57 protein-coding genes, 2 tRNA genes and 1 rRNA gene are annotated in these 54267 nt (G+C 70.1%); 20 read left to right on the top strand and 40 right to left on the bottom strand.

The features are described 5' to 3' along the window. Positions 1-2 precede the first annotated feature (2 nt). From rrf to MKK75_RS10625, 4 genes are all read left to right on the top strand, one after another. A 5S ribosomal RNA gene (rrf, locus tag MKK75_RS10610) occupies positions 3-118 on the top strand. A 111-nt stretch (positions 119-229) separates the two neighbouring features. Continuing rightward, positions 230-306: transfer RNA gene (locus MKK75_RS10615), tRNA-Met, on the top strand. 231 nt (positions 307-537) lie between these two features. Next, entirely contained in the window at positions 538-1989 is a 1452-nt protein-coding gene (locus MKK75_RS10620) for a Do family serine endopeptidase (RefSeq protein WP_244042548.1), read from the top strand. Between the two features lie 60 nt (positions 1990-2049). Continuing rightward, the gene (locus MKK75_RS10625; RefSeq protein WP_244042549.1) at positions 2050-3387 is read left to right on the top strand and encodes a replication-associated recombination protein A; all 1338 of its coding nucleotides are present in this window, start codon (positions 2050-2052) and stop codon (positions 3385-3387) included. 84 nt (positions 3388-3471) lie between these two features. Here MKK75_RS10625 and MKK75_RS10630 read toward each other — a convergent pair whose 3' ends face one another. After that, complete coding sequence (locus tag MKK75_RS10630; protein ID WP_244042550.1) at positions 3472-3936, bottom strand: Lrp/AsnC family transcriptional regulator; 465 nt, start codon at positions 3934-3936, stop codon at positions 3472-3474. A 251-nt stretch (positions 3937-4187) separates the two neighbouring features. On the opposite strand from MKK75_RS10630, the gene MKK75_RS10635 reads away from it, so the two are divergent. After that, positions 4188-5198, top strand: coding sequence for a 1-aminocyclopropane-1-carboxylate deaminase (locus tag MKK75_RS10635; protein WP_244042551.1), 1011 nt, complete (start codon positions 4188-4190; stop codon positions 5196-5198). A gap of 293 nt (positions 5199-5491) precedes the next feature. After that, positions 5492-7273 carry a gamma-glutamyltransferase gene (gene ggt / locus MKK75_RS10640; RefSeq protein WP_244042552.1) on the top strand — a complete coding sequence of 594 codons (1782 nt, stop codon included), beginning with the start codon at positions 5492-5494 and terminating at the stop codon, positions 7271-7273. Positions 7274-7400: 127 nt separating this feature from the next. Here the strand turns inward: ggt and purD are convergent, their stop codons facing one another. The 3 genes from purD to MKK75_RS10655 form a co-directional block, all read right to left on the bottom strand. Continuing rightward, positions 7401-8675, bottom strand: a complete 1275-nt coding sequence (gene purD, locus MKK75_RS10645; RefSeq protein WP_244042553.1) for a phosphoribosylamine--glycine ligase — start codon at positions 8673-8675, stop codon at positions 7401-7403. Between the two features lie 96 nt (positions 8676-8771). Next, positions 8772-9122 carry a hypothetical protein gene (locus tag MKK75_RS10650; protein WP_244042554.1) on the bottom strand — a complete coding sequence of 117 codons (351 nt, stop codon included), beginning with the start codon at positions 9120-9122 and terminating at the stop codon, positions 8772-8774. A gap of 73 nt (positions 9123-9195) precedes the next feature. After that, positions 9196-10416 (bottom strand): oxalate decarboxylase family bicupin, encoded by a 1221-nt coding sequence (locus tag MKK75_RS10655; protein ID WP_279593784.1) that lies wholly within the window; start codon positions 10414-10416, stop codon positions 9196-9198. A gap of 194 nt (positions 10417-10610) precedes the next feature. Between MKK75_RS10655 and MKK75_RS10660 the strand changes: the two genes are divergently transcribed. Then, complete coding sequence (locus MKK75_RS10660) at positions 10611-11882, top strand: efflux RND transporter periplasmic adaptor subunit (protein ID WP_244042555.1); 1272 nt, start codon at positions 10611-10613, stop codon at positions 11880-11882. 120 nt (positions 11883-12002) lie between these two features. Here the strand turns inward: MKK75_RS10660 and MKK75_RS10665 are convergent, their stop codons facing one another. The 8 genes from MKK75_RS10665 to MKK75_RS10700 all read right to left on the bottom strand — a co-directional run bounded on the left by MKK75_RS10665 (position 12003) and on the right by MKK75_RS10700 (position 21746). After that, positions 12003-12941, bottom strand: coding sequence for a dihydrodipicolinate synthase family protein (locus MKK75_RS10665; protein ID WP_244042556.1), 939 nt, complete (start codon positions 12939-12941; stop codon positions 12003-12005). A 285-nt stretch (positions 12942-13226) separates the two neighbouring features. Beyond that, a complete protein-coding gene (gene yjfF, locus MKK75_RS10670) occupies positions 13227-14240 on the bottom strand; it encodes a galactofuranose ABC transporter, permease protein YjfF (RefSeq protein ID WP_244042557.1) in 1014 nt (337 codons plus the stop codon). Further along, positions 14237-15211: an ABC transporter permease gene (locus tag MKK75_RS10675; protein WP_244042558.1), complete on the bottom strand. Its 975-nt coding sequence runs from the start codon at positions 15209-15211 to the stop codon at positions 14237-14239. The genes yjfF and MKK75_RS10675 overlap by 4 nt, the downstream gene beginning before the upstream one ends. Next, the gene (locus MKK75_RS10680) at positions 15211-16746 is read right to left on the bottom strand and encodes a sugar ABC transporter ATP-binding protein (protein WP_244042559.1); all 1536 of its coding nucleotides are present in this window, start codon (positions 16744-16746) and stop codon (positions 15211-15213) included. Before MKK75_RS10680 ends, MKK75_RS10675 begins: the two co-directional genes overlap by 1 nt. Positions 16747-16780: 34 nt before the next feature. Beyond that, entirely contained in the window at positions 16781-17746 is a 966-nt protein-coding gene (gene ytfQ, locus MKK75_RS10685) for a galactofuranose ABC transporter, galactofuranose-binding protein YtfQ (RefSeq protein WP_279593785.1), read from the bottom strand. Between the two features lie 184 nt (positions 17747-17930). Beyond that, positions 17931-20192: a xanthine dehydrogenase family protein molybdopterin-binding subunit gene (locus MKK75_RS10690; protein WP_244042560.1), complete on the bottom strand. Its 2262-nt coding sequence runs from the start codon at positions 20190-20192 to the stop codon at positions 17931-17933. A 10-nt stretch (positions 20193-20202) separates the two neighbouring features. Continuing rightward, positions 20203-21246: an FAD binding domain-containing protein gene (locus MKK75_RS10695; RefSeq protein ID WP_244042561.1), complete on the bottom strand. Its 1044-nt coding sequence runs from the start codon at positions 21244-21246 to the stop codon at positions 20203-20205. Next, a complete protein-coding gene (locus tag MKK75_RS10700; protein ID WP_244042562.1) occupies positions 21243-21746 on the bottom strand; it encodes a (2Fe-2S)-binding protein in 504 nt (167 codons plus the stop codon). Before MKK75_RS10700 ends, MKK75_RS10695 begins: the two co-directional genes overlap by 4 nt. A 243-nt stretch (positions 21747-21989) precedes the next feature. On the opposite strand from MKK75_RS10700, the gene MKK75_RS10705 reads away from it, so the two are divergent. Next, positions 21990-22065: transfer RNA gene (locus MKK75_RS10705), tRNA-Ile, on the top strand. A 188-nt stretch (positions 22066-22253) separates the two neighbouring features. On the opposite strand, the gene MKK75_RS10710 is transcribed toward MKK75_RS10705, so the two are convergent. Continuing rightward, a complete protein-coding gene (locus tag MKK75_RS10710) occupies positions 22254-22772 on the bottom strand; it encodes a cupin domain-containing protein (RefSeq protein WP_244042563.1) in 519 nt (172 codons plus the stop codon). A gap of 550 nt (positions 22773-23322) precedes the next feature. Here MKK75_RS10710 and MKK75_RS10715 point away from each other — a divergent pair. Beyond that, a complete protein-coding gene (locus tag MKK75_RS10715; protein ID WP_244042564.1) occupies positions 23323-23535 on the top strand; it encodes a molybdopterin-binding protein in 213 nt (70 codons plus the stop codon). Positions 23536-23614: 79 nt separating this feature from the next. Here MKK75_RS10715 and MKK75_RS10720 read toward each other — a convergent pair whose 3' ends face one another. From MKK75_RS10720 to MKK75_RS10745, 6 genes are all read right to left on the bottom strand, one after another. Further along, positions 23615-25612: a methyl-accepting chemotaxis protein gene (locus tag MKK75_RS10720; RefSeq protein ID WP_244042565.1), complete on the bottom strand. Its 1998-nt coding sequence runs from the start codon at positions 25610-25612 to the stop codon at positions 23615-23617. A 294-nt stretch (positions 25613-25906) separates the two neighbouring features. Then, positions 25907-29092, bottom strand: coding sequence for an efflux RND transporter permease subunit (locus MKK75_RS10725; protein ID WP_244042566.1), 3186 nt, complete (start codon positions 29090-29092; stop codon positions 25907-25909). Positions 29093-29102: 10 nt separating this feature from the next. Beyond that, positions 29103-30386, bottom strand: coding sequence for an efflux RND transporter periplasmic adaptor subunit (locus MKK75_RS10730; protein ID WP_244042567.1), 1284 nt, complete (start codon positions 30384-30386; stop codon positions 29103-29105). 136 nt (positions 30387-30522) lie between these two features. Continuing rightward, positions 30523-30894 carry a hypothetical protein gene (locus tag MKK75_RS10735; RefSeq protein ID WP_244042568.1) on the bottom strand — a complete coding sequence of 124 codons (372 nt, stop codon included), beginning with the start codon at positions 30892-30894 and terminating at the stop codon, positions 30523-30525. A 118-nt stretch (positions 30895-31012) separates the two neighbouring features. After that, positions 31013-32047 (bottom strand): helix-turn-helix domain-containing protein, encoded by a 1035-nt coding sequence (locus tag MKK75_RS10740; protein ID WP_244042569.1) that lies wholly within the window; start codon positions 32045-32047, stop codon positions 31013-31015. 284 nt (positions 32048-32331) lie between these two features. After that, positions 32332-32511: a hypothetical protein gene (locus MKK75_RS10745; RefSeq protein ID WP_244042570.1), complete on the bottom strand. Its 180-nt coding sequence runs from the start codon at positions 32509-32511 to the stop codon at positions 32332-32334. On the opposite strand from MKK75_RS10745, the gene MKK75_RS10750 reads away from it, so the two are divergent. The 5 genes from MKK75_RS10750 (at position 32510) to MKK75_RS10770 (ending at position 34714) form a co-directional block, all read left to right on the top strand. Then, on the top strand, positions 32510-32941 hold the full coding sequence (locus tag MKK75_RS10750; protein ID WP_244042600.1) for a hypothetical protein: 432 nt from the start codon (positions 32510-32512) through the stop codon (positions 32939-32941). The genes MKK75_RS10745 and MKK75_RS10750 overlap by 2 nt on opposite strands. 2 nt (positions 32942-32943) lie before the next feature. Next, positions 32944-33186: a hypothetical protein gene (locus tag MKK75_RS10755; RefSeq protein WP_244042571.1), complete on the top strand. Its 243-nt coding sequence runs from the start codon at positions 32944-32946 to the stop codon at positions 33184-33186. A 79-nt stretch (positions 33187-33265) separates the two neighbouring features. Continuing rightward, positions 33266-33610, top strand: coding sequence for an energy transducer TonB (locus tag MKK75_RS10760; protein ID WP_244042572.1), 345 nt, complete (start codon positions 33266-33268; stop codon positions 33608-33610). A gap of 90 nt (positions 33611-33700) precedes the next feature. After that, positions 33701-33901 (top strand): hypothetical protein, encoded by a 201-nt coding sequence (locus MKK75_RS10765; protein ID WP_243923978.1) that lies wholly within the window; start codon positions 33701-33703, stop codon positions 33899-33901. Positions 33902-34453: 552 nt separating this feature from the next. After that, on the top strand, positions 34454-34714 hold the full coding sequence (locus MKK75_RS10770; RefSeq protein WP_244042573.1) for a hypothetical protein: 261 nt from the start codon (positions 34454-34456) through the stop codon (positions 34712-34714). Positions 34715-34758: 44 nt separating this feature from the next. Here the strand turns inward: MKK75_RS10770 and MKK75_RS10775 are convergent, their stop codons facing one another. The 7 genes from MKK75_RS10775 to MKK75_RS36070 all read right to left on the bottom strand — a co-directional run bounded on the left by MKK75_RS10775 (position 34759) and on the right by MKK75_RS36070 (position 37906). Further along, positions 34759-34929, bottom strand: coding sequence for a hypothetical protein (locus MKK75_RS10775; protein WP_244042574.1), 171 nt, complete (start codon positions 34927-34929; stop codon positions 34759-34761). Positions 34930-35082: 153 nt separating this feature from the next. Beyond that, entirely contained in the window at positions 35083-35574 is a 492-nt protein-coding gene (locus MKK75_RS10780) for a DUF2721 domain-containing protein (RefSeq protein WP_244042575.1), read from the bottom strand. A gap of 301 nt (positions 35575-35875) precedes the next feature. Beyond that, the gene (locus tag MKK75_RS10785) at positions 35876-36028 is read right to left on the bottom strand and encodes a hypothetical protein (RefSeq protein WP_244042576.1); all 153 of its coding nucleotides are present in this window, start codon (positions 36026-36028) and stop codon (positions 35876-35878) included. 31 nt (positions 36029-36059) lie between these two features. Then, entirely contained in the window at positions 36060-36407 is a 348-nt protein-coding gene (locus tag MKK75_RS10790; protein ID WP_244042577.1) for a hypothetical protein, read from the bottom strand. 82 nt (positions 36408-36489) lie between these two features. Continuing rightward, positions 36490-37302: a transporter substrate-binding domain-containing protein gene (locus MKK75_RS10795; protein WP_244042578.1), complete on the bottom strand. Its 813-nt coding sequence runs from the start codon at positions 37300-37302 to the stop codon at positions 36490-36492. Between the two features lie 101 nt (positions 37303-37403). Then, the gene (locus MKK75_RS36065; protein ID WP_313901850.1) at positions 37404-37619 is read right to left on the bottom strand and encodes a hypothetical protein; all 216 of its coding nucleotides are present in this window, start codon (positions 37617-37619) and stop codon (positions 37404-37406) included. Between the two features lie 62 nt (positions 37620-37681). After that, the gene (locus tag MKK75_RS36070) at positions 37682-37906 is read right to left on the bottom strand and encodes a hypothetical protein (protein ID WP_313901851.1); all 225 of its coding nucleotides are present in this window, start codon (positions 37904-37906) and stop codon (positions 37682-37684) included. A 718-nt stretch (positions 37907-38624) separates the two neighbouring features. Here MKK75_RS36070 and MKK75_RS10805 point away from each other — a divergent pair. Next, the gene (locus MKK75_RS10805; protein ID WP_244042579.1) at positions 38625-39455 is read left to right on the top strand and encodes an outer membrane protein; all 831 of its coding nucleotides are present in this window, start codon (positions 38625-38627) and stop codon (positions 39453-39455) included. A 399-nt stretch (positions 39456-39854) separates the two neighbouring features. On the opposite strand, the gene MKK75_RS10810 is transcribed toward MKK75_RS10805, so the two are convergent. The 7 genes from MKK75_RS10810 to MKK75_RS10840 form a co-directional block, all read right to left on the bottom strand. Beyond that, positions 39855-40415 carry a hypothetical protein gene (locus MKK75_RS10810; protein WP_244042580.1) on the bottom strand — a complete coding sequence of 187 codons (561 nt, stop codon included), beginning with the start codon at positions 40413-40415 and terminating at the stop codon, positions 39855-39857. A 343-nt stretch (positions 40416-40758) separates the two neighbouring features. Then, positions 40759-41046: a hypothetical protein gene (locus MKK75_RS10815; RefSeq protein ID WP_244042581.1), complete on the bottom strand. Its 288-nt coding sequence runs from the start codon at positions 41044-41046 to the stop codon at positions 40759-40761. A 142-nt stretch (positions 41047-41188) separates the two neighbouring features. Next, positions 41189-41578, bottom strand: a complete 390-nt coding sequence (locus MKK75_RS10820) for a hypothetical protein (RefSeq protein WP_244042582.1) — start codon at positions 41576-41578, stop codon at positions 41189-41191. Between the two features lie 295 nt (positions 41579-41873). Next, positions 41874-43514, bottom strand: a complete 1641-nt coding sequence (locus MKK75_RS10825; RefSeq protein WP_244042583.1) for a methyl-accepting chemotaxis protein — start codon at positions 43512-43514, stop codon at positions 41874-41876. Positions 43515-44072: 558 nt separating this feature from the next. Further along, entirely contained in the window at positions 44073-44993 is a 921-nt protein-coding gene (locus tag MKK75_RS10830) for a ferredoxin--NAD(+) reductase (RefSeq protein ID WP_244042598.1), read from the bottom strand. A 76-nt stretch (positions 44994-45069) separates the two neighbouring features. Next, the gene (locus tag MKK75_RS10835) at positions 45070-45441 is read right to left on the bottom strand and encodes a hypothetical protein (protein ID WP_244042584.1); all 372 of its coding nucleotides are present in this window, start codon (positions 45439-45441) and stop codon (positions 45070-45072) included. A 160-nt stretch (positions 45442-45601) separates the two neighbouring features. Beyond that, complete coding sequence (locus MKK75_RS10840) at positions 45602-46573, bottom strand: integrase (RefSeq protein WP_244042585.1); 972 nt, start codon at positions 46571-46573, stop codon at positions 45602-45604. 56 nt (positions 46574-46629) lie between these two features. Here MKK75_RS10840 and MKK75_RS10845 point away from each other — a divergent pair, with 56 nt between their 5' ends. Genes MKK75_RS10845 through MKK75_RS10855 form a run of 4 tightly spaced genes read left to right on the top strand, consistent with a single transcriptional unit; the run spans position 46630 to position 48225 of the window. Further along, positions 46630-46827 (top strand): hypothetical protein, encoded by a 198-nt coding sequence (locus MKK75_RS10845; RefSeq protein ID WP_244042586.1) that lies wholly within the window; start codon positions 46630-46632, stop codon positions 46825-46827. Positions 46828-46836: 9 nt separating this feature from the next. Further along, positions 46837-47607, top strand: coding sequence for a hypothetical protein (locus tag MKK75_RS10850; protein WP_244042587.1), 771 nt, complete (start codon positions 46837-46839; stop codon positions 47605-47607). Next, a complete protein-coding gene (locus MKK75_RS35675) occupies positions 47604-47735 on the top strand; it encodes a hypothetical protein (protein ID WP_279593789.1) in 132 nt (43 codons plus the stop codon). Before MKK75_RS10850 ends, MKK75_RS35675 begins: the two co-directional genes overlap by 4 nt. A 55-nt stretch (positions 47736-47790) precedes the next feature. Then, positions 47791-48225, top strand: a complete 435-nt coding sequence (locus MKK75_RS10855) for a MucR family transcriptional regulator (RefSeq protein ID WP_244042588.1) — start codon at positions 47791-47793, stop codon at positions 48223-48225. A gap of 120 nt (positions 48226-48345) precedes the next feature. Here MKK75_RS10855 and MKK75_RS10860 read toward each other — a convergent pair whose 3' ends face one another. Then, the gene (locus MKK75_RS10860) at positions 48346-49293 is read right to left on the bottom strand and encodes a BLUF domain-containing protein (RefSeq protein WP_244042589.1); all 948 of its coding nucleotides are present in this window, start codon (positions 49291-49293) and stop codon (positions 48346-48348) included. 25 nt (positions 49294-49318) lie between these two features. Then, positions 49319-51052 carry a putative bifunctional diguanylate cyclase/phosphodiesterase gene (locus MKK75_RS10865; RefSeq protein WP_409567549.1) on the bottom strand — a complete coding sequence of 578 codons (1734 nt, stop codon included), beginning with the start codon at positions 51050-51052 and terminating at the stop codon, positions 49319-49321. A gap of 194 nt (positions 51053-51246) precedes the next feature. Between MKK75_RS10865 and MKK75_RS10870 the strand changes: the two genes are divergently transcribed. After that, entirely contained in the window at positions 51247-51420 is a 174-nt protein-coding gene (locus MKK75_RS10870) for a hypothetical protein (protein WP_244042590.1), read from the top strand. A gap of 40 nt (positions 51421-51460) precedes the next feature. On the opposite strand, the gene MKK75_RS10875 is transcribed toward MKK75_RS10870, so the two are convergent. The 5 genes from MKK75_RS10875 to MKK75_RS10895 form a co-directional block, all read right to left on the bottom strand. Continuing rightward, entirely contained in the window at positions 51461-52234 is a 774-nt protein-coding gene (locus MKK75_RS10875) for a substrate-binding domain-containing protein (protein ID WP_244042591.1), read from the bottom strand. 49 nt (positions 52235-52283) lie between these two features. Further along, positions 52284-52457 (bottom strand): hypothetical protein, encoded by a 174-nt coding sequence (locus tag MKK75_RS10880; RefSeq protein WP_244042592.1) that lies wholly within the window; start codon positions 52455-52457, stop codon positions 52284-52286. A gap of 287 nt (positions 52458-52744) precedes the next feature. Further along, positions 52745-53044: a PilZ domain-containing protein gene (locus tag MKK75_RS10885; RefSeq protein ID WP_244042593.1), complete on the bottom strand. Its 300-nt coding sequence runs from the start codon at positions 53042-53044 to the stop codon at positions 52745-52747. 128 nt (positions 53045-53172) lie between these two features. After that, positions 53173-53550: a hypothetical protein gene (locus tag MKK75_RS10890; protein WP_244042594.1), complete on the bottom strand. Its 378-nt coding sequence runs from the start codon at positions 53548-53550 to the stop codon at positions 53173-53175. A 177-nt stretch (positions 53551-53727) separates the two neighbouring features. Beyond that, complete coding sequence (locus MKK75_RS10895) at positions 53728-54231, bottom strand: hypothetical protein (RefSeq protein WP_244042595.1); 504 nt, start codon at positions 54229-54231, stop codon at positions 53728-53730. Positions 54232-54267: the final 36 nt, after the last annotated feature.

The raw sequence follows: 54267 nt of genomic DNA on the forward strand, positions 1-54267 counted from the left end.
GGTCTGGTGGCCTGAGCGGCGTGCCCAGAACCCGATCCCATCTCGAACTCGGCCGTTAAACACGCCAGCGCCCATGGTACTGTGTCTCAAGGCACGGGAGAGTCGGTCGCCGCCAGACCCGCCCATCGCAACCAACACGCCAAGGCGCCCACGAGCCCGCGCCATTCCCCCACCACGACCACCTATCCGGCCCAACCGCACACGCCCGCGGTCAGGCCGTACACGCTGGCGCGGGGTGGAGCAGCCCGGTAGCTCGTCAGGCTCATAACCTGAAGGTCACAGGTTCAAATCCTGTCCCCGCAACCAAAACCTGAAACCATGCCAAAGCCCCTCGTTCCGACGAACGAGGGGCTTTTCGTTTGGCCAAAGCCATTCCGATTCCCAGGATAAGCTTGGCCTTACTTGGGTTCATCCGTCGTGCGACTTGCGGCGAAGGTGTCGTCGACCTGCCGCAATCGACCTCGATAGCGTAGGGCAGCAGCATGCGCGTCCGTCCCGTATCCAGGACAGGGCCGCCCTGATGTCGGAGCCCCCTCTATGCTGACCCGCCTCGCCCTGCCCGCCCTCGTCGCAGTCCTGCTGGCCGCCGGTCCGGCCGCGGCCCAGATGGCGCGCACGGAGGCGAAAGAGGGAACTCTCAGTAAGGTCGTGCCCCTCAGCAAGGCCGACGTGCAGCTCTCCTTCGCCCCCGTGGTGAAGCGGGCGGCGCCCTCGGTGGTCAACGTCTACGCCTCGAACGTGGACAAGCGCTCCAGCGCCCGCACCAGCGCCATGGAGGAGTTCATGCGCCGCTTCTTCGGCGAGCCGGAGGGCGGCCGCGGGCCCCGGGGCGACCGGGCGCAGCGCTCCCTCGGCTCGGGCGTCCTGGTGGATTCGGACGGGCTCGTCATCACCAACAACCACGTCATCGACAACATGAACGAGGTTCGGATCGCGCTGGCCGACCGGCGCGAGTTCGAAGCCGCGATCGTGATGCGCGACACCCGCACCGACCTCGCGGTGCTCAAGATCAAGGAGCCGCCCAAGGGTCTCGTGCCGATGCCGTTCGGCGACGCCGACGCCCTGGAGGTCGGCGACTTCGTGATGGCGATCGGCAACCCGTTCGGCGTCGGCCAGACGGTAACGCAGGGCATCGTCTCGGCGCTGGCACGCACGCAGGTCGGCTCGGCGGACTACCAGTACTTCATCCAGACCGACGCGGCGATCAACCCGGGCAATTCCGGCGGCGCGCTGGTCGATCTGAAAGGGCAGTTGGTCGGCATCAACACCGCGATCTACTCGCAGTCCGGCGGCAGCCACGGCATCGGCTTCGCGATCCCCGCCGGCATGGTCAAGGCGGTGGTCGAGGCGGCCCGCGAGGGGGCGAGCGTGGTGCGCCGGCCCTGGCTCGGGGCGCGGATCCAGAGCGTCACCCCCGACATCGCCGACAGCATGGGCCTCGACCACCCGACCGGCGTGCTGGTGGCGAGCCTGCAGGCCAAGAGCCCGGCCGAGGAGGCCGGCCTGAAGCGCGGCGACCTGATCCTGACAGTCGATGGCCAGGAGGTCGCCGATCCGGAGGCCTTCGGCTACCGCTTCGCGCTCAAGGGCATCCAGGGGCAGACCCGGTTCGGCATCCTGCGCGGCACGAATCGGCAGACCGTCACCGTCAAGCTGTCGCCCGCGCCGGAGACGCGCCCGCGCGACACGCTCAAGGTGAAGACCCGCTCGCCCTTCCTGGGCGCGACCCTCGTCAACACATCGCCGGCGGTCGCCGAGGAGATGCAGGTCGATTTCCAGACGGACGGGGTAGCCGTGCAGGCGGTGGACGAGAATTCCTTCGCCGCTCAGGTCGTCGGGTTGCAGAAGGGCGACGTGATCGTGGCGGTCAACGGCGTGCCGATCGCGACCACCAAGGATCTCGACCGGGTCACCCGCAACAGCCTCAACTCCTGGGACGTGGCGATCAACCGCAACGGCGAGGTTCTGTCCTCGGTGTTCAAGGGCTGATCCCGCGCGATCGCGGACGACCGGCTTGCGTCGGGCCTCGGCCCCGGTGTTGATGCGCGGATGTCCGACCTGTTCGCCTCCGCGGAGCCGCCCTCGACGCCGGATGCCGGCCGCGGTGCCGAGGCCGCCCGCCCGCTGGCGGACCGCCTGCGCCCGCAGACCCTCGCCGAGGTCGTCGGCCAGGAGCACCTGACCGGGGAGGGCGGCAGCCTCACCCGCCTGCTGCGCGGAAAAAGTCTCGGCTCGCTGATCTTCTGGGGGCCGCCCGGTACCGGCAAGACCACGGTGGCGCGGCTGCTCGCCCAGGGCACCGACCTGCATTTCGAGCAGATCTCGGCGATCTTCTCCGGCGTCCCCGACCTGCGCAAGGTGTTCGAGGCCGCCCGCAGGCGCCGGGCGACCGGGCAGGCGACGCTGCTGTTCGTCGACGAGATCCACCGGTTCAACCGGGCACAGCTCGACGCCTTCCTGCCGGTGATGGAGGACGGCACCGTCACGCTGGTGGGTGCCACGACAGAGAATCCCTCCTTCGAGCTGAACGCCGCGCTCCTGTCCCGGGCCCGGGTGCTGCTGTTCCGGGCGCTCGATCCGGGGGCCATCGGGCGGCTGCTGGTCCGGGCCGAGGCGCTGACGGGCCGGGCCCTGCCGCTCACCGAGGAGGCACGCGGCGTGCTGGTGCGGATGGCCGACGGCGACGGCCGGGCGGCCCTGACCCTGGCGGAGGAGGTCTGGCGCTCGGCGGGCCTCGGCGAGAGCCTCGACGCGGACGCGTTGCAAACCATCGTGCAGCGGCGCGCGCCGATCTACGACAAGGCGCAGGAGGGCCACTACAACCTGATCTCGGCGCTGCACAAGACCGTGCGCGGCTCGGATCCGGACGCCGCGCTCTACTATCTCTGCCGGATGCTCGATGCCGGCGAGGACCGGCTGTTCATAGCCCGCCGGCTGGTGCGTATGGCGGTGGAGGATATCGGGCTCGCCGATCCGCAGGCGCTGGTGATCGCCAACGCCGCCAAGGAGGCGTTCGACTTCCTCGGCAGCCCGGAGGGCGAGCTGGCGCTGGCCCAGGCGGCCATCTACCTCGCCTGCGCACCCAAATCGAACGCGGCCTACGAGGCCTACAAGGCCGCCACGCGGCTGGCCAAGGAGGCCGGCTCCCTGCCGCCGCCGCGCACCATCCTCAACGCGCCGACCAAGCTGATGAAGCGGATCGGCTACGGCGAGGGCTACCGCTACGACCACGACGAGCCCGACGCCTTCTCGGGCCAGGATTACTGGCCCGACGCGCTGGGGCGCCAGCACCTCTACCAGCCGACCGAACGGGGCTACGAGGGCCGCATCGCCGAGCGACTCGACCGGTGGGAAGCCCTGCGGAGGGAGCGGCGCGGGGAGGGGTAGGGCGCGCCCCGGCACGGGTTTCCAAAGGGCTGAAGCCCTTTGGCGGGTGATCAGGGCGGAGCCCTGATGCAATAGCTCCGGGCGTCACAGATCCAGCGGCGCGTTGTCGATCACCTCCTTCATCACGAAGAAGGTCCGGGTCTGGCGCACCCCTGGCAGGCCGATCAGCGTGGCGCTGTGGAGGCGGTTGAAGCCGGCCATGTCGGCGACGCGGATCTTCAGCATGTAGTCGAAATCGCCGGCCACGAGGTGGCAGTCGAGCAGCACGGGGATCGCCCGCACGGCGGCCTCGAACTCCGAGAAACTCTCGGGCGTCGAGCGGTCGAGCACGACGCCGACGAAGACCAGGGTGCCGCGCCCGACCCGGGTCGGGTCGATCAGCGCGCGCACCGCCCGCACGAACCCGTCCGCGAACAGGCGTTGGATCCGGCGATGGCAGGTTGCCGCGCTGGTGCCGACCCGCTCGGCGATCTCGGCATTGGCCATGCGGCCATCCGCCTGCAGCAAACGCAGGATCTTCTGATCGATCCGGTCGAGCCCCTCAGACATGGCGTTTTCTTTCAGATCGAAGCTGAAAAGCGGATATCTCTTCGGTCCGTCGGCCTGAGGATGCAAGCAGTCAAAATTTTTCAAGTTAAGATCGAGAGCACCTTTCAACGCGAGTCTGGTAGCTTTCACCTGCGCCTCGAAGACGGAGCCAGCCTGCGATGCGGCCGTCCTCGGGGCCTCGCTTCGACGCATCCGGGGACGGGCGGAGACCGCTCCGACCCGGGGGGCGTCCCGAGACCCGGAGAGACCCTATGCTGGACAGATTCGAGCGCTATCCCCTCACCTTCGGCCCGACGCCGATCGAGCCGCTGAAGCGCCTCACCGCCCATCTCGGCGGCGAAGTCGAGCTCTACGCCAAGCGCGAGGATTGCAACTCAGGCCTCGCCTACGGCGGCAACAAGCTGCGGAAGCTCGAATACATCGTGCCGGACGCCATCGCGAGCGGGGCCGACACGCTGGTGTCGATCGGCGGCGTGCAGTCGAACCACACCCGCATGGTCGCGGCGGTCGCCGCCAAGATCGGGATGAAGTGCCGGCTGATCCAGGAGGCCTGGGTGCCCCACGAGGACGCGGTCTACGACCGGGTCGGCAACATCCTCCTGTCGCGGATCATGGGCGCGCAGACGCAGCTCGTGGATGACGGGTTCGACATCGGGATCCGCGATTCGTGGAAGCGGGCGCTCGCCGAGGTCGAGGCCGAGGGCGGCAAGCCCTACGCGATCCCGGCCGGCGCCTCGGTGCACAAGTACGGCGGGCTCGGCTATGTCGGCTTCGCCGAGGAGGTGCGCAAGCAGGAAGCCGAGATGGGCCTGCGCTTCGACTACGTGGTGGTCTGCACGGTCACCGGCTCGACCCATGCCGGCATGCTGGTGGGCTTCTCCGCCGACGGGCGCGCCCGCAACGTCATCGGCATCGACGCCTCCTGCACCCCGGCCCAGACCAAGGCCCAGGTCCTCGACATCGCCCAGAACACCGCCGCCCTGGTCGGCGCGGGCGACATCGTGGCCGACGACGTGGTGCTCAACGAGGACTACGCCTACCCGGTCTACGGCGTGCCCTCCAAGGAGACCGTGGAGGCGATCCGGCTCTCGGCCCGGCTCGAGGGGATGATCACCGACCCGGTCTACGAGGGGAAGTCGATGCAGGGCATGATCGACCTCGTGAAGACGGGCTTCTTCCCGAAGGGCTCCAAGGTGCTCTACGCCCATCTCGGCGGCGCCCCGGCGCTGAACGGCTACAGCTACACGTTCCGCAACGGCTGAGACCGTTTCCGGTCAGTGCCTTCGGCACCGCGATCTCCGGCAAGCGGAGCGCAGCGATCCAGACAGCGCCACGCTCCCTGATGTGGCGCGACCCCGGATCACGTCGCTGCGCTCGTGATGACGGAGAGGGGCACCTCGACCGAAGCGTTGAAACGGAGGCCCTGTGAGGCGGATCGACCAGTTCCCTCGCCTCCCTTCGCCCCCTTCATCCCGAGGGGGCGGATGGGATTAGCGACTCTGGCGTGCGGTCCCCTATATGCCGGCGCGGAACCCGCGACCGGACGAGGGCAGGGATGATCGCACCCGCACGCGCGCTGCTCCTGGCCGTCCTGCTCGCCCTCGGAGGCCCGCTCGGAGGCCCTATGGCCCGGGCCGCCTCGGGACCGGCCGTGGAGGGCGAGAACGGGATGGTGGTCTCGTCCCAGCGCCTCGCCTCGCAGGTGGGCGCCGATATCCTCAAGGCCGGCGGCAACGCCGTCGATGCCGCGGTGGCGGTGGCCTATGCCGAGGCCGTGGTGAATCCGTGCTGCGGCAATCTCGGCGGCGGCGGCTTCCTGGTGCTGCACGCGGCCGACGGTCGGAGCCGCTTCATCAATTTTCGCGAGACCGCCCCGGCGGCGGCCAGCCGGGACATGTACCTCGACGCCGCCGGGGCCGTGGTGAAGGGCGCGAGCCTGCGCGGCTGGAAGGCGGCCGGCGTGCCGGGGACCGTGCTCGGGCTGAACACCGCGCTCGCCCAGTACGGCACCCTGCCGCTGGCCCAGGTGATGGCGCCCGCGATCGCGCTCGCCCGGGACGGGTTCGTGCTGACCCGCGGCGACACCGACATCCTCGAATCCGGCACGAAACTGTTCGCGGGCCAAGCGAACGTCGCCCGGATCTTCCTGCGCCCGGACGGCAGCCCCTGGCGGCCCGGCGACCGGCTGGTCCAGGCCAACCTCGCCCGCACCCTCCAGGCCATCGCCGAGCGCGGCGCGGACGCGTTCTACAAGGGCGCGATCCCGGAGGCCGTGGAGGCGGCCTCCCGGGCCGGGGGCGGCCTGCTGACAGCGGCCGACTTCGCCGCCTACACGGTGACGGAGTCCGAGCCGCTGACCTGCCGCTACCGGGGCGCGACGGTCCTGTCGGCACCGCCGCCCTCGTCCGGCGGCATCACGCTCTGCGAGATCCTCGGCATCCTCGACGGCTACGACCTGCGGGCGGCCGGGTTCAATTCCGCCCGCACCGTCCACCTGATGGTCGAGGCGATGCGGCGCGCCTATGCCGACCGCAACCTGCTGCTCGGCGATCCGGCCTTCGTGGCGAACCCGGTCGCCGAACTCCTGTCGCCGGCCTACCTCGATAAGCTCAGGGCCTCGATCCGGCCGGACCGGGCGACCCCCTCGGCCGAGATCCGGCCGGATCCGGGCCTGGAGGCGCATGAGCGGGCCGAGACCACCCACATCTCGGTGATGGACAAGGCCGGCAACGCGGTCGCGCTGACCTACACGATCAACGGCTATTTCGGCGCCGGGGTGATCGCCGGCGATACGGGGTTCTTCCTCAACGACGAGATGGACGATTTCACGGTCAAGACCGGGGTGCCGAACCTGTTCGGCCTCGTGCAGGGCACGAAGAATGCGATCCAGCCGGGCAAGCGCCCGCTCTCCTCCATGGCGCCCACGATCGTGCTGCGGGACGGCAAGGTCGCGCTGGTGGCGGGCTCGCCGGGGGGCTCGCGGATCATCACGATCAATGCGCAGACGCTGATCAACCTGCTCGATTTCGGCATGGAACCGCAGGAAGCGGTGGACGCCCCGCGCATCCACCACCAGTGGCTGCCCGACACGGTCCATGCCGAGCCCTTCGCGCTCTCGGCGGACACGCAGGGCGTTCTGCGGGCCATGGGCCACACGCTCGTCGTGCAGAAGCCCTGGGGGGCGGAGGAGCTGATCGCGGTGCGCGCCGCCGCGCCCGACGCCCCGGAGGCCGCCTCCTCGGGCAACGACGCCTCGCGCACGGCGCCGATGCGCCCGGGCCTGCTCTACGGCGCCAACGACAACCGGCGGCCCGCCGGGGCGGCGATCGGGGAGTAAAGGGTTTCCAAAGGGCGAGCCCTTTGGCGGGGTTCGGGGGCAGAGCCCCGACACGCGGGCTTTGCCCGACACCAGGGCTCTGCCCTGGACCCGAAAAAGGCCGCAGACCTTTTGAAACCGGGATTTTTCAACCCGCTCCGGCCTCCCGCGCCACCGCCCGGAACCCGATGTCGCGCCGGCAAAAACCCTCCGGCCAGTCGATCCGCGCCACCGCCGCGTAGGCGCGGGCTTGGGCATCCGTGACGCTGTCGCCGAGCGCCGTGACCGCCAGAACCCGGCCGCCATCGGCCAGCAGTTGACCGTCCTCGGCCCGGGTGCCGGCCTGGAAGACGTGGACGCCGTCGCCCTCGGCGGCCTCGACGCCCCGGATCACGGAGCCGCGCACCACGGCCCCCGGATAGCCCGCCGCCGCCATCACCACGGTGAGGGCGGCGCGGTGGGCGTCGAATTCGAGGCTCACCCCGGAGAGGTCGCCGTCGCAGGCCGAGAGCAGGGCCGGCACGAGGTCGGAGGCGAGCCGCGGCATCAGCACCTGGGCCTCGGGGTCGCCGAAGCGGGTGTTGTACTCGATGAGCTTCGGGCCGGCCGCGGTCAGCATCAGGCCGGCATAGAGGATGCCGGTGAACGGGCAGCCGCGCGCCCGCATGCCGGCGAGCGTCGGCGCGATGATCTCGGCCATGACCCGGGCCTCGATCTCCGGGGTGACGACCCGGGCTGGGGAATAGGCGCCCATGCCGCCGGTGTTGGGGCCGCGGTCGCCGTCGAACACGCGCTTGTGGTCCTGGGCGGTGCCGAGGGGGATCGCGCGGGTGCCGTCGCAGAGGGCAAAGAAGCTCGCCTCCTCGCCGAACAGGCATTCCTCGACCACCACCTCGGCGCCGGGCTCGGCGAACAGGGCGGCGAGCGCGTCCTCGGCCTGGTCCAGGGTCTCGGCCACCGTGACGCCCTTGCCGGCGGCGAGCCCGTCGGCCTTCACGACGATCGGTGCGCCCTGCTGCCGGACATAGGCCAGCGCGGGCTCCAGCGCGGTGAAGCGCGCGAAGGCGGCGGTCGGGATGCCGCAGGCGGCACAGAGATCCTTGGTGAAGCCCTTCGAGCCCTCCAGGCGGGCGGCGTCGCGGGTCGGGCCGAAGGCGCGGATTCCGGCCGCCTTCAGGTCGTCCACGATCCCGGCGACCAGGGGCGCCTCGGGACCGACCACCACGAGGCCGATCGATTCCGCGGCACAGAAGGCCGCCACCGCGGCGTGGTCCGTGACCGTCAGGTCCGGCCGGTTGGTGCCGTGGCGGGCGGTGCCGGGATTGCCGGGCGCCGTGAACAGCCGAGTGCAGAGCGGGCTCCGGGCCAGTCGCCAGGCGAGGGCATGCTCGCGGCCGCCCGAACCGATCAGCAGGATATTCATGCGTACGCCACCATGAACCCAGGTTCTGGGCGAAGCCTGCCGGCGGGGAAAGGTCTTTTTTTAGCTTTCCCCGCCCTGCGCAACGATCCCGGCCGCTCAGCAGCCGGTGCACACGCTCGTGTTGAGGCCGCCGCCGCGCCGGACCAGGCCGTGGGCGCCGCGTTGGCGCCCGACGGGGTGTCCGACGATGTAACCCGATGGGCGCCCGCCATAGACGCCCCGGTAGGGCACGACCGGCCCGAAGGACTCGAACTGCACGTTGCGCTGGATCGACTGGTTCAGCGTGTTGTAGTCCGTGACCCGCTGCTGGTTCAGCGTGCGGATCTGGCTCTGCAGGGCGAACGAGGCATTGGCCGCGTTCGGATCGTTCTGCTGCACCTGCGCCCAGGCGGTGCCCGCCGGGAGGGCGAGCGCCAGGGCGAGGAGCGCGCGGGGTGCGGCGCGCATGGGGCTCTCCGTGAAATGGACCGGTACGTCTACGGGGTCGACGTATCGAGGTCGCGCCAAGTTCCGGGGCGCGTCAACCGGGCACAACCGGGGATTTGGTCACCGGCAGGGCCTCGACGAGCTTCGGATCCATCCCGGTATGGGCCTCCACCAGGGCATGCGGGGTCAGCGCCAGCCACTGGGTCAGCGAGATGTCGGCATAGCGCGGGCTCTTGAACATCTCCAGGAAGGTCAGCGTCGTGTCGCCGGTGTTCTCGATGTAGTGGCCCATGGCGAAGGGCACGTAGCCGACGTCGCCGGCCTGATAGTCGAAGGTGCGGGCCTTGGATTCCGAGCCGAACACCGTCATCCGACCCTTGCCCGAGAGGTAGTATTGCCACTCGTCGCCGTTGGGGTGCCAGTGCAGCTCGCGCAGCCCCCCGGGCTCGACCTCGACCAGGGCCGCCGCGATGGTGACCGAGGCGGGGAACACCGTGGAATCGGTGATGCGCACGCTGCCGCCCTTGGTGCGGATCGGCTCCTGCGCCAGCATCCGGTGGCTGAAGGTCTTCGGGATCTCGCCGGCACCGCCCATCTTGTCGGCCGCCAGCGGCCCCGGATTCGGGCCGGGAAAGATGTAGAGTTCCTTCTGAGGGATCTTCGCGAAGGCGCTCTCGGGCAACCCGAAATTCTTGGCCAGGATATCGGTCGGCGTGTGCGCCAGCCAGTCGGTCAGCAGGAAGGTGGAATCTTCCGAGAAGGCCCCGTCGTCGAACACGAGCAGGAATTCGCAGCCGTCGACCCCGTCGGCGGACAGCCCCTGGATCGAGTGCGGGATGCCGCCCGGGAAGTACCAGAGGTCGCCCTCGCCGACGTCGTCCGCGAAGGTGCGCCCGTCCTGATCGACCGCGGTGATCCGGGCCTTGCCCTTGATCATGTAGGCCCACTCGGCCTCCTTGTGCCAGTGCATCTCGCGCACCGCGTCGGCCTTGAGCCGCATGTTGACCCCGGCCATGGCCTTCGAGATCGGCAGTTCGCGGATGGTGGTCTGGCGCGCCCAGCCGCCCTTCTCCAGCCGCATGTGGCTGTCGGTGAACGACCATTTCAGGTTCGGCATCGTGCCGTGGTCGGTGGCGGGCGGGGCCAGGGTGAACGGCTCCTCGCCGGCCCGCGGCGGGTTGCGCGGCCCCAGGATGTCGGCGCCCTTAGTCCCGCGCTCGGGCGGGACGGGGTTTGAGGATTGCGCCGCCGCGGGGGCCGCCACCATCGCGCCACCGGCCGCGGCGATGATGGCGCGCCTGGAGATCTCGGTCATTGTCGCTCGCATCCTGCTGCTTGGCGGAGTGTTCGGCGGGGTAACCGGGCGGGGGACCGGAGGATCCGGGCCGGATCGTGCAGTGCGGCATCTCGCCCGGACCCGGTCCGCGGACTATGTATTGGATACAGAGCCGGGCGCGTCCCGGGCGGGCGCCGGGCCCGCGGCAAGGCGCAGCGCGACCCGAGGGCAGGATGGCGGACCGGGACAGTTCAGCCGCAGACCGGACCGGCCCGCCCGCGCGAAGCGGCCGCGTCTGGCTCGTCCTGCTGGTGCTGGCGGGCGCCGGCCTCCTCGGATACCGCGCCTGGCCGGATGCGTCCCGGGCGGCGAGCCCGCCGCAATCGACGGAGGCGAAGCCGCCCCAGGTGCGGGTGGCCAGGGCCACCCGGGCCTCCGGGCCCCTGAGCCTGACCCAGACCGGCACCACCCAGGCCTTCGACACGGCCAACCTGTTTCCCCGGGCGACCGGCTACATCGTCGAGCGCAAGGTCGATATCGGCTCGCACGTGAAGCGGGGCGACCTGCTGTTCCGGATCAGCGCCCCCGACCTCGACCAGCAGCTCGTCCAGGCCCAGGCGCAGGTGGTGCAGCTCCAGGCGGCGCTGATCCAGGCCCGCGCGATGGTCGACCAGGCCGACGCCAACCGCCACCTCGCGGACGTGAACAACAAGCGGACCTCGACGCTCGCCGGCACCGGCGTCGAGACCCGGCAGAACGCCGACACGTCGCAGGCCGGGGTGCTGACGCAGACGGCCAATGTCGACGCCGCCAAGGCCGCCGTGAAGGTCGCGGAGGCCAACATCGCCGCCCAGGAGGCGCAGGTCAGCCGGCTGAAGGTCCTGACCAGCTTCGAGGAGATCCGCGCGCCCTTCGACGGGGTGGTGACGGCGCGCAACAACGATGTCGGCGATGCGGTGACAGCGGACACCAACACGGGCACGCCGCTCCTGACGCTGAACCGGGACGACGTGCTGCGCATGGCGGTGAACGTGCCGCTCTACGCCGCCGACGGCGTCCGCGACGGGCTCGACGCGAAGGTCGAGGTGGCGCAGGTCCCCGGAAAGATCTTCCCCGGGACGGTCTCGCGCTCGTCGACGACGCTGCTCTACGCCGCGCGCACGCTGGTCACGCAGGTCGACATCCCGAACCCCGACGGGGTGCTGCGGCCGGGCCTCTACATCACGATCACGCTGGAGATCCCGCGGGTCGCGCCCGCCGTGAGCGTGCCGAGCGACGCCTTGATCTTCGACCAGCACGGGACCCGCGTGGCGGTGGTCGAGACGGAGGCGGACGGCAGCACCGTGGCGCGGATGCGCCCGGTGACGATCTTCCGCCAGACCCGGACGGCGCTGGAATTGCGCTCGGGCTTGAACGGCGACGAGCGCGTGGTCGTGGGGCCGCCGGCCTCCTTGCGCGATGGCGACAGGATCGCGCCGCAGCCGGAGGGCAAGGCGGGGGCGTGAGCGGCCGTTCCATCAGGGCTCTGCCCTGATCACCCGCCAAAGGGCGGACGCCCTCTGGAAACCCGTTCGGGCCGCGCGTCGACGTTTCAGGCCACGCCTGGCGAGCGAGAACGCCGCGTCCTAGACGGGCTCCAGCCGCGCCCGGCTGTCGGTCCGGGCGAGGCGGGCCAGCAGGTACTCGACCTCGGCCTTGGCCTGCGCGGTCAGCGCCTGCGCGGGCTTGCGCTGCGCGTCGGACGCGAAAATCCCCCGGCGCATGAACACGTATTTGCGCACGGCGAGGCCCAGCGGACCCTGCTGCTGCTCGTAGCGGAGGTAGGGGAGGTGGGCGTCGAACAGGTCGTGGGCGGCGTCGCGGTCGCCGGCCCGGCCGAGGCGGACCACGTCGACCAGCATCTCCGGGAAGGCGTAGCCGGTATTGGCCCCGTCGGCGCCGCGCTCGGTCTCGAAGTCGAGGAACAGGCCGCCGTTGCCGACCAGGATGCTGATATGGCGCATCGAGCCGTCACGCTCGAAGCCGCGCAACGAGGAGATCTTCTCCAGGCCCGGCCAGTCCTCGTGCTTGAGCATCACGCAGGAGGGGTTTTCGGACACGATCCGGCGGATCACCCCCGGTGTCATCTGCACCGAGAAGGTGAGGGGATAATCCTGAAGGACGAACGGCACGTCCGGCCCGATCGCCTCGGCGGCATTGCGGTAGTAGCCGACCACTTGGTCGTCGGTGCGCAGGGTGTTGGGCGGGGCGATCATCACGCCGGCGGCGCCCAGCTCCATCACCTCCCGGGCGAGCGCCCGCATGGCCGCGAAGCCCGGCGCCGTGACGCCGACGATCACCGGCAGCCGCGTGCGCCCGAGGACGCGCTTGGCCACCGCGATCCCCTCCGCATGGTCGAGCTTGCCGGCCTCGCCGAGCTGGCCGAGGATCGTCAGGCCGTCGACGCCGGCGGATCCGAAGAAGTCGGTCATCCGGTCGAGGGAGGCCTCGTCGATCCGGCCGTCCGGATGGAACGGCGTCGGGGCGATCGGCACGACGCCGCGAATGTCGCTGGTGAGGGGCATGCCGGTTTTCCTCCGTCGCAGGTTGCAGCGGGCGGGGACCATAGGCCCGGACGCCGGGAAAATCTTTAGCCGATCACGGTGAGATCAAGTCGTGGTTTCGAAAGGTCGAGACCTTTCGCGGGTCCAGAGCGGGGCCCTGGTGTCGGGCTGCGCCCGAGAGACAGTCAGGGCTTCGCCCTGACAACCAACCAAAGGGCTCGCCCTTTGGGAATCTGGGATATGGGTTAAACAGGCTCGCGGAGCGCGTCAGAGCATGGCTTTCGGACCATGCGGGCCTACAACACGTCAGGCCCGAACCTCCGTCGGACGGACGACCGGCGCCCCGGCGGAGGCCCGGGACCGCCGTCCCGACCGGCCGGCCAGCGCCACCGAGCCCTGCTGCAGGGCGATGAAGGCGAAGAGCAGCAGCCCCGTCGCGATCCTGGTCCACCAGCTCGACAGGGTGCCGTCGAAGGTGATGGCGGTCTGGATCAGGCCGCCGATCATCACACCCAGGAAGGTGCCCGGCAGGCCGCCCTGGCCGCCGGTCAGCAGCGTGCCGCCGATCACCACAGCCGCGATCGCGTCGAGTTCCACGCCCACCGCCGAGAGCGGCGTGCCCGAGGCGGTGTCGAGGGAGAACACGACCCCGGCGAGCGCCGCGAGCCCGCTCGACAGGGCGTAGACCGCCACAATGTTGCGCCCGACCGGCACGCCCATGAGCGCCGTGGTCTGGCGGCTGCCGCCGAGCGCGTAGACCGTCGCGCCGAAGCGGGTCGCGTGGAGCAGCACCCCGCCCGCCAGGAACATTGCGAGCATGATCCCCGCGGTCAGGGTCAGCCGCCCGCCCCCGGGCAGCGACAGGGCGAGGTCGGAGACCGCGCCGTAGAGGGGCGCGTAGATCGGGACCGACTCGGTGGAGAGCAGGAAGCCTGCACCCCGGGCCAGGAACATGCCGGCCAGCGTCACGATGAAGGGCGGCATCGCGAAGACGTGGATCAGCGCGCCCATCGCGGCGCCGAACAGGGCGGCGGCGGCGAGCACGATCCCGAAGGCCGCCAGCGGCGGGATGCCCCAGCGCGTGATGGCGAGCGCCAGGAACACCGTGGTGAAGCCCACCACCGAGCCGACCGAGAGGTCGATGCCGCCCGCGATGATCACGACGGTCGTGCCGACCGCGACGATCCCGAGGAAGGCGCTGTCGGTCAGCAGGTTGCCGATGACCCGGGTGGTCAGGAAGGCGGGGTACTGCGTCGCGCAGAGGCCGTAGCCCGCCGCGAACAGCAAAGCGGCGACGAGGACCGGGAGGTTGCGGCTCATCGCGGGCTCCGCAGCAGCAGGGACAGGCCGGCGAGGCGCGGCGATTGCAGCAGGAGCACCGCCAGCACCACCGCGGCCTTGACCACGAGATTGAGTTCCGGCGGCAGGCCGGAGAGCAGGATGCCGGTGTTCATCGCCTGGATCAGGAAGGCCCCGAGCACCGCCAGCCACAGGCTGAACCGGCCGCCGAGGAGCGACGAGCCCGCCACCACCACGGCCAGGATCGCGTCGAGCTCGAGCCACAGCCCGGCATTGTTGGCGTCGGCCCCCAGGATGTCGGCCGCCGCGACGACGCCCGCCAAAGCCGCGCAGAACCCGCTCCAGGCGTAGACCGCGAGCGTCACCGCGCGGGTGTCGATGCCGGCGAGCGCACTGGCCCGGGCGTTGCCGCCGGTCGCCTCGATCATCAGGCCGAGCGCCGTGCCCCGCACCAGGGCGAGGGTGAGGCCCAGCATGCCGAGGACCAGCACTACCGGCATCGGCACGCCGAGCACGGCGCCCCCGCCGAAATAGGCGAGGTCGGCGGACGCGAAGGTGACGATCCGCCCCTCGGTGATCAATTGGGCGATGCCCCGGCCCGCGACCATCAGAATCAGGGTGGCGACGATCGGCTGGATCCGCAGCACCGCCACGAGGAGGCCGTTCCACAGCCCGAACAGGAGCCCCGTGGCCAGAGCCGCCGCGAGCGCCACCGGCAGGGGCTGGCTGTCGGCGAGGCTCGCCGCCACCGCGCCCGCGATCGCCATCACGGCGCCGACCGACAGGTCGATGCCGCCGGTGGCCACCACCAGCACCATGCCGAGCGACAGCAGCGCCACCGGGGCGCCGCGGTTGAACACGTCGACGAGGCTGCCGAACAGGCGCCCATCCTGCCAATGCACGTCGAGGAATTGCGGCGCGACCAGCCGGTCGGCGAACAGCACCGCCAAGAAGGCGAGGAGCTGGGGCGCTCCGGCACGCAGCGCGCGCATCAGGCGGGCTCCGGTATTGCTGCAGGCGCCTCCGCCGCGATGGCCCGGAGGATGGCGGTGACGTCGATCGCCCCGTCGGCGAGTTCGGCCACCTGGGCGCGGTCGCGCATCACGATCACCCGGTCGGAATAGGTCACGATCTCCTCCAGCTCGGAGGAGATCACCAAGAGGGCGAGGCCCGCATCGCACAGGCTCCGGATCAGCCGGATGATCTCCGCATGCGCCCCGACATCGATGCCCCGGGTCGGCTCGTCGAGGATCAGCAAGCGCGGCGCGGTGGCGAGCCAGCGCGCCAGCAGCGCCTTCTGCTGGTTGCCCCCGGAGAGGAGCCCGATCGGCCGTTCCGGGTCGGGCGGCCGGATGTCGAGCTTGGCGATGAAGGCGCGGGCGATCCGGTCCTGGGTGGCCCGGCCGAGCGGCCGGAACGGGCCCTGCCGGGCCTGGAGCGCCAGCACGATGTTCTCCCGCACGGTCAGGTCGGCGACGATCCCGTCGGTCTTGCGCTCCTCCGGGCAGTAGCCGAGGCGGTGGCGCAGGGCGTCCCGGGGGCCGGCGATCCGCGTCGGCCTGCCGTCGAGCAGGATGCGGCCCTGGTCCGGCCGCTCGGCCCCGAACAGCAGGCGGGCCGTCTCGGTCCGCCCGGAGCCGAGGAGGCCCGCGAGCCCGACCACCTCGCCGCTCGCCACCGTGAGATCGACCGGGCGGAGATAGCCGGCCTTGCCGAGTTTTTCCGCGCGCAGGACCGGGGGGCCGGCCTCAATTCGCCGGGCCCGCGGCCCTGTCTCCGCCCGCGCCTCGTCCTCGGCGAGGTCGTGCCCCAGCATCGTGCGCACGAGGTCGAGGCGCGGAAACTGCGCGGTGTCGCGCTCGGTCACCAGCCGGCCGTTGCGCAGGACCGTGATCCGGTCGGTGATCGCGTAGACCTGCTCCAGGAAGTGGGTCACGAACACGATGCCGATACCCTGCTCGGCGAGCCCGCGCATCACGCCGAACAGCACCGTCACCTCGTGCGTGTCGAGGCTGGCGGTCGGCTCGTCGAGGATCAGCGCCCGGGCCGAGAGGTCCACCGCCCGGGCGATCGCCACGAGGTGCTGCACCGCCACCGGGAAGCTCCCGAGCGGCGCCCCGACATCGATCGCCAGGCCGAACTCCGCCAGGCGTTCCGACGCGCGCCGCCGCATCGCCCGGGCGCGGACGAGGCCGAACCGGGTCGGCTCGCGGCCGAGGAACAGGTTCTGCGCCACGGTGAGGTTCGGCAGCAGGCCGACCTCCTGGTAGACCGTGGCGATGCCGGCCCGGGCCGATTCCTCCGCCGAGCGCGGCGCGATCGGCACGCCGTCGAGCCGGACCTCGCCGGCATCGCGCCGGACGATTCCGGTCAGCGCCTTGATGAAGGTCGACTTGCCGGCGCCGTTCTCGCCCAGCAGAGCGTGGATCTCCCCCCGGCGCAGGGTGAAGTCGACGCCCGCGAGGGCCTGGTGCCCGGCGAAGCTCTTGGAGAGCCCGCGGACGGTGAGCAGGATCGGGGCGGACACGGGAAAGCGCGCGGGGATCACGGCGCGGCGCGCGTCAGTAGCCGAGGCCCTTCTTGCTCTCGTAGACCCTCAGCGGGTCGTCGGCCGCCGTGTAGAGCTTCGACTCGGTCTGGATCCACTTGGGCGGGACCGTGCCCTTCTCCTTGTAGGCCTTGAGCGCGTCGAAGGCGGGGCCGGCCATGTCGGGCGTGAGCTCGACCGTGGCGTTGGCCTCGCCCGCCGCGATCGCCTTGAAGATATCGGGCACCGCGTCGATCGAGACCGTCAGGATCTCCTTGCCGGGCTTCAAGCCGGCCTCCTTCATCGCCTGGATGGCGCCGACCATCATGTCGTCGTTGTGGGCGTAGACCGCGCAGATCGTTCGGCCGCCCTCGGCCTTGATGAAGCTCTCCATCACCTCCTTGCCCTTGGCGCGGGTGAAGTCGCCGGTCTGGCTGCGCACGAGCTTGAGGTTGGGGTGGGACGCGAGGGCGGTATCAAACCCCTTCTTGCGGTTGGTGGCGACGCTGGCGCCGACCGTGCCCTGGAGCTCGACCACGTTGCAGGGCTTCTCGCCGACCGTCTTGGCCAGCCAGTTGCCGGCGACGCGGCCCTCCGCGACGCTGTCGGAGGTGACGGCAGTGAGGTAGAGGTCCCTGCCGGACGGGTCGATGTCGCGGTCGAGCAGGATCACCGGGATCTTGGCGTCCCGGGCCTCCTTGAGCACCGCATCCCAGCCGGTGGCGACCACGGGGGCGAGCAGGATCCCGTCGACCCCCTGCGCCACGAAGGAGCGGAGCGCCTTGATCTGGTTCTCCTGCTTCTGCTGCGCGTCGGCGATCTTGACGGTGATGCCGCGTTTCTTGGCCTCGGCCTTGGTCACCGTGGTCTCGGCGGCGCGCCAGCCGGATTCCGAGCCGATTTGCGAGAATCCGACGGTCAGCGAGGCCGCCTGGGCCGCACCGCCCCACGCGAGCATCGCGCCCACGAGCAAAGCCTTGATGGAAACCGATTTTCTCATGACACGTCCCCCCTGATTGCGGCCGCCGCCTCTTCCGAGCGATCGGCCCACATATGTATGACATATGGGCGACGCGCTGAATAGCCGCAGGGGGCTCACACGTCACCCCGATGAATCGCAGGGCGACGCATCCGGGTGTTTCAGATTGGCAGACTTGTCTGAGTTTACGGGCCGGCCGCTGGGATCAGCCGAGCAGCTTGTCCAGCGTGATCGGCATCTCGCGCACCCGCACGCCGGTGGCGTGCCAGATCGCGTTGGCGATGGCCCCCACCGTGCCGGTGATGCCGATCTCGCCGACGCCCTTCACGCCGAGATTGTTCACCACCGAATCGTCCTCATGGACGAGGATCGCCTCCATGGTGGGCACGTCGGCGTTCACCGGCACGTGGTATTCGGCGAGGTTGTCGTTGAGGAAGCGGCCGGTGCGCGGGTCCATCTCGGCCCGCTCGTGGAGCGCGAAGGACAGGCCCCAGATCATCCCGCCGTAATACTGGCTCTGGACGAGGCGCGGGTTGATCACCCGGCCCGCCGCGAAGGCGCCGACCAGGCGGCTCACCCGGATCTGGCCGAGATCGGGATCGACCTTCACCTCGGCGAAGACCGCCCCGTGGGCGTGCATCGCGTAGGCCGCCTGCGCGGCCGGATCGGCCCCGGCCTTGCCCCGGCCCTCGATGCTCGACCGGCCGGCCCGCTTGAGGATGTCGGTGACGGATTCGCCCCGGCTCGGATCGTCGCGCCGGGTCAGGCGACCGTCGGCGGCGGTCACGCCGGCATTGCCCGCGCCGTAGAGCGGGGAGGCGGGATCGTTGGTGGCGAGATCCGTGAGCTGCCGGATCACGTCGCCGGCAGCCGCGTGGATCGCGCCGCCGGCGGTCGCGGTGTGGCCCGAGCCGCCCGCGATGCCGGCATTCGGCAGATCGGAAGACCCCATCCGGAAGGTGAGTGCGTCCATCCCGATGCCGAGCCCGTCGGCGGCGATCTGAGCGAGCGCCGTCCAGGCGCCCTGGCCCATGTCGATCGCCCCGAGTTCCACCGTGCCGGTGCCGTCGGCGCGGATCTCGGCCCGGGCCATGCCTTCGAAGATCAGGGACGGGAAGGTGGCGGTGCCCATGCCGGTGCCGACCAGGAACCCGTCCCTGTCGCGGGTCTGGCGGGGCTGGAGCGGCCGCCCGGCCCAGCCGAAGGCCTCGGCACCGCGGCGGTAGCATTCCCGCAGGGCTTTCGACGAGAACGGCTTGCCGGTGAGCGGCTCGACCTCGGCGTAGTTGGCGAGGCGGAAGTCCAGCGGGTCCATGCCGAGTTCGTGCGCCATCTCGTCGAGCGCGCTCTCCAGGGCGACGCTGCCGGTGGCCTCGCCGGGCGCGCGCATGAACAGCGGCGTGCCGGTGTCGAGGCGCACCGCCTCGTGCCGGATCGCGAGGGCCGGGCTCGCATAGAGGGTGCTGGTCGCCCGTCCCGCCGGCTCGAAGAAATCGTCGAAGCTCGACGAGGCGGTGAGGATGTGGTGGTCGAGCGCCGTGAGCTTGCCCGCCGCGTCGGTTCCGAGGCGCAGCGTCTGCCGGGTCGGGCCGCGATGGCCCATCGGGCCGTACATCTGGCTGCGGGTCGGCACGAGCTTCACCGGGCGGCCGACGAGCCTGGCCGCCATGCAGGCCAGCACCTGCGGCCCCGCGGGCACGCCCTTCGAGCCGAAGCCGCCGCCGAGATAGGGGCTCTCGATGTGGATGTCCTCGGGGCTGATGCCGAACAGCCCGGCGAGGCGGCCCTGCGACATGGCGAGCGCCTGGGTCGGCATGAACAGCGAGAGCCGGTCCCCGTCCCAGCTGGCGACCGCCGCGTGGGGCTCCATGGCGTTGTGGTACTGGGCCGGCGTCTCGTAGGTCGCGGCGATTCTTTTCGAGGCTGCGGACAGCCCGGCCTCGACGTCGCCGTCGGACTCGGCCGGGGGCGCACCGACCCCCACGGAGGGCGGGGTGAACACGTCGCCCGCATCGAGGCCGATCCGCGGGGTCTCGGCCGCGTAGGTCGGGGCGAGCAGCCTTGCGCCCTCGGTCGCCGCCTCCAGGGTCTCGGCGATCACCACGGCGATCGGCTGGTTGGCGTAGCGGACGCGGTCGTTCTGCAGGAGATCGAGGCGGAAGGTGAACGGCCCGTCCTTGGCGTCGGGGTCCTTGGCGAGCGTCGGGGCGTTCTGCGGGGTCATCACCGCCACGACGCCGGGATGCGCCTCGGCGGCGGCCACGTCGAGCCCGGTGACGCGGCCCTTCGCGATCCGGGCGACGCAGAGCGCCGCGTGGAGCGTGCCGGGGGGCAGGTTGTCGGCGGAGAAGCGGGCTTGGCCCGTCACCTTGAGCGGGCCGTCGCGCCGGGTCAGCGGCTGGCCGATGCTGGAGCCGTGGCGGATCGCGCCGGCGGGGAGATTCGAAGGCGAGGCGGTCGCGGTCATGCGGGTCTCCTCAGACGATGCCGAACGGGGAGGCGGGGAGCGCCGGGATCCGGGCGGGCGTGCCCGCGGCGGCCTGGGTCAGGGCGCGGATCGCCACCCGGCGGGCGAGCTCGATCTTGAAGGCGTTGGCCTCGCCGGTGGGCTTGGCGCCGGCGAGCGCCGCGTCGGCGGCCTTCGCGAAAACCTCGGGCGACGGTGCCTGTCCGGAAAGCGCCGCCTCGGCCTCGGCCACCCGCCAGGGCTTCAGCGCCAGCCCGCCGAGGGCGAGCCGGGCCTGCCCGATCCGGCCGCCGGCCTCCAGGGTGAGGGCGGCCGCCGCCGAGACCACCGCGAAGGCGTAGGAGGTGCGGTCGCGGACCTTGAGATAGCGGGCGTGGCCCTGGAAGGAGGCCGCCTCCGGGGGCAGGCGCAGGGCGGTGATCAGCTCGCCCGGCCGCAGGTCGGTCTCCCGCTCCGGATGATCGCCGGGCAGCAGGTGGAAGCCCGTGAGCGACACTTCCCGAGCGCCGTCCGGCCCGGCGATCTCCACCACCGCGTCGAGGGCGGCGAGCGGCACGCAGAAATCGGACGGGTGGGTCGCGATGCAGTGCTCGCTCCAGCCCTGGACCGCGTGGATCCGGGTGGCGTGCCCCAGGGCCGCACAGCCGGAGCCGGGCGCGCGCTTGTTGCAGGGGGAGACCGCGTCGGTGAAGAATTGGCAGCGGGTGCGCTGCATCAGGTTGCCGCCGACGGTCGCGGCGTTGCGCAGCTGCGCTGAGGCGCCGGCCAGCAGGGCTTCGGCCACCATCGGATAGGTTTTTTGGAACATCGGGTCGTAGGCGAGGTCGCTGTTGCGCACCAGGGCGCCGACCCGGGTGGCCCCGTCCGGCAGCCGCTCGATCGCCGAGAGGCCGGGCAGGCGGGTGATGTCGACGACCCGCTCCGGGGTCGCGACGCCGCCCTTCATCAGGTCGACCAGGTTGGTGCCGGCGGCGAGGAAGGCGGTGCCCGGAACCTGCCCTGCCGCCACGGCCTCCGGCACGCTCGCCGGGCGGATGTAGTCGAAGTTTTTCACGCCGCGTCCTCCCGGTGCTCGGTGCGGGAAGCCGCGTCGCGCGATGCCTCTTGGACCGCGTCGAGGATGCCGGCATAGGCGCCGCAGCGGCAGAGATTGCCGCTCATGCCCTCGCGGATGCGCTCGGGATCGGTGCCGGCGTGCCCCTCGCGGATCAGCCCGACCGCGCTCATGATCTGGCCGGGGGTGCAGAAGCCGCACTGGAAGCCGTCATGGGCGATGAAGGCCGCCTGGACCGGGTGCAGCCGGTCGCCCTCGGCGAGCCCCTCGATGGTCAGGATCTCGGCCCCGTCGAGGCTCGCGGCCAGCGTCAGGCAGGAATTGATGCGCCGCCCGTCCACCAGCACCGTGCAGGCGCCGCACTGGCCGCGGTCGCAGCCCTTCTTGGCGCCGGTCAGGCCGAGGCGCTCGCGCAGGAGGTCGAGGAGGGTCACCCGCGGATCGTCGAGGGCGATCTCGCGCGGCTGCCCGTTCAGGGTGAGCCTGAGGGGAATGGTCATGCAGTCCGGCTCCGCGAAGGCTGGAACCGTTACAGATAGCTGGGCCGGATTCCCCGGCGAGAGCTCAGGCGATGGTGATGTGCGCAACATCACGACACATATCGGTTGCGCCACTATGCCGACTTGACCGATCTTCGGAACTCGGGGTTTGAGATGTCCGCTCTGCCCTTCGCGAAGCCGCGGGAGTGGGGTGACGAAGCCGAGCCGTTCAGGTATCGGTATTCCGGAGGCTTCCCCTCCGCCGGGCCTGTAGCTCAATGGTTAGAGCCGGCCGCTCATAACGGTCTGGTTGCAGGTTCGAGTCCTGCCGGGCCCACCACCGGCCACAGCCCTGTGCAAGCCCGCCTCGGACGGATCACGTCGTGGTTTCGAACGGTCGAGACCGCTCGCGGGTCGAAGGGCAGAGCCCTGGTGTCGGGCTGAACCCGAGACGGTCAGGGCTTTGCCCTGACAACCCACCAAAGGGCGTAGCCCTTTGGAAACTCGGATTCTGGATGAAGCAGGGTCTCAGACCGTGCGCCAGCCCGGCTTGCTCGTATCGGTCAGGTGGTAGTGGATCGGCCCGAGGCCGCTGATCGCGATGATCGCCGGCTCCGCGACGCCCGACTTCACCCCGTCGTAGTGCGGCGTCTTCGCGACCCGGTGGACGAAGGAGCCCGCCGGCACCGGCACGGTCGCTTCGGGTGCGAAATCCTCGCCGCTGGCGACGTACCACGTCCCCGACAGGACCACGCAGAGCCGGTCGGTCTCGTACCAGTGCGGCGCGCTCATGTAGCCGGGATGCCAGCGGATCAGGACGAAGTACTGGCCCGGCTCGCCGATCTGGCCGAACATCGGCGCCTGCTCGGCCATGCCGGGCGGGAAGTTGTAGAGCGGCTGCCAGGGGATCTGGTCCGGAAGCTTGACGATGGTCTGGGTCGGATCGACGCCAGCCGCCCGGGCGGCACCCAGCCCGAAGGCGGATGCCGCGGCGGCCAGCAGGGGCGCGCACAGCAGGTCGCGCCGGTTGGCCGCGAAGTCGGTCATGCTCGTCCTCCCAGCGGGATCCTGATGCGCCTCCCGCGCGCGGCGGCCGGGTCCCGCAGGCCCAGATAGGGCGCTCCCTGCCCGCGGGGCAGGCCTCTTCGCCGTTCGGATCGGCCGCAATCCTACGACATCGACATCATGCCGACGAACAGGATCAGCAGCTCGCATGTGATCCAGCCGCCGAAGACGAGAATCAGCTCCCGATCCGCCTTCTTGCCGATCTTCGTCGCAGCGTACATACGCCACCTCCCCGCGGCCCTTCGGACTCCGCAAGCAGTTTCAGCCAACGCGACGGTCTTACGCTTTCAAGTATTCGACCATATTTAAGAGTTCAAAGCAATCACGAATTTTTGCCGATCCGGACGGACATCAACACCCGGCACCGGCCACGGATATCCGCGGTGGGGATCTCGCGGCGCAGCAAGTATTGGCGCATGTTGCCTGGACGCGACGCTCCTCCGCCTGCGATGCGCGGCGAGACGCGACCGCCCCCGTTGAACCCGCGCCCCCCGCCGCGTGTTGGGCCGCGGTGGGGTGCGGAGGACGATCCATGAAGCACGGTGCGCGCAACGACATCCCCGCCACGGTGACGGCGATCAAGCGCGGGGGCGTGATGGCTCAGGTCGAGGTGCAACTCGTCGGCACCACCTACCGCATGGCCTCGGTGATGACCGTCGATTCGCTGGAAGAACTCGGCCTCGAGGAGGGCGACACCGTGCACGTGCTCGCCAAGGCCGTGAACGTCTTGCTGGTGAAACCGTAACGGCGCCGCGCCGGACGGCGTGCTCCGTCCGGCGCGGCGCGACCTGCAAGCCCGCGGGGGAACCGGGCGCGGGCCCCGGTCAGGCGGCCCGGATGTCGCGCAGGAAGCCGTCAACCTCCTGTTTGACGGCCTGCGACTGCTTGGACAGCTCGGCCGCGGCGTTCAGCACCTGCGCGGCGGCGCTGCCGGTCTCGCCGGAGGCCGCCAGCACCCGCGCCACATTGGCCGACACGTCCTGCGTCCCCCGCGCCGCCTCGGTGGCGTTGCGTGAGATCTCGCCGGTCGCCGCGGTCTGCTCCACCACCGTCGAGGCGATCGAGCCGCTGATCTCGCTCACGCTCGCGATCGTGCGGGCGATCTGCTGCATCGCCTCCGCGGCCTGGGCGGTGGCCGCCTGGATCGCCGCGATCTGCCCGCCGATCTCGTCGGTCGCCTTGGCGGTCTGGCCGGCCAGTTCCTTGACCTCGGCCGCCACCACGGCGAAGCCGCGGCCGGCCTCGCCGGCGCGGGCCGCCTCGATCGTGGCGTTGAGCGCCAGCAGGTTGGTCTGCCCGGCGATGCCGGAGATCGTCGTCACCGCCGCGCCGATCTGCTCGGCGGCCGCACGCAGGCTCGCCATGGCGGCGTTGCTCGCCTCGGCCTCGTGGGCCGCGACGCCGGCGACCTCGTTGGAGCGCACCACCTGCCGCTCGATCTCCTGCAGCGACGACACCATCTCCTCGGCCGCCGCCGCCACCGTCTCGACGTTGCTGGCCATCTCCTCGGCGGCGGCGCTGGAGGCGACCGCCTGATCGTTGGTGTCGTCGGCCACCCGCGTCATGGAGCGCGCCGTGGCGTCGAGTTCGGTGGCGCTCGCGGTGACGATGTCGAGCGATTGGGCGACCTTCTGCTCGAAGGTGCGGACGAGCCGGTCGACCCGCTCGGCCCGGCGCAGCCGGGTCTCCTGCTCGACGGCTTGGGAGGCCAGCAGCTCGACCCGGGCGATGGCGTTCTGCCGGAAGGTCTCCACCGCCTTGGCCATGGCGCCGATCTCGTCCGTGGCGTCCTGCGACGGGATCCTGGCGTCGGTGTCGCCCTCGGCGAGACGGCGCATCGCCTCGGTCATGCCGGCCACCGGGCGGATGATGCTGCGGCCGATCAGGACGGCCAGCACCGCGCCGAGCACCAGAGCCAGCCCGACCAGGACGATCTGCACGGCGCGCGCGCGCGCCAGCGCGGCCTCCATGGACCGGGCATTCTCCTCGACCTCGACCTTGATCTGGTCGCGCGCCGCGTTGCCGCGCGCCTCGATCACCATCGTCCGCGGCTTGATGCCGGTCTCGAACGCCGTCTTCAGCCCCTCCAGGGCGTCCACGGTCGCCTGGAAGTTGGTGTGATAGGCCTCCAGCTTCTCCAGAACAGCCTTGGTCGGCGGCACGAAGGCGGCGGCGCCCTCAGCCTCCTGGAAGGCCTTCAGGGCGGCCTTGGCCTTCGCGACGTTCTTCGCGAAGGTGGCGGGCCCGTTCGGGTCGAACGTCGCCAGGAAGCGCCAGTTGGCCACGCGCACGAGCAGGACGGCCGCCTCGACGGTCTGGGCGCGCACGAGCAGCGGCTCGCCGGCGCGCGTGCGCACATCGGCCACCAGGGTGTTGGTCGCGGCGGTCAGCTCGTCGCCCCCCGTGAACAGGCGCCCCTTGGCCTGGGTCAGGGTGGCGCCCGCCGAGGCGAGGTGCTCCAGCTCCGGCTTCAGGGCCCGGGCCGTGTCGCGAACCTCGACGTACAGCGCGCGGCGTGACTCCACGAACGCCAGCCCGATCAGCGTCTCAGCCGTCTCCTCGATGCCGCGGCGCGCCTGCTCCAGGGTGGTGACGCGCTCGGACGCGGGGGCAAGCCGGTATTGTTCAGCCTCACCGGCAAGGCGCGCGGCCTGACTGTTGACCGTGAAGATCGTCCGCGCGATCAGCTCCAGGCGGCCATGAAGGGCATACTTTCCATTGACGACACCTTGTTGATACAGCGAATACCCAACTGTGCCACTGGCGATGAGAACAAGAAGCGCAAATCCCGCGTAGAGCCGCCATCTGATACCGAGTTTCATGGAAATACGACTCCGAAACGGGATGTCGACAGGTGCGTGCGATGCAGTAAAGTCTTCTTGATCTCTCGACAATCTGTCAAGCTTCAAGCGACGAACCTATTAACCGCCCAGCTTTCGGTCATCCAAGAACGTCACGGGGTTCAATCGCACTCGATCAATCCAGCAGGATTATCGGTAAGATTCGATCGCGCGTCGCATGATGGCATAGAGATCTTCCGGACCCAGACGCGATCGTCCGCCCCGGATATGCGGCCTGGGCAGGCCGGCCCGATCGCGCCGCCCGTCGACTGCTCCTCAGGGTCGGCCGAAGCGGGCGTAGAGCGCCGGCAGAATCACCAGGGTCAGCAGGGTGGCGCTGATCAGGCCGCCGATCACCACGGTGGCGAGCGGCTGCTGCACCTCCGCGCCGGTGCCGGTGGCGAGCGCCATCGGCACGAAGCCCAGGGAGGCAACCAGCGCGGTCATCGCCACGGGGCGCAGCCGGGTGAGCGCGCCGTCGCGAATCGCCGCCCGCAGCGGATGGCCCTCCGCTACCAGCTGCTTGATGAAGGTCAGCATCACGAGGCCGTTCAGCACCGCCACGCCCGAGAGCGCGATGAACCCGACCGCCGCCGGCACCGAGAGCGGCATCCCGCGCAGCCACAGGGCCGCGATCCCGCCGGTCAGCGCCAGGGGCACGGCGCTGAACACCAGGAGCGCGTCGCGCGCCCGGCCGAGCGCCGCGGTGAGCAGCAGAAAGATCAGCCCGAAGCAGACCGGCACCACCACGGCCAGGCGCGCCTGCGCCGAGGCGAGGTTCTCGAACTGGCCGCCCCAAACCAGGGACGAGCCCGCCGGCAGCGGCACCGCGGCCGCGACCTTACCTTGCGCCTCCGCCACCAGGGAGCCGATGTCGCGCCCGCGGACATTGGCAGTGACGACGACGCGCCGCCGGCCGTTCTCGCGGCTGATCTGGTTCGGCCCCTCGCTCACCGAGAACCGCGCCACCTGCCGTAGCAGCACCGAGGCGGCCCGGCCGTTCGGCCCCGGTGGAAGCGGAACCGGCAGGTTCTCCAGGGCCTCCCGATCCGCGCGGACCTGATCGGTCAGCCGCACCACGATCGGCACGCGCCGGTCGCCCTCGAACACGATTCCCGCCTCCCGCCCGCCCATGGCGGCGCCGATCACCTCCTGGATCGCCCCGGTGCTGAGGCCGAGCCGCGCCGCCGCCTCCCGGTCGATCGTGATCTCGAACACCGGCAGGCCCGCGATCTGCTCGACCTTCACGTCGTCGGCGCCCGCGATCCCGCGCAGGATCGCGGCGATCCGGTTGGCGGTTTCCAGCATCGGCTCGAAGGCCTCGCCGAACACTTTGACGGCGAGGTCGCCCCGCGTGCCGGCGAGCAGCTCGTTGAAACGCAACTGGATCGGCTGGGAGAACTCGTAGGTATTGCCGGCGAGTTCGCTCAAGGACGCCTCGATCCGCGCCTGCAGGTCGGCCTTCGACAGGGCCGGGTCGGGCCAGTCGGCCTGCGGCTTGAGCATCACGAAGGTGTCGGAGGAGTTCGGCGGCATCGGGTCGGTGGCGATTTCGGCGGTGCCGGTCTTCGAGAACACGGTGGCGACCTGCGGGAACGCTCCGATGGCCTGCTCGACCTTGAGCTGCATCGCCTGCGACTGCGTCAGGGAGGTGGACGGGATCCGGGTGGCGTTGAGCGCGATGCTCTTCTCGTCGAGCAGCGGGATGAACTCGGTCCCGAGCCGGGCAGCCAGCAGCCCGGCGCCGACGAGCAGCAGCAAAGCCGCCGCGGCGAAGGGCGCGGGCGCCCGGATCGCCGCGGCGAGCACCGGCCGGTAGAGCGCCCTCAAACCCCGGAGGATCGGGCTCTCCGCCTCGGTGACCCGCCCGGTCAGCGCGATGGCGATCAGGGCCGGCACGAAGGTCAGCGACAGCACGAAGGCCGAGGCCAGGGCCAGGATGACGGTGAGGGCCATCGGCTGGAACATCTTGCCCTCGACGCCGGAGAAGGTCAGCAGCGGGACGTAGACCAGGATGATGATCGCCTGCCCGTAGAGGGACGGCGCGATCATCTCCTCGGCGGATGCGCGAACCGTCTCCAGGCGCTCCTCCAGGGTCAGTATCCGCCCGTTCGCGTGCTGCCGCTCGGCCAAGTGGCGCAGCGCGTTCTCGGTGATGATCACCGCCCCGTCGACGATCAGCCCGAAATCGAGCGCCCCGAGGCTCATCAGGTTGGCTGAAATCCGTCCTTCGACCATGCCCGTCACGGTCATCAGCATGGCGACCGGGATGACCAGGGCCGCGATCAACGCCGCCCTTATGTTGCCGAGGAGCAGGACCAGCACGACGATCACGAGGGCCGCGCCCTCCGCGAGGTTCCGGGCCACGGTCCGGATCGTCGCCTCGACGAGCCGCGTCCGGTCGAGCAGAGTCTCGACCACGATGCCGGGGGGCAGGGCGCGCCGGATCTCATCCAGGCGGGCGCCGACCGCGGCCGCCACGGTCCGGCTGTTCTCGCCGATCCGCATCAGGGCGGTGCCGATCACGGTCTCCCGCCCGTTCTCGCTGGCCGAGCCGGTGCGCAGGTCGCGCCCGATCCGCACCGTGGCGATGTCGCGGATCCGCACCGGCACGCCGCCGCGGCTCGCCACCACCACGTCGGCGATCGCCTCCGGGCTCTCCAGCCGGCCGGCGGCGCGGACCACGTAGCTCTCGCCATTGTCCTCCAGGTAGCGGGCGCCCTGGTTGGCGTTGTTGGCCTGGAGCGCCCGGGCGACGTCCGCGAAGGACAGGTCGAGGGCGGTGAGCGTCGTCGGGTCCGGCTGGACGTGGTACTGCTTCTCGAAGCCGCCGATCCCGTCGATTCCGGCCACCCCCGGCACCGCCTTGACCTGCGGCCGGATGATCCAGTCCTCGACCGTGCGCAGGTAGGCGACCTGCTCCAGCTCCGATCCGAGGATCTGGCCCTCCGGGGTCCGGTAGCTGCCGTCCGGCTGCCAGCCGGGCTGCCCCGCCGGCACGATCACCCGCTCACCCGGCGGCGCGTAGCGGACCGCCCACATGGTGATCTCGCCGAGGCCCGTGGAGATCGGCCCCATCCGCGGCTCGACCCCTTGGGGCAGGTCCTCCCGCACCTGGGCGAGGCGCTCGGCGACCTGCTGGCGGGCGAAGTAGATGTCGAGGCTCTCGGCGAAGACCGCGGTGACCTGCGAGAAGCCGTTGCGCGAGAGCGAGCGGGTGTAGTCGAGCCCCTTGATGCCGGCGAGCGCGGTCTCGACCGGGTAGGTCACCTGCCGCTCGACATCGACCGGCGACAGGGCGGGCGCCAGGGTGTTGATCTGCACCTGGTTGTTGGTGATGTCGGGCACCGCGTCGATCGGCAGCTTGGTGAGCGCCACGGCGCCGAAGCCCGCGGCGAGCAGCACGCCGAGCAGCACCAGCCAGCGCTGGCGGACCGAGACGGCGAGGATGCGGCTGATCATGGCGCGATCCTCAATCGTCGTGGCCGGCTTCGGCCTTGCCGAGCTCGGCCTTCAGCAGGAAGGTGTTGCCGATCGCGATCTCGGCGCCGGCCTCGAGCCCGGCGGCGACCGCGTAGGCCGCGTCGTCGGACCGGCCGAGAGTGACCGCGCGCGGCTCGAACCCCTCCGCATTGCGCACGAACACCACGCTCCGGCCGGCGATCGTCTGCACGGAAGCCTTGGGGATCCGGACCGGGACCACGTCCCGGGCGATCTCCACCTCGGCGGTGACGAAGGTGCCGGGCCGCCACGCGAGATCCGGGTTCGGGAGGGCCACCACCACCCGGGCCGAGCGGGTATCGGCGTTGAGGAAGGGGCTCACGAAGATCACGCGGCCCTCGGCCTGGCGCTCGGCCCCGCCGGCCCGGCCCGGGGTGACGGCGACGCGGGCGCCCTCCCGCACCTCTGCGAGGTCCAGCGTCGGCACCGACAGCTCGATCCAGACATTGGACAGGTCCGCGACGGTATAGAGGTCGGCCGGGTCGCCCTCCTTGCCGACCGCGGTGCCGACATCGACCTTGCGCTCGACGATCCGGCCGGCGAGCGGCGCCCGCACGGGATAGCGGCGCAGGCTCGACTGGGTGGGCGTCGCCTCGTCGCGCGTCTGGGCGGCCGCCACCGCGGCGGCGTCGAGGCCCAGCGCCGACAGCTTCTGCCGGGCGAGGTCGACGCGCAGCCGGGTCTCCAGATGGGCGGCCCGGGCGGTCTCGAAGGCGGCCTCCGAGGCGGAACGAGAGGCGAGCAGCTTCTGCTGGCGCTCGAAGTTGATCGTCTGCAATTCGGCCTGGACCTGGGCGGTGAGATATTCGCTCTTCGCGTCGGCGACCTCGCGGCTGTCGAGGATGGCGACGACCTCGTTCGCCTGCACGGCGTCGCCGAGGCGCTTGCGCATCTCCGCCACGGTGCCGACCACCCGGGCCGGGACGCGGGCGATCCGGTCGGTGTCGGGGGTGATGGTGCCGGGAACCAGCAGGTGGCGCGCCAGCGTGCCGCCGCCGACCCGCATCGTCACGATGTCCTGGCCGGCGATCTGGTCGGGCCGCATCCGGATCACGGCGTCCGCATGATCGGTGGGCGGATGGTCGTCGCGTCCGGCATCCGGCCGGTCCACCGCCGCGGCGCGGCCGGGGCTCTCCGGGGTGAGGCCGGCGAGGGCCTGCCGGAGGCGGGCGGGCAGGGCGGGCAGGGCGCCGCCGAGGGCGATGCCGACGGCCAGAAGGACCGCGCCGACGGCGGCGGACGGGAGGATGCGCATGGATCGGCCATGAATCGGCCGGGACGGCGGGATGCCGCTGAGCGGTCCCGGCAAGCCCGGTCAGGTTTCGCGTGAGAGCGGACCCGGGGCCGGTTGCGGCCTCCGGGCGGGACGCGCGCCGATCGGCGGCGTCAGCTCACGCGCGCGGGGGCCGCGGCAGCCGGTCGGGGTCGACGGAGGGGCGGCCTTGCGCGAGGCGGGCCCGCAAGGGCCGGCCCGGCACGGGCGGCGGCGCCGTCACGGCGATCTCCAGGCGGGCGCCCAGATGACAGCCGCAATGGACATGCGCGGCGACGCCCGGATCGACATTGGTCGCGGCGGCCGGCGCGTCGAGGGCCGCGCCCTCGCCCACGGCGTGACGGTCGCCCGCGTGGAAGGCGAGATCCGCCGCGAGGCCGGTGCCCGGCCCGGCGACCGACAGCGCCAGGACGAGCGCGAGCACGCGGACGGCGAGCGCCCACCAGCCCCGCGCCCGCACGGAGCACCTATGCCGAACCCCGAAGGTCATCGCGGGTCTTATGGGCGATGCGGGGGCGGGGGCACAAGAGGCCCGACTCCGCGCCGGCCCGAAAGGGCTGGGTCTCGACCTTTCGAGACCGCGATTGGCGCACCGGTCAGACAGGCGCTCAGGCGGCCAGCCGGAGGACCCAGTCGTAGAAATCGGGCCAGCGCTCCGTCCGGGCCGGTCGGTCCAGGGCCGCGGCGGCCTCGGACAGGGTCTGGGCTCGGACGTCCCGGGGCGCGTGGCCGTAGGCGGCGCGGAACGCCTGGGCGAAATGCGCCGGGCTCTCGAACCCCCAGCGATACGCCACCTCCGAGACGCGGGTGCCGCGCCCGTCGCAGGCGGCGAGGTCCTGATAGGCGCGGGCGAGCCGGCGCTGACGGATGTAGCCCGACACGCCCCCGAGCGGGACGAACAGGCGGTACAGGGCGCTGCGCGAGAGCCCGAACTTCCGGCCGAGCGTCTCGGCGTTCAGGTCCGGGGCGGCGAGTTCGGACTCGATGAACCGCCGGAGGGTGAGGAGGAGGGGGGCGCCGTCCGGGGCGTGGCCGACCCGGTCCTCCTCGGACAGGCCGGAGACCGCCGCGCCGATCAGCATCGCCGTCGCCTGCGCGGCCGCCGCGGCCTCCCGCTCCGAGAAGCCGGGGGCGTGCGCGCCGAGGGCGCGCAGGTGATCGTTCAGCATCCGCCCGAACGGGGCCGCGCCGCGAATCACCTGACCGTGGAGCGCGTCGAGCACGGCCTGATTCGCGCCGAAGAGCCCGCGCGGCAGCACCACCGTCAGGGCCTGATAGTCCGTGGAGCGGGCGGAGAGGGGCCGCGACAGGTCGAGCAGGCAGATGTCGCCCGGCCCGCACGCCTGCTCGCTGCCGCCGACCGCGACCCGGGATCGCCCGGACAGGCGCACATGCGCCAGGACGTGGTCGACGCCCATGCGGGCCACGAGGGCACGGTCGCGGGTGAACTGCAGCCCCGAGGCGCTGGCCCGGCAGAGGATCGCGTTGCCGAGGTGCTGGACATGCGATCGCCCGCGGAATTCCGACAGATCCTCCTTCCGGATCGCGAACGTCCAGAACGGCGCGACGGCCTCGCGCCAAGCCGCGGCCTGGTGAAGACCCGGGCGCTCGTCCTCCAGATGCAGAACTGAATTCGACCGCATCGCCCGTGTGGTTTACCGCCGCGCCGGAATACTCGCCCCGGCGCGTTCCTTACAGGATGTCGGGTTGCCGAGAAAAGGGCGGCCCCGCGTCGACGATCGCGCCCCGACAGATCTGGGGGCCGGTCCCGGACCGCAGGGTCCCACGGGATGGCGCGGGTCACCGGGATCGAGCGGCCCGGTCCGGGCGGCCCGATACGAAACGTCCCGCGAGCCGGAGGGCCGCGGGACGGGAAGTTGCACGGTTGTGAGGTCCGACGATGTCGGCGCTGATGGTTAACGGAGCGCTACTTCCCGCTCGGCGCGGCGCCGCTGCCGGTGGCGCCGTTGCCGGTGCTGTTGTCGCCCGCAGGGGCGCCGGAGGACGAGGTGTTGCCGTTGGGCGTGCTCTGCGCGGCGGCCATGCCGGCGGTGCCGGCGACGAGGGCAAGGGCGAGCAGGGTGGACTGGACGGTGCTGCGGGTCATGATGCTCCTGACTTCCGGACGGATCTTCGACGGGTCGGCCCATGGTCTGGTCGGTGGGGCCAGCACAGGGGCCTTCACGAGCCGGTCTGGCCTGGATAACGGCCAGCCGCCGGGCTCGTTCCGGGCTGCAAGCGAGGCCGCGGGTCTGGCGGTGCTGGCCGACCGGATCGTTAGTCGCGACACTTTCGCCCGGGAACAGGCAGGCGGCCCCCGAGCTTGTCCGGTAAACGTCAGGGCGGACGGGGGCGGGGCGTTGAAGATCTTCCGGATCATGCAGGCGGCGACGGGCGCGGTTCTCTGGATCGGCGCGGCGCTCGACCCCCTCACGGCCCTCGACGCGATGGCGAGCGCGGCCGGCTACCGGGACAGCAGTGGCATCCCGCCCCACCTGCGGGCGGGCGGCCTCCACGTCGAGGAAGTGGGGGCCTGACCATGACCAAGCTGTTCATCGCGCAGGTGCGCGACGCGCGGGGTCAGAAGCCCCTGGTCACCGTCAGGGCGGAGGCCGAGGGCGAGGCGCGCCTGTTCCTGACGGCCGCCTATCCGGACGCGGAGATCGTCGCGATCGCGGAGCCCAGCGACTGGACCAGCGATGCCGATACCGGAACCCGGGCCGGCGACGTCCGTGAGCATCCGGGCGTCGCGTGGCAGATGCCCTCCAGCCTGGCGGGTTGAGCGGCCCGTCCGGCGGGATTGCCGACAAATGTAGCGACGTCCTTCAGGAGATCTCAGCGCGGAACGCGGAGGCTGTGGCATGACGTCCGGCGATCCGACACCGCGGCTCTTCGCGGCCGCGGCATCCCTAACCGGCACCGGGATCCTGATGTGCCGCGCGGAGCCGTCCTGGGACGGGATCCTGATCGGCCTGCTGTGTCTCGGCCTCTGGGCCCTCGGGACCGTCGCGGCCCGGACCCCTCGGGCCGCGCGGCCGGCGCGGCCGATGATGCTGGAGGCCGTCGTCGTCGAGACGCCCCGAGCCCCGCCGGAGCTGCTGCCCGCACCCCGTCGCGCCGGCCCGCCCGCGTTCGCCTCCCGCCTGCCCGAAGGGCCGCCGCACCGGCAGCGGGTGGTCGAGCGGCACACGCACCGCCGCGGGTAGCGCACGGCCGGGTCGCCGTCCCTCGCGAGCTTCTGCCGCAGTATCGATGGGGGCCGCCCCGCGTTGCCGGGAGCCAACCCAGGAGACAGCATGGCGGACAAGGCTGACGTGACGACCTACACGGTGAAGCAGGCGCTGGCCGCCAAGGTCGCGGATCACATCGAGATCGCGATCGAGGCGCAGGACGGCACCAAGCTGAAGCTCAAGGCGACCGCCGACCAGTTGGACGCCCTGGTGGGCGATCTGGAGACCATCCTGGACGCCGACGACGCGGAGGGCGAAGCGGCCTGAGCCGTACCGCGCCGAAGCCGTTCGGCGCACGAGCGCGCATCACGACGAAGACCGGGAGCCGTGCGTGCGGGCGACGCGATCGGGCACGGCTCCCGGCGACAAGGACCGAGGCACGGGGCTGTTGGCGGCGCGCGCCCGGTTCCCCGCCGCGCGGGAGAGGAGACCCGCGGCCCTTCAAGCGGGCGGGCCCGCCGGGACATCAGACCGATGCCGCCCGGGCCGGGGCGGCCGGTCCGAGACCGAAGCCCCGATCCGGGATGTCCTCAAGGCAGGCTGATTCGCGGCCGTTCTCGATCAGGACAGGTCCTGGGCAAGACAGGTCCTGAGCAAGACACCTTCTGGGCAACACACCTCCTGGGCAAGACACTGGATAGACGGTCCTTGAGTGGGCTATGTCTGGTATGGCTCGGTCTTGACGGTTGGACCTCAGGAGGTGTGCGTGCTCGGCTGCGTCTTCACTGTTTGGGACGGCGGATCCACGCCCCCCGGGATCCGGGCCGACCGAACCGGACCGCGCGTCGCGTAGGCGCCGTCACCGGCCCGGAGAGCGCCATGGCCGAGAGCCCACCGCCGGCACCCTATCGCCTGCAATGCGTCGTGCACCGGGAGAGCGCGAGCGGCATCATCATCCACGACGAGCAGATCCGCGCGCCGTCCGAGGACGCGGCCGTGGCGGAGGCGAAGGCGCGCTTCGCGCAGTTGCTCGCCGGACGCGCGGGCTCGGCCGCCCTGCGGGATCAGGCCGGGCGGGTCGTCTGGTCCAGACGGCAGAACACCCCCTCCGGGGCGGGGGCGCCCGAAACCGAGGGATAGCGGCTCCAAGCCTGCGTTCTGATAAGCCTTCGTTCCGACGCGCTCTAGCGCTGCGGTTCGAGATCGATCACCGGGCCGGCCAGATCGAAGAGCTCCTCGTCGGACAGACACCCGTCGTCGAGTTCGATCTCCGCCCGGCGCCGGAACGAGACCGCCGACAGGACGCCGAGCGAGAGCGCGCCGGCCAGGAGCGCAACCAGGATCGCAACCGTCATGACGAATCCCCCGGGTGCGGCGTGCAGCGGCATCAAGCACCGGCGGGATTAAGGCCGGGTTCCCGAGACGACGCAAGAGAAACACCGGAGAAACGCGATCGGGCGCGGCGCGGCTGGGATCAAACCGCACCTCGGGTCGGGCGCGGAACGGCCTCACCGCTCCTCGGGCACCGCGTCCTGCTGGCGGTCGACCTCGTCGCGCACGCCGCGCCCGGCCATCAGGATCTCGGTCATGAAGGCGGCGATCGCCGCGACCGTGCAGATCAGGGCCGCCCCGAAGCAGGCGAACAGGACCGATGCGGTAGCGCCGTCGCGCAGCGCCCCGACGAACAGGGTCAGCACGGCCAAGCCGATCAGGCAGCTCCCGAGCGAGGCGAGGGCGACCGCGATGTCGAGCACGAAGGAGCGCCGCCGCAGGAAGGTCAGCCGGCGCGACAGGCGCCGGGCCACGGCGTCCGTCGCCTGCTGTCCCTGGGCGGCCTCCGCCGAGAGGGCGTCGACCTTGTCGGAGATCCGGCCGAGTCGGGTCGAGAACACGTTGAGCAGCGTCGCGAGCGCCGAGAGCAGGAAGGCGGGCGCGAGCGCCACCTGGATGATGTGCGCGATGCTGTCGGGCTCGGTGGAGCTGAGCGAGAATCCGAGCATCCGGCGCTACGCCCGCGGCCGCGGCGCGCGTGTCACGGCGCGTGTCATACCCGTGGCCCATGCCCGTGGCCCATGCCCGTGGCCCATGATGCTGACGCCGCCCGGGCGAACCGCCGCCCGGGTGGCGATGCGCGGTCGCGCCTGCCGACGGCCGAAAGCCGGACGAGGCCATGTCGACGGCCGTCGGTATCACGTCTTCTGGGCCGGAATCGGCGCGGAGGGGGAGGGGGATTCGCGGCGGCACCATGCCGGCAGGGTCACCACAGGATGCCCCGCCCGTGCAAGGTGGTGAGCCTGCCGGTCACCGGAGCCGCCACACCCGCGGATTGGTGACGACGGCGGCCAGGACGTAGCAGGCGAAGCCGAGCGGCGTCCCGTAGGCCACCACCACGACGCCGATCCCGATCCAGACCACCAGGAGGGCCAGCATCGACAGCAGGGCGATCGGATTCATGCGCCTCCCCCGGATCCGCCGCGCCGTGCCGTCACGGTGCGGGCGGCCGCGCCTGCACGACGATGGCCGCCGGCAGCGCGCGTCGGATGCAGGCGAGCGACGCCGCCACCGCCGCCCGGTCCAGGAACGGCCCGAACACCACCGGCGCGTCGCCGGGCGGCGTCGCCGCGAAGGTGTCGAGCGCGTCGACCCGGGCCGTGAGGCGGCAATCCCGGCCCGCCCGTGCGATCGCGGCATCCGCGGGGGTCGGGCCCTCGGGTCCGATGTAGCGGGACAGGAGCGTGCTCCGGACCGAGCCGGCATAGATCCACCAGCCGACCGTATCCTCCTCGACCGCTTCGGCCGTGTGCGGCCGCAGGAGGGCGAGGGCCAGAATCACGCCCGTCCGGAGGGGTTTCCACCGATCCGCCATCCCTGCCCCGATGCCAACGCCCGATGCCAACGCCCGATGCGGCGGCGCTTCAGGGTGCCACCGCGTCCTGCTGCAATCCTTGCGCGTCGAAGATCCGCCTTACAAGCCCCGAGGCCTTGGCCCGGTCGAGCCACCGGCTCACGGAGGCGAGGGCTGCCGGCCGTCCTTTCGGGACCGCCACCGCGACCAGGGTCTGCTGGAAGCTGCCGGCCACGATCCGCGAGCCCGGCACCTGCGGCTGGATCGGCCGGAGCTGGTCGCGCGCCAGGGCCAGCGCGTCGGCCCGGCCCGCGCGCAGCTGCTCGACCGCCTCCGCGACGGTGCCGACCAGCGCCGGCTGCGTCGCCGTCAGCGTCCGCGCCGCGGCCCGTGCGGTGGTCGAGCCGGCCACCGCGACCACGCGCATGCCGGGCCGGTCGACCCCGGCGAGATCCGCGACGCCCGAGGCCAGGGTGACTAGGTAGGTGCTCTCCAGGGCCGCGTAGCCCGGTCCGAAATCGACCTTCTCCCGCCGGGCCGCGTCGACCGGCATGAAGGCGAGGTCGATCAGGCTGCCGCTCTCCGCCTCGGTGATCGCGCCGGTATTCGGGAACACCGTGAAGGTCACCGGCATCCCTTCGGACGCGGCGAACGCCCGGGCGAGTTCGACCGCGACGCCCTGCGGCGCCCCGTCGGCACCGCGCCGGACGAACAGCACCCCGGGGGTCGGCGCCTCCGCGACGCCGACCCTTAAGGTCCCGCCGGGCGCCAGCGTCGCGCGGGCGGTCTCCCGGCCGGCATCTTGGGCAGCGGCGTCCTGAGCGCAGCCCACCGTCGGGCCAGCGATCAACGGAAGAACGACGAGGAGTTGCTCGACACGCATCGGGGGCACCAGCCGGGAAGGGAGCGTCCGGGAACCGGCGATCCCGCGTCATCGAAACCGGTCAGGGTCCGGTCTTGATCCCCCGGCCGCACCGCGGGCGATCACGACCACGCCAGCGCGGAGCCCCGCCTCAGCCCGCCGCACGCCGCAGCATCCCCGGATGCGGCCCCGGCGGACCCGCGGGCCGGCCCGTCCGTGCCGGTCATGCGGCGCTCGACAGCCGCCAGCGTGTCGAGCAGGCGCTTCCGGAGCCGGGTCCCGGCGGTCAGATCGCCCGCGACGGCGGAGGGGACGAGGTCGCGGCTGATGCCCTTCATGCGGATCGGATCCGACGGATTCGCCCGGACTCCGTCGCTGACCAGGGCGTCGGTCTCGTCGCTCAGGGGCGTGCCGCCCGGCGCCGCGTCAGCCCGGCGCCGCGCGGCGAGGTTCGCCTCGGCGCCGATGATCGTGCAGCCATCCGCTCGTCCGAGCCGAAATGGCCGACGTTGCAGTCGCCGGTATCGATCCCGATCCGGGCCTGGAACGGGCGCGCGATGCCGGCCCGGCGCCAGCGGGCGTTCAACCGGCCGAGGTGCTTCTGCATCGCGATGGCCATCCGCATGCAGGCCTGGGCGTCCTCGCACGCCCTTCGTCTCGGGATCATCGAAGACGACCGGGATTGCGTCGCCGATGTACTGGTCGACCGTGCCGCCGTGCTTCAGCGCGTCCACAGGCCAGCCGGCCGATCCACGCGCGGACCGTGCCGGGGGTGATCCGCGCGGAACCTGAATTCCCGCCCGAGCCTCGCAGAGATCACGGCGCATGACGACGCTGACGCTCTGCCGGTTCAGTCCAGGTCGTTCAATGCGAGCTTTCATCGAGCGCCGATCCGCCGCGCTCACTGCCCATGCCCGGGATCGCGTCCGAACGCACCGCGCGGGCACCGACGATCGACGCGCCGGTCCGGTGAACGGGGCAGCCGGATGTCGGCCAGGCGGGTCAATTAATGTTAACCGCGTTCGGCGCGTCCCGCGGGCTTGCGGGTCATCATCGGTTAGGATTTAACGAACGCCGAAGCTTCCTGGTTGGTCCTGGGAACGTTCACGAACTCAAGCCCCGTCTGCCTGCACGCAGCGGGGCTTCTTGTTTGCGGAAACGCCGGGATACGCCTCTTCGTCCGCCCTGCAAAAATCTCCTGCGCAATGTGCTCCAGCGCACTTGATTATTGGCCGCTCGAAAACGTCAAGCTCGGCTGTTGCAGCGTTGCACTATCGCGTGGCGTCAACCTGTCGTTCTAGTGGTCCGGTACACATCCCGCCCAACGGGAGACAGAGGACCAGATGATCAAGAAGCTTCTTCTCGCGAGCGCCGCCACGGCCCTCCTGACCGGCGCCGCCTCGGCCGCCGACCTGCCCCGCCGCGCCGCCCCGCCGCCGGTGTTCACCCCCGTGCCGGTGTTCACCTGGTCGGGCGCCTACTTCGGTATCAACGCCGGCTACGCGTTCGATGCCAGCAGCAACAACACCTCGAGCTTCGCCGTCCCGGCCCCCTACGGCAACGGCACCACGGCCTATTTCGGCCAGAACAACCAGGAAGGGTTCACCGGCGGCGCCCAGGTCGGCTACAACTTCCAGCTGACCCCGGGCAACGGCGTGGTGTTCGGTATCGAGGCCGACGCCCAGTACCTCGACTTCGGGCGCAACCGGAACCGGTCCATCGTCACCGGCCCGCTGGCCCCCGGCTACTACGTCACCGACCCGCGCGGCCTGTCGAGCCTCGACTTCTTCGGCACCGTGCGCGGCCGCCTCGGCTACGCCTTCGACCGCGTGCTCGTGTACGGCACCGGCGGCTTCGCCTACGGCTCGGGCAGCGCCGACCGCTCGTTCGGCGGCTACGCCGGCAACGACAGCTTCCGCACCGGTTACGCGGTCGGCGGCGGCATGGAGTATGCGCTCCCCACCGACTCGTTCCTGAACTTCTTCCGCTCCTCGGCCGTCACGCTCAAGGTCGAAGGCCTGTACGTCAACCTCGACCGCAACACCCGCAACCAGGGTGCCCTGGTCATCAACGCCGCCAACCTCGTCCCGGCCTATTCCAGCCCGATCGGCCGCCGCAACGACGAGTTCGCCGTCATCCGCGCCGGCCTGAACTACAAGTTCGGCTCGTACTGAGACCGCGCTGCGGCGAACCCTGCCGGGTCATCCGACCCGGCAGGGTTCGCCCGGTGACGATGCGCCCTGGGGGGATGCGGCCCTGAGCACCGCCCCTCGACCTGAGCCTCTCCAGCCCGATCAGACTGGCCGCTTCAGCCAAGCAACGCCCCGGGAGCCTTTCCCGGGGCGTTTTCCGTCATGGGAGCTTGCGCCCCGGAGCCTGTTTGACCCGGAATCCGGGTTTCCAAAGGGCGAGCCCTTTGGCGGGTTCTCAGGGCAGAGCCCTGAGATCTTCGGACCTGAGACCTTCGGCCCCGAGATTTTCGGCCCCGAGATGGTCTCCAGCGCTTCGGCCCGGACCCGCGACAGGTCTCGACCTTTCGAGACCACGACTTGCGCCGCCCGTCGGACAGGCGCTCAGGCGTGGACGGCGTGCTCCAACTGCGCCTTCGACATGCGCGAGCGACCGGGCACGTTCTGCGCCCGGGCCTTGCGCATCAGCTCGGCCTTGGTCGTCCCGGACTTGCTGTCCGCCTTGCCGGACTTGCTGCCCGCCTTGCCGGACTTGCTGCCCGCCGTGCCGGTCTTGCGCGCGGCGGCGGATTTCTCGGCGGCCGCCTTCGGCTGCTTCGAGAACTGCTTGCCCTTGGCGGTATCGGCCCGCTTCTTGGCCGTGCTGGCGGCGTAGTCCTTGTCGCTGAGCTTTTCGCGCGCCTTCTTGGGCAGGTAGCGCTCGCCGGTCTTGCCGCTCTCCTTGCCCGACTTCGTGTCCCATTCCTCGTCGGTCCACTGCTTGAGGTGGTTGTCGTCCGACTTCTTGCCCGCGTAGCCGCCGCCTTCCTTCTTGTATTCGGCGGTGGCCATCTGCGCCTTGCGCGCCGACCACTGGCCCGGCTTGCCGCCCTTCTCGGACTTCGTGACCTGCTTCTTGACCTTGTCCCACAGCTTGGGATCGGTCTTTTTCGCGGTTCCCGACATTGTCGTCTCTCCGAATAAAGATTTGGCAGACAACACCAAGCCCACGGCTCCGTTCCGGCGACGCGCCGCGGGTGCGAAAATCGCGGGGGATGACGTCCGGATATGTCGGTGGGCTCGCCCCGTGGACCGGGCAACCGGTGCGGCGCACCGGGGCCGGGGCGGCCGGGGGGCTGGGCCGGAACCTCCGGGCCGTCCGTCCCGGCGGGGCCGGCGGCGAGCGCCAGGGCGGGGATGCGCGCGCGCATCCCCGCCCAGCGGCCCCACCGGCGGGTGCAGCGCGGTGTGGCGGCCGGTCATGGCAGCGTTCCGTGAGACGGGGTCCGCGGAGCTGGAAGCGGCACGCCTACTGGAGGTAGGCCACGAACATCTCGGCCACGGCCCGCGACGCGTAGGCCTCGGGGCTCTCGCCCCAGCGGATCGGGAAGGCCTCCGCCACCCGGCGGCCGGCGAGGATCCGGGCCACCTCGTCGGGCATCAGCCCGTCGTCGAGGGCGTTCGCGAGGGCGGCGCGTTCGTGGGAGGGATGGGAGCGGATGCTCCGGGACAGGGGGTCGCGGAGGGTTGCCGGATCGCCGCGCGCCGCGGCGTTCAGGTCGGAACGGGGGGTCGGGGAACCGTCATAGCTCAGCATCGCTGGTCGCCTTCCGTGGCTCGTGTGGTGTGGTCTCCTCGTTTCGGACGCGGCAACACCACGGACAGGGCGACATCATCGGGGCGATCCGATCCACGCTGGCGATCACGGCAAACCTCCATCCGGCTCTGCATCGACCCGTTCACTCTAGCCGCCGGGGCCGAGAAAAGGCTGCCAATCTGATGCGGTTTCGCAGCGGAGCGCATGCGCCGGCCCCGCCTTCGGGAGCAGACGTTTCGGAGCCGGCGGCGTCCTCCCGTATCCCGACGCGGGGCGTGCGGCCTGCCACCATCGGATCCCGGGCGGCCGCCCGGGACAGCGACAGGCGGGCCATGATCCGGATCACGCGCGCGCCGTGATCGTCCAGCCGGGAAGCGGCTTCGACGAGGTCGGGTTCGGCGAGCGGCCGGAGGAGAGCAACCCCGACTTCGGCAAGATCTGCATCGCGATACCGCGCCTCCCACCGGGATGCGCTCGCCACCGCGGCGGTGCAGCGCGAATGGACGATCAGCCCGGGCATCCGCACCAGCATCGCCCGGCTCGCCCATTGAGACGCGGCCTATCTTCACATGACGGAGCGGCCCGGGACCCCGACAAGGCCCGCCGGCGGCGCGGCCGCGGTCATCGGAGCCCGTTTGACCGGAGCGCCGGGTGTTGCGCGTCGCGCGGAGGGCCCAGGTCGTGGTTTCGAAGGGTCGAGACCTTTCGTGGGTCCAGGGCAGCGCCCTGGTGAACGTCTCAGGACCAGATAACTCGGGACTCGGCCTGAGAACCGACCGAGGGGCTGAGCCCCTTGGAAACCCACGATTTCCGGGTCGGACAGGCTCTCAGGCGGCGCGGATGCCGACCAGGAAGCGATCGACCGCCCCCGAGAGGTGCTCGGACTGCCGCGACAGGGCCGTGGCGGCCGTGAGCACCTGATGGGCTGCGGCCCCCGTCCGCTCCGAGGCCTCGGCCACCCCGGCGATGTTGCTGGTCACCTGCGCGGCCCCCTGCGTCGCCTGGGCGACGCCGCGGACGATCTCCTGGGTCGCCGTGCCCTGCTGATTCACGGCCGCCGTGATCGCCACCACCACCCCGTTGATCTCGCGGATCCGGTCGATGATCGTGCCGATCGCGCCGACCGCCGCGCCGGTCACGCCCTGGATCCGGTCGATCTGTGCGGCGATGTCGTCGGTCGCCTTGGCGGTCTTCTCGGCCAGGGCCTTCACCTCGCCCGCCACCACCGCGAAGCCGCGGCCGGCCTCCCCGGCGCGGGCGGCCTCGATAGTGGCGTTGAGCGCCAGCAGGTTGGTCTGCTCGGCGATGCCCGAGATCAGCCGCACCACGTCGCCGACCTCGGCGGCGGCCGTCCGCAGCTCCGAGACGAGCCCGGCCGTCTGATCCGCCTCGCCGACCGCCTGCTGGGCGAGTTTCGAGGAACTGCTCGCCTGCCGGCCGATCTCCTGGATAGAGCCGCCGAGTTCCTCGGCCGAGACCGCGACGGTGTTGATGTTGGCCGCGGCCTCCTCGGCCGCGCTCGCCACCGTGCCGGACTGGGTGGCCGTCTCCTGGGCGGTCGTGGTCATCTGGTGGGCGGTGGTCTGAAGTTCGCCCGCGGAGGCCGAGACGCGTTCGACGATCCTGGCCACGGCCTGTTCGAGGGTCTGAGCCAGCTCCATCCGGTTGCGCCTGCGCTCGGCGGAGGCGGCGGCTTCCGCCTGCCGCTTGTGCTCGACCTCGGCGGCGGCGTTGCGGGCGACCATGGCCTTGATCTCCTCGACCGCGCGGCCGACCATCCCGATCTCGTCGCCGCGCCGCGCCTCGGGGATCGCGGCCTCGACATCGCCCTGCGTCATGCGCTGCAATCCGGTGACGAGGCGGTGGAGGGGCCGCGTGACGCCGAAGATGACGATCGCCGCGGCGAGGCCGAGACCAGCGAGCAGGGCCGCCAGGGCCGCGCCGATCAGGATCGTGCGGGCCTGCTCGGCCTCCTGCTGCGAGGCGATCTTCGCCTCCTTGAGACGGGCCGGCGCCTGCGCCTCGTACGCCTGCGACGCCGCGTCGAACCGCTTCTGAATCTCCTGGCTCGCCACGACGCCGACTTGGATCGCCAAGTCCCGCTCGTCCCGCAGCGCGAGGGCGTTGGCGCGGTCGAGCTGATCGAAGTACGCGCGGGCGATGCGGCCGATGTTGCGCTGGATGTCCTGGATTTCCTTCCGCCGCGATCCTGCAGCCAGTGCCTCGACATTGTCGGCCACGGCTTTGACCGCCTTGTCATAGCGTTCGCGGAAGGACGGAATCTCGCCTTCCGGCTGGCCGATGATCATGTTGCGGTTCATCAGACCTGCTTCGACAAAATTCTCGCGGACTTTCGAGAACATATCCAAACGTGAAAAATAGTAATCCACCAGGTATTTGTTGCGCTGCTCCATAACGTTGAGCGCATTGATCGAGTAAGTCGCGATGAATGTGCCGGCCAAGATCATGATGAGAATCGGAACGGAGATTTTGACGATCAATTTCGCATTTCGGAGAAGCCGCATATCTCCCACTCCCGTATGGCCGCGGGAGCCCTATAGCATAACTTTTTCGATTTCTTGCCCGCATGGCGGACGTGCTTATACGCTCATCAGATCAATGAACCAGCTCGATTCGATCAGTCATCGTGACGGTAAGAATATTTCATACCGATTCTCATCAAAGGCCTGCAGATCAACGTGCGGTGGATTGTTGCCTCGGGTTTCGCTCCGCCCGAAGCAAAGCCTTCCGGCCGACAGGCCGCCCCGCCGTCGATCCGGAACGGATCGTCGCGTTCGACACCCGGACGGGAATCGGACCCGTGCCCACCGGAAACATCCGAGCCGCGGCTCAGGCTGCGCCCGCGCAAGACATGCGGCCCGCGCTCCAGCCCCGGATCCCGCCCGGCCCTACGCAGGACCATCTCCGGACGATCCGCCGATCGCGCGAACGCCGGAGTCGAGGCCGTGGACCGTCCCGCGGGGCGAGGAGAATGCGTCGGCGGCGCCGCTTCCGTGCGCCCGCCCTCAGTCGAGCACGATCGGGTAGCAGCGCGCGCCCACCGAGGCGGCGAGCACCTGCACGGCGCCCACGGTCGAGACGTCGCCCGCCACATGGACCACGTCGGTGGCGCGCAGGCTCGGCAGGTGGGCGGTGAGGGGTCCGGAGCGCACATCCGGCGGGCGCTGACGGCCGCGGTCGGCGCAGAGCACGATCCGGGCGACGCCGGTGCGGCGCAGCCAGTCCAGGCTCTCGCGCATGTAGAGGTCGAGGGCGGCCCGGGCGCCGACCGCGAGCGCCATCTCGCGGGCGGGCTCGACGTAGCGGGCGGCCCGGGCGATCGCCCAGATCGCGCCGAAACCGGCGCCGGCCGCCACCAGCACGAGGCGCCCACCGCCGGGGCGGTACTGTCCCCGGCCCACGGGTCCCTTGAGGCGCACGGGCTGGTCGAGCCGGATCGCGTCGACCGGGCCGCCCTCGGGATCGCGGGGGATGTGGAACACCGCCTCGTTGATCTCGGCGGCGCCGTCGATCCGCAGGGTCGGGGCCAGGGTGAGGGTCGGCAGCCCCGCGAAGGTCACGTGGGCCTGATGGCCGGGCTCCAGGGTCGGGCGCCGGGTCAGGGTGGCCACGACCTCGACGATGCCGGGGCTGAGCCGGCGGATCTCCGTGACGGTGCCCTTTCGGATTGCGACCGGGATCGGCGGCGCCACCTCCTGACCCGGGATCGGGGCGGATGGCAGGCCCGGCCGGAGCGATTCGGGCCGGGCGCGATGGGCCGGCGGGCGGCGGGCGGGGCGGGCCGCGCCCTGATGGGCCGGCGGCGCGCCGGCCTGCGTCTGCACCGACGCGATCATGCCCTCGGCGAGCGCCGCCTCAAGCGGCGTATCGCCGGTCGAGACGCGCACCGACCGGCCGTTGACGACGAGCGAGCAGCGCGCGCCCATGGCCTTACCCCGCGTGGTCTGGAGAGGGCTCACCGAAGGTGGGTTCACGGGCGAGGGCGGGTTCACGGGGCACGGTTCACTTGGCGCGGATCAGGAGCGAATCGACCAGGGCCGCCCAGCGCTCGCGGGTGGCGCGGACGTCGTCGCTGGCCGTGGATTCGGTGAGGAGCTGGCGCTGCGCCCGCAGCGATTCGACCTCCTGCCGCTGGGCGCGCAGCACCGCCTTCATCACCTGCAGCTCGGTCTCGAGGCGGGCGATGGCCTCGTCGGAATCGTCGAACAGGTCTTCGTCGGGCTCGCTGGCGGGCACGTAGTGAGCGGGCAGAGCGTGTCCGAGCAGGGGCAGCCGGGTCCGGGCCTGCGGGTCCAGCCGGACCGGCCGGGCCATCAGGCGGCGCAAGAGATCGGAGCTGCCCGCCTGCTGATAACGCCGCGCCGCCTCGGCCATCCGCCCATCCCCGCCCCGGGCGCCGACGCGCCCAACCATCAACAGGAGCCTGCGCGGACATGGTTAAGGGGGGCTTAACAATGTCGTTAGGATTTCGTTTACCTGCCAGTAGCTTACGGCAGGCATTCCCGGGGCGCTCCTCGTGACGTTCCCGGACCGTTCAGGCCTCGGATTTCGGCGCGCGTCGGCCGAGCCGGGCGGTGGCGAAGCGGCGGTGCGCCTCCAGCCGCTCGCGGTCGTACACGTCGGCCGTGGTTCGGGCCTTCGTGTGGCCGGCGACCTTGGCCGCGTCATCGGTCAGCGCGCCGCCACCGCGGCCCTCGGTGATCGCCGAGGCGCGCAGATCCCGGCTCCAAAGCTCCGGCGGTAGACCGGCCGCCTCGCGGACGCGCCGCCAGGCTCCGATGAACTGCTGCTCCATGTAGGGGCGGCCGGTCGCCTCGTTGACGATCAGCGGCCCGGAGCGCGCCTCGACCGGCACCCGGGCCATCTCCTCCAGCACCATGGGGCACAAGCGCAGGTCGATCACCACCTCGGCGCCGCTGCTGGCGCGCGTCTTCGACGGCGTGTAGCGCAGCACCAGGTCCTCGCCGATGTGGCGCCATTCCAGGCCGGCCCATTTGCTCTGGCCGTATACCACGGAGCAGATTGTCGGATCGGCGAGCGGATACCACTGACCGGCCGCGTCCCACTGGCGGAGCGCCGTCTCGAACTGGACGGCGTAGCACAGCGCCAGCGACGGGCGCCGCATCGCGTGCGCGGCCGCGATCGCGCGGCGCACCTGATCGACCGTGGCGTACATGCTGCGCGGGCGCGGCGCCGGCAGGCGCAGCTCGCGGATGTCGTCGCGCAGGATGCGGCAGGAGCGGTGGCCGGCCACGACGCAGAAGGTGAGGGCGGCCTTCAGCACCGACACGCGCGTCTGCCCGGCCGCCGGCTTGGCGCCCGCGTCAGACCAGGCCGCGTGCCAGCGCTTCACCTGGAGGCCAGTCACGGCGTCGATGCGCACGTCGCCGATCTCCGCCTCCATCAGGCGCAGATAGACGAGGTAGGGGCGGCGCGAGCCGGGCTTAAGGCGGTGGAACGGCGAGTCCTCGTGGCTCTGGTAGATCCGCAAGACGCTGCCGATCATGCCGTCGAAGGCGAGCGGATCCGCGAAGACCGGCTCGCCGAAGTCTGGGGCGGGCGATGATCGCAGCCGCCTTCGTCCTACGCGGGCTTGCCGCGTGCCTCCAGGCTTTGGCCATGCCGTTCCTGGCGATCGGCTGGGTCGCGACGCCGATCCTGGCTTGCTCACGCAGCCTGCAGGCGCGTGCCCGCGAGTGGGATCCGCGCCTCTGGTCGCGCGGCCAGCACACCGACCTTCACCCCCCACCCGGAGCCTGAGACCCGTCCATGCGCGCCCAGCTCGCCGCCCTCGCCCTCATCGCCGGATTCACGGCCGCCAGCCCCACCCGGGCGCAACTCGCCCTGGACATCAGCACGGTCGATCCACTGACCAAGCTGCCGGCCGACAAGTGGGTGCAGCTCGCCACGCGAATCGTGAATCCGGCCCCGATTGTCGGGAAAGACGCGGTCTACGTCGTCAACGCCACCGGCGAGGACCTCAGCTCGGTGACCTGCCGCGGCTACTTCTTGGTGGGGATGAGCCCGTACATCACGGGCAACAAGACGACGAACGCGCCCGCCACCCTGCCGAAGTGGACGGTGAGCCTCGTGCCGACGGAGGGCTTCAACACCTATTGCAAGGGTGGCGTCGAGGCGACGGGAATCGTGGCGAACTACCACGGCGCGCCCAATGCCGGGGACAAGACCCGCGCCCAACATCGCAGTCAGGCCCGGGCGCTGCACCGATGGTTCGAGCGCGGGCTCTGGCGCAACAGCGCCCCCTCGGCCGGCAGCGCGGGACCGGCGGCGACCGCCGCGCCGTCCGGAGCACCCGCGACCGACCTGTTCGCCGCCCGCAACGCCGCCGGCATGGACCAGGTCCGCCGCGGCCAGTGGCCGAGCGGCTGCACCCACTTCGTGCTCGCCGATTCGGACGGGGGCGCGGCCTGGGAGGCGTACTGCGCCGAGCTCGACGTGAAGCCCCGGTGGATGTCGCTGTCGAGCGGGCTCGGCGCGTACATGCCGGCGCCGTTCCCGCCCGCGAGCGAGGCGGCGTGACGCACAACTCCGATTCAGGCGGCCGCGGCCAGGCCAAGTGGGGCCGCCTGCCGATCAGCGACGAACCCGCCCGCCGGATCGGCCGGCGGGTGCCGGTCCCCGACCACGAAGAGGAGGCCAAGCACTGACCCCACGCGCCCGGCCGGTGCGCGAACCCCGCCGGCCTCATGCCAGGAGAGCTTCATGACTGATACAATCAACCTCACCGCCGGTATCGCGGCGGCCTACGTCAGCCACAACCACATCGCGGTGGCCGACGTGCCGCAGCTGCTCACGACGCTCCACGGGGCGCTGGACGGGCTTCCGGGCGGCACCGCAGCCGCGTCAACGGACGACGCTTTGGCCGCGCCGGCCCCGGAGATCCCCTCGGCCTCTCAGGTCCGCAAGTCGATCCGCCCGGATGGTCTCGTGAGCTTCCTCGACGGCCGCTCCTACAAGACGCTCAAGCGGCATCTCACGGCCCATGGCCTTGACCCGCGAGGCTACCGCGAGCGCTTCCGGCTCCCAGCCGACTATCCGATGGTCAGCCCGTCCTACTCGGCGCAGCGCTCGTCGCTCGCCAAGGCGATCCGGCTCGGTGTGCCCGGCGGCCAGGCGAAGCGGCGGGCGGCGGAGTAGGCGGGGCGGTCTCTGGGTACGCGCTCCTCGCGAAGCACAGCCGGATTCATAAGGCTCAACCTGCGATCCCGATTATCTTGGGCAGCGATCGCATTCGGCGCTCGCTGCCCACGATGGTGTTCAAGCGGCTAGGATGCCTGCAGCATCTTCCAAACTCGGCAGTGCGTTTGGAGCTGCTACAGCTGAATGAACGCCGAGGTGCACAGTCTGGACGTCACCGGCTTCTCGGGCCATGGCCGCAGCGAGAAGCTCCGCACGTCCAGCCCAACGATCCCGCTCGTTCCGCATGGCATCAAGCCGCTCTTCGCTCGATGCCAAAGCGACTTGCAACGCATCGATTTCGGTCCGGAGATCACTCGTGCGCTGCCGCTCATCGACCAACGCGGCCTTGAGTATGCTCAGTGCCGCGGCTGTTGCTCCCTGTGAGGAGCGTTTCATGTCGCTGACAACACTGGGTGTCCGCTCAGACTTGAGGATTTCGATTTTCTGCTCGTCGTCCCCCGGCGTCGACGCATGCGTCGCTGTTGCATCCGGTCGAAGCTGCATGATTTCCGCTCTCAGCTGCTCGACATCGAGACCGGCCGAGGGCCGGGCACCGGTTGGCCCGATCAACGAAGCGGCGGCGGGTGAGGCTGGCTGACCCTCCTCCTCTAAGACTAACTCATGCAGCATGGCGAACACGGCATCACCGTCCAGCCTAGACAGGTCAAAGCCGCTCTCCGATGCAAGTCGGTTGAACTGCGCCTGCCCACTAGACGACTGCCCGACGAAAGCCATCGACCAATTGGCAAAGCTGCGGGCCTCCGTCGGACCACACTGAAGAACCGTCACGTCCCCATGGCGATCATCGCACTGGATCCGCTCGAAAGTTTCCTCGACCCCCTGGCGCGGGCCTTCGAGGACCTGGGCAAACGCACCAGCATTGAACATCAGCGCGCCGGTCACATGAGATCGATCGTTGTTTCGCTGCGATGCAGCCAAAATTTGACTGATGGTCGCTTTCAGCTCGGCATCGGTTCCTTGGAACAGGTTCTTACTGGCGTAGACGAGACGGTAGAGTTCACTCATAGGACTATCCGAGTAGCGGTGCGGATCAAAGATTTGGACGGTAGCTCGTGAGGAACTGCAACAAATCGTCGGATGGTATCGGCTTACTGATGAGGTAGCCCTGAACGTCGGTACAGCCTTCCTCACGGATGCGTTGCATCTGTTCCGGCGTTTCGACACCCTCGGCCACCGTGGTCATTCCCAGACTCTTGCCGAGACCAGCGATCGCTCGAATGATCGCGTCGCCGTCCGGCTTGCTCGCAAGATCTTGTACGAACGACCTGTCGATCTTGATCTTGTCGAATGGAAAACTGCGCAGGTAACTCAAGGATGAGTAGCCCGTACCGAAATCGTCCATCGAGACACGGATCCCGAGTTCACGCAGACGATGCAGCGTCTGCAAAGTCTTTACGCTTTCTTGCAAAAGCACCCCTTCAGTGATCTCAACCTCCAGCCGCTTGGCCGATAAGCCTGAGCTGGCAAGAGCCGAAATGATCGTCTCGACCAACCGGTCGCTTTTGAATTGAGCCGGAGAAACGTTCACCGCGACGGACATTCCAGCGGGCCAAGTTGTCGCGTCGCGGCAGGCCTGCCGAATGACCCACTCGCCGATCGGTACGATCAGGCCGATCTCCTCGGCAAGCGGAATGAAGTCCAGCGGAGATATCAAGCCACGTTCTGGATGCTTCCATCGGATCAGCGCTTCACAACCGATCAGCCTGTCACCATCGAGCTGTAATTGTGGTTGGTAGTGCAGCTGGAATTCGCGGCGAGCCAGCGCCTGACGCATGTCGAGTTCGAGCCGTCGGCGCGCTTGCATGCGCGCGTCCATCTCAGGTTCGTAGAAGCGGTATGTGCCCCGCCCGTCGAGCTTAGCCCTGTACAAAGCAAGGTCGGCATTTTTCAAAAGCTTGTCAGCACTTTCTCCATCCGTGGGTGCGAGGGCTACGCCGACACTCGCCCCGATCGTCAGGAGGTGACCTTCAACCATGTAAGTTCGGCTGATCAGATCGACGATGCGCCGAGCCAGCGCTTGCGTATTGCCGGCCTCGCGGATGCCGGTTTGCAAGATTACAAACTCGTCGCCACCGATGCGGGCTACGGTATCCGTCGGCCTGACAGTCGAGCGCAGGCGATCGGCGACCTTCGCGAGCAGTAAGTCGCCGATCGGATGGCCGAGTGTGTCGTTGACCGGTTTGAATCGATCGAGGTCGATGAGCAGCAGCGCATACGGCTCGCCGCCGCGCTGCAAGCGTGCCAGAGCCTGGGCCAAACGTTCGCGCAGGAGAAGTCGGTTCGGCAAGCCAGTGAGGGGATCGAGCCGCGCCATCTCGTCCGCTCGCGCTTCGCTCGCCTTGCGCGCGCTCACATCTTCAAGCGTCGCGATCCAGCCTCCAGTTGCGACGGGGCAAAATTCAATCATGAGCGTTCGATCTTGGCCCACAACCTCGAAAGAGACCGACGCCAGAGAACTCAAAGCATGTCGCAACAATTCAAATATTTTTCGCCGTGTGAGCAAGGTTTCGGCAGACAGAGCACGACGTAGTTGGCTGGCTGGTAGCCCAACATGCAGCTCCACACCCAAACTTTTCAGGAAAATCTGAGTTGCAGCATTGAAATTAGCGACCTCGCCTGACGGGCCGATCATGAGCAGGCCGTGTCGAATGGCATCGAGGTATTGGTGAGCCATGATGAGTGACGCTGCGCCTGAACCAGGCCGCGCCCCCACTGACAAAGGTTCTAGTTGTACTGCGCCGGACTGGTGCAGGGCAGCCGTCATCACGCATATGTCCCATAGAGGCGCCTACGCAACATACGGCGCCTTGTAGCGTCGCGAATATTCCTAGCAAATCTTTAATACAGGGTTTACGTGTTTCAAAATATAAAGAACCATTGAAGCTTGAGGCCCTAATTCCTTACTAATCTAGGTTAGACAAGGGTGGCAATACGTAAGCTCGGCTCCGAATTGGAAACATGCGACAAACAATCGGCCAATTCGACGCGGTGATGGACGTCCGGGAGCGCGTGCAGTTCAACGCCAAGATGACGTCGGCCATCCATGAGGCGATCGGCGGCATGAACGCGCCCATCGTGATCGAGGCCGATGAGCGTGTCGACCTCCTCGACTCCTTCAGGATCGTCCGCTGATCGGATCAGGACCGAACCGCGTACGATGCCCCCCGCCGCCCTATCGCGCGCGAAGGGCCCCGCCGGGCTCCATGCCGGCCTTCCTGATGGCCGCGGCGGCGCGCTCCGACGCCAGGAAGGCGATCAGCCGCTTGCCCTCGGCGACATGCGGCGAGGTGGCGACGATCGCGCCCGTAAACACCTGCACCAGCTGAACCTCTTCGGGCAGCGGTCCGACCAGGCTCACCCCCGGTTGATCGACGAGTTCGCTCAACGGCCCGATGGCGAGGTCCGCCTCGCCCGCCGCCAGCATCCGCGTGGCGTCCAATCCCCGGGGGACCAGCTTCGACGCCACCCTGTCGCCGATCGCGAGCTTCGGCAACACGGTGGTCTTCATGAACAGGCCGCTCGTGCTCCCGGGCATCACCAGGAGTCGGGCTGCGAGCAACGTGCGCTTCAGGGCGTCGAGGGTGGCGACGTCAGGTTTGGGGCTGCCCTGGCGCACGGCGGCACCGAGCGGCACACGCGCCAGCCCCGCGGCCGTGCCGTGCAGGACCAAGCCCGCCGTGATGAGTTCATCCAATCCGTTCTCGGAGAGGATGACGACATCGGCTCGAACGCCGCGCTCGAGCTGGGATTTCACCGTCTGCGGGCCCGTCCCCTGGGATGCGCCGGACAGCGTCGTGACGGAGATGCCGGTGTCGCGTTCGAAGTCCGGGATGACCGCGCGATAGGCCAGCGAGAACCCGCCTGACATCAGCACGGTGAGCGCTTCGCTCGCCTGGCTCGGCCACGGTGCCAGGATCAACGCGAGCGAAGCCATGAGGTTGATCATGAACCGTTCCGGCATCGTCCACCCTCTTCAGACCTGCGCGCCGGCTGGGCTACCTGTCGGGCGACGGGCGATTGTTCATCTCACAACCTACGCATACGTAGGACTTCCACGGCTTCTCGACGTAGCGCGACTTCTCGACGGCGCGTGGCTTGACGCGCAGCATCGGCATGGCGATCGACCCGGTGGTCTGGGGCGCCACCTGCTTGTTCTCAGTGAGAGCCATAAGGCCGGTGGTCTCGTCGGCCGCCAGTCCAACGCCGCAGGCCCCCAACAGGACCGCACCAAAAACGGACCAAGCCGCGACCGACCGCCGAATCGACATCTATTTCCTCCGAAGACGCTACGGTTCTTCACCAAGCTCGATCGTCGGTACAGACTGTCACCAGTCATCCTGGCACGCGGGCCGGAGCCTGAGTCTCTCTGGCCACAGTGCCTCCCGGGTCATGAGTGCATTCGCGGCTCTACCCGGCGGTCAGGCGAAGCGGCGAGCGGCGCAAATGACGGGGTGCCTCAGTGCCAAGCCATCTGGGGTCGAAGTGCCGGTTGCACCAGCCACGCCGTCACCAGCACGTCGGCGATGCAGCCGATCTGGTCGGCCTTCCGCCAAGCCGCGCGACAGACGAGGGCCTCGCCGGTGTCGTCGAAGGTAAGGATGAAGACATCTGGAAGGTCTTCGGTGCTTGGCAACGTGACCCGAATGCCGGTCGCCGAGCGATCCGAGATGATGCAGGGCATGGTCCTGTGCTCGTCGACCAAGATCATGCCGGGGATGTTGAGGCGGGTCCGATCTTCCGCCCGACGCTCGATCATCGCAGGTACCCTCAGCATTCTCGCCACAGAATGCACGACGCCGATGGAAGGCCCCTATCGACGAACGCTCGAATTGTCCGGATCTGAGTCGAAGACGGCATGCCTTTTCGCGACAGCACCGGGTCCGATCATGCGGCGACGGGCCGAACGACTACATGCCCGGCGTAGACGAGGGTAGCCATGACGCCAGACTGCACCTGAACGAAGACTGTGTCTAGATCATCGAGCCTCTTCATCAACACAGCGCACGAGAGGGCAACGATCTGCGGGGTGCGATCAGCATCTTCAGCAAGGTACTCGCGGATCGCATCGTCGAATGATGCTTTGACGTTCCCCTCTCTCGATGCGCTGACGACATGCTCGCAGGCTTCTCGCAGCGGGGCGATCGCGCCGTCAACGACAGAAACCCATTGCCGGGTATCGTCATAGATAAGCCAGCGGACTGACCCCAGAGCGACCGGAGCCAGTCCAGCGAGATAGCCCCGAGCGGCCGCGTCATCGAACATGGTTTAAGTTTTAACCTCTGTCCTTCGATAGGCCGACTTCAAGCGGTCTGACACGGTCGACCGACCAGATTGGCGGCGCCACAGCAACGTTCCGCGATCCCGGCCTATGCCCGGAACCGTGCCTCGATATGCTGCGCCTTTAAAGCGGAACTGAGGAACGGACGAAAGGTTGGCCGATCATGGGCATCCTCCGACGGTGAACGCCATGCGGGTCCTCCTCTCGGTAGCTGTCCTGCTCGCGGCCTCGGGCCCGGCACTCGCGCAGAGTGCGACCAGCACCAACTCGCCGTCGATCGCCAGCGTCAGCGTTGCACCTGCTACGCCGGGGACGGTCGGTCTATCCAGCGCCTCGGTCGAGCCGACGGGTTCGATCGCGAATGCCGGCGGTTTGAGCGGCAGCAGTTTCCCGTCGATCTCAAGCCTGACGGGGGGCATTACCAACGCAGGTGCCTTGAGCTTCGGTGGCGGCGGCTCTGGCGGCGGCAGCGTCCCGAACCCAGCCGGCAGCTCATCGACGACCGCCAGTCCCGCCGGTTCGCTCTCATCCGTCAGCACTGGCCTGAACGTGTCCGGTCTCACGAGTTTGTCGACGTCGGGCAGCTCCGCAGTTGGATTGACCGGTGGTACTGGCGGCGGTAGCGGCGCATCGAGCAGTTCGACGGCATCAGGCGTGGGCTCCACGTCCCCTACGGCAGTCAACGGCGTGCAGGCGGCAGA

The sequence above is a fragment of the Methylobacterium sp. J-030 genome (genome assembly GCF_022829545.1).
Classification (GTDB): Bacteria; Pseudomonadota; Alphaproteobacteria; order Rhizobiales; family Beijerinckiaceae; genus Methylobacterium.

What these genes read in the sequence shown, in the direction of transcription:
- MKK75_RS10620 (WP_244042548.1), top strand. Translation starts at nt 538, where the DNA reads ATGCTGACCCGCCTCGCCCTGCCCGCCCTCGTCGCAGTCCTGCTGGCC.
- MKK75_RS10625 (WP_244042549.1), top strand. Translation starts at nt 2,050, where the DNA reads ATGTCCGACCTGTTCGCCTCCGCGGAGCCGCCCTCGACGCCGGATGCC.
- MKK75_RS10630 (WP_244042550.1), bottom strand. Translation starts at nt 3,936, where the DNA reads ATGTCTGAGGGGCTCGACCGGATCGATCAGAAGATCCTGCGTTTGCTG.
- MKK75_RS10635 (WP_244042551.1), top strand. Translation starts at nt 4,188, where the DNA reads ATGCTGGACAGATTCGAGCGCTATCCCCTCACCTTCGGCCCGACGCCG.
- ggt (WP_244042552.1), top strand. Translation starts at nt 5,492, where the DNA reads ATGATCGCACCCGCACGCGCGCTGCTCCTGGCCGTCCTGCTCGCCCTC.
- purD (WP_244042553.1), bottom strand. Translation starts at nt 8,675, where the DNA reads ATGAATATCCTGCTGATCGGTTCGGGCGGCCGCGAGCATGCCCTCGCC.
- MKK75_RS10650 (WP_244042554.1), bottom strand. Translation starts at nt 9,122, where the DNA reads ATGCGCGCCGCACCCCGCGCGCTCCTCGCCCTGGCGCTCGCCCTCCCG.
- MKK75_RS10655 (WP_279593784.1), bottom strand. Translation starts at nt 10,416, where the DNA reads ATGACCGAGATCTCCAGGCGCGCCATCATCGCCGCGGCCGGTGGCGCG.
- MKK75_RS10660 (WP_244042555.1), top strand. Translation starts at nt 10,611, where the DNA reads ATGGCGGACCGGGACAGTTCAGCCGCAGACCGGACCGGCCCGCCCGCG.
- MKK75_RS10665 (WP_244042556.1), bottom strand. Translation starts at nt 12,941, where the DNA reads ATGCCCCTCACCAGCGACATTCGCGGCGTCGTGCCGATCGCCCCGACG.
- yjfF (WP_244042557.1), bottom strand. Translation starts at nt 14,240, where the DNA reads ATGAGCCGCAACCTCCCGGTCCTCGTCGCCGCTTTGCTGTTCGCGGCG.
- MKK75_RS10675 (WP_244042558.1), bottom strand. Translation starts at nt 15,211, where the DNA reads ATGCGCGCGCTGCGTGCCGGAGCGCCCCAGCTCCTCGCCTTCTTGGCG.
- ytfQ (WP_279593785.1), bottom strand. Translation starts at nt 17,746, where the DNA reads ATGAGAAAATCGGTTTCCATCAAGGCTTTGCTCGTGGGCGCGATGCTC.
- MKK75_RS10690 (WP_244042560.1), bottom strand. Translation starts at nt 20,192, where the DNA reads ATGACCGCGACCGCCTCGCCTTCGAATCTCCCCGCCGGCGCGATCCGC.
- MKK75_RS10700 (WP_244042562.1), bottom strand. Translation starts at nt 21,746, where the DNA reads ATGACCATTCCCCTCAGGCTCACCCTGAACGGGCAGCCGCGCGAGATC.
- MKK75_RS10710 (WP_244042563.1), bottom strand. Translation starts at nt 22,772, where the DNA reads ATGACCGACTTCGCGGCCAACCGGCGCGACCTGCTGTGCGCGCCCCTG.
- MKK75_RS10715 (WP_244042564.1), top strand. Translation starts at nt 23,323, where the DNA reads ATGAAGCACGGTGCGCGCAACGACATCCCCGCCACGGTGACGGCGATC.
- MKK75_RS10720 (WP_244042565.1), bottom strand. Translation starts at nt 25,612, where the DNA reads ATGAAACTCGGTATCAGATGGCGGCTCTACGCGGGATTTGCGCTTCTT.
- MKK75_RS10725 (WP_244042566.1), bottom strand. Translation starts at nt 29,092, where the DNA reads ATGATCAGCCGCATCCTCGCCGTCTCGGTCCGCCAGCGCTGGCTGGTG.
- MKK75_RS10730 (WP_244042567.1), bottom strand. Translation starts at nt 30,386, where the DNA reads ATGCGCATCCTCCCGTCCGCCGCCGTCGGCGCGGTCCTTCTGGCCGTC.
- MKK75_RS10735 (WP_244042568.1), bottom strand. Translation starts at nt 30,894, where the DNA reads ATGACCTTCGGGGTTCGGCATAGGTGCTCCGTGCGGGCGCGGGGCTGG.
- MKK75_RS10740 (WP_244042569.1), bottom strand. Translation starts at nt 32,047, where the DNA reads ATGCGGTCGAATTCAGTTCTGCATCTGGAGGACGAGCGCCCGGGTCTT.
- MKK75_RS10750 (WP_244042600.1), top strand. Translation starts at nt 32,510, where the DNA reads ATGATGCTCCTGACTTCCGGACGGATCTTCGACGGGTCGGCCCATGGT.
- MKK75_RS10745 (WP_244042570.1), bottom strand. Translation starts at nt 32,511, where the DNA reads ATGACCCGCAGCACCGTCCAGTCCACCCTGCTCGCCCTTGCCCTCGTC.
- MKK75_RS10755 (WP_244042571.1), top strand. Translation starts at nt 32,944, where the DNA reads ATGACCAAGCTGTTCATCGCGCAGGTGCGCGACGCGCGGGGTCAGAAG.
- MKK75_RS10760 (WP_244042572.1), top strand. Translation starts at nt 33,266, where the DNA reads ATGACGTCCGGCGATCCGACACCGCGGCTCTTCGCGGCCGCGGCATCC.
- MKK75_RS10765 (WP_243923978.1), top strand. Translation starts at nt 33,701, where the DNA reads ATGGCGGACAAGGCTGACGTGACGACCTACACGGTGAAGCAGGCGCTG.
- MKK75_RS10770 (WP_244042573.1), top strand. Translation starts at nt 34,454, where the DNA reads ATGGCCGAGAGCCCACCGCCGGCACCCTATCGCCTGCAATGCGTCGTG.
- MKK75_RS10775 (WP_244042574.1), bottom strand. Translation starts at nt 34,929, where the DNA reads ATGACGGTTGCGATCCTGGTTGCGCTCCTGGCCGGCGCGCTCTCGCTC.
- MKK75_RS10780 (WP_244042575.1), bottom strand. Translation starts at nt 35,574, where the DNA reads ATGCTCGGATTCTCGCTCAGCTCCACCGAGCCCGACAGCATCGCGCAC.
- MKK75_RS10785 (WP_244042576.1), bottom strand. Translation starts at nt 36,028, where the DNA reads ATGAATCCGATCGCCCTGCTGTCGATGCTGGCCCTCCTGGTGGTCTGG.
- MKK75_RS10795 (WP_244042578.1), bottom strand. Translation starts at nt 37,302, where the DNA reads ATGCGTGTCGAGCAACTCCTCGTCGTTCTTCCGTTGATCGCTGGCCCG.
- MKK75_RS36065 (WP_313901850.1), bottom strand. Translation starts at nt 37,619, where the DNA reads ATGAAGGGCATCAGCCGCGACCTCGTCCCCTCCGCCGTCGCGGGCGAT.
- MKK75_RS36070 (WP_313901851.1), bottom strand. Translation starts at nt 37,906, where the DNA reads ATGCGGATGGCCATCGCGATGCAGAAGCACCTCGGCCGGTTGAACGCC.
- MKK75_RS10805 (WP_244042579.1), top strand. Translation starts at nt 38,625, where the DNA reads ATGATCAAGAAGCTTCTTCTCGCGAGCGCCGCCACGGCCCTCCTGACC.
- MKK75_RS10810 (WP_244042580.1), bottom strand. Translation starts at nt 40,415, where the DNA reads ATGTCGGGAACCGCGAAAAAGACCGATCCCAAGCTGTGGGACAAGGTC.
- MKK75_RS10815 (WP_244042581.1), bottom strand. Translation starts at nt 41,046, where the DNA reads ATGCTGAGCTATGACGGTTCCCCGACCCCCCGTTCCGACCTGAACGCC.
- MKK75_RS10820 (WP_244042582.1), bottom strand. Translation starts at nt 41,578, where the DNA reads ATGCTGGTGCGGATGCCCGGGCTGATCGTCCATTCGCGCTGCACCGCC.
- MKK75_RS10825 (WP_244042583.1), bottom strand. Translation starts at nt 43,514, where the DNA reads ATGATCTTGGCCGGCACATTCATCGCGACTTACTCGATCAATGCGCTC.
- MKK75_RS10830 (WP_244042598.1), bottom strand. Translation starts at nt 44,993, where the DNA reads ATGGGCGCGCGCTGCTCGCTCGTCGTCAACGGCCGGTCGGTGCGCGTC.
- MKK75_RS10835 (WP_244042584.1), bottom strand. Translation starts at nt 45,441, where the DNA reads ATGGCCGAGGCGGCGCGGCGTTATCAGCAGGCGGGCAGCTCCGATCTC.
- MKK75_RS10840 (WP_244042585.1), bottom strand. Translation starts at nt 46,573, where the DNA reads ATGATCGGCAGCGTCTTGCGGATCTACCAGAGCCACGAGGACTCGCCG.
- MKK75_RS10845 (WP_244042586.1), top strand. Translation starts at nt 46,630, where the DNA reads ATGATCGCAGCCGCCTTCGTCCTACGCGGGCTTGCCGCGTGCCTCCAG.
- MKK75_RS10850 (WP_244042587.1), top strand. Translation starts at nt 46,837, where the DNA reads ATGCGCGCCCAGCTCGCCGCCCTCGCCCTCATCGCCGGATTCACGGCC.
- MKK75_RS10855 (WP_244042588.1), top strand. Translation starts at nt 47,791, where the DNA reads ATGACTGATACAATCAACCTCACCGCCGGTATCGCGGCGGCCTACGTC.
- MKK75_RS10860 (WP_244042589.1), bottom strand. Translation starts at nt 49,293, where the DNA reads ATGAGTGAACTCTACCGTCTCGTCTACGCCAGTAAGAACCTGTTCCAA.
- MKK75_RS10865 (WP_409567549.1), bottom strand. Translation starts at nt 51,052, where the DNA reads ATGACGGCTGCCCTGCACCAGTCCGGCGCAGTACAACTAGAACCTTTG.
- MKK75_RS10870 (WP_244042590.1), top strand. Translation starts at nt 51,247, where the DNA reads ATGCGACAAACAATCGGCCAATTCGACGCGGTGATGGACGTCCGGGAG.
- MKK75_RS10875 (WP_244042591.1), bottom strand. Translation starts at nt 52,234, where the DNA reads ATGATCAACCTCATGGCTTCGCTCGCGTTGATCCTGGCACCGTGGCCG.
- MKK75_RS10880 (WP_244042592.1), bottom strand. Translation starts at nt 52,457, where the DNA reads ATGGCTCTCACTGAGAACAAGCAGGTGGCGCCCCAGACCACCGGGTCG.
- MKK75_RS10885 (WP_244042593.1), bottom strand. Translation starts at nt 53,044, where the DNA reads ATGATCGAGCGTCGGGCGGAAGATCGGACCCGCCTCAACATCCCCGGC.
- MKK75_RS10890 (WP_244042594.1), bottom strand. Translation starts at nt 53,550, where the DNA reads ATGTTCGATGACGCGGCCGCTCGGGGCTATCTCGCTGGACTGGCTCCG.